The organism is Pseudomonas shirazensis (genome assembly GCF_050496565.1).
Classification (GTDB): domain Bacteria; phylum Pseudomonadota; class Gammaproteobacteria; order Pseudomonadales; family Pseudomonadaceae; genus Aquipseudomonas; species Aquipseudomonas shirazensis_A.
In genome coordinates, this window is sequence record NZ_JBNWAE010000006.1 from 1 (window position 1) to 57671 (window position 57671).

Here is a 57671-nt window from a genome sequence, read left to right on the forward strand (position 1 = left end):
GGCGGAAGCCCTGCCCCAAGTCATCCACGTTCAGGCTCAACGGGTAGTTGGTGCGTTCCTGGCCCTCCAGTACGTCGATGCCTTGCCACGCCTGCCGCTGTTCAGCGCTGGCTTCTGCGCCATGGCGGTAGTTGAGCATGGCGCTGAACAACGGCAACGGCGCAGCTACAGCGCTGCAGCGCTGGGCCAACGCCAGGGAGGCGTGTTCGTGCGCCAGCAGGGCACTGAGGCGCTGATGCACGGCCTGCGCCCCTTCGCGCAGGCTGATACCACCCAGGTCGACCCGCAGCGGCAAGGTGTTGATGAACATGCCCAGCGCCCGCTCGGCACCCTCACCGCCTTGCAGGCGCCCCAGCAACACAGTGCCGAACACCACGCGGTCGTTGCCGCTGGCAGCGGCCAACAGGCGCGCCCAAGCCAGGTGGAACAGGCTGGCGACACTGATGCCGATTTGCCGTGCCTGGCGCCGCAGCCCTGCGGCCAGTTCGGCCGACAGCGCCAGCTTGGCTTCTTGCATGCCAAGGCCATCGCCTTGCACATCGCCAAGGCCGAACGGCAGCGTCGGCTCGTCGACATCTGCCAACTGCGCGCGGAAGAACGCCTCATGCTCGGCCTGACTGATACCCAGGCGCGCCTGGGCTACGTAGTTGCGATACGGCACAGGGATCTGCACCGGCGGCGTGCCCTGCAGGAAGCCCAGCAACTCCTCACCGACCACCTCCAGGGCGGTGTGGTCGAGGACGATGTGGTGGAACTGCAAAGTGGCTTCGATGCATCCGCTGCCCAGTACCTGGCGATGCAGCAGACGAATCAGAGGCGCCTGGCCCAGGTCCAGGCCAACGGTAGCTGCATCGTCGTCGCGCAGTACCTGCAGCGGCGCGCGACGCCAGACCACTTGCACAGCCTGCGGCAGGCCGTCCCAGAGCACGGCGGTACGCAGCACATCATGGCGGGCGATGACCTGGTCCAGGGCGCTGGCGAAGGCTTGCAGGCGCTCGCCGTTGTCAAAACGCAGGCGGGAATACAGCACATAGGGATCGTGCTCGGCGTTCAGGTGATGGTAAAGGATACCTTCCTGCAGAGGCGCCAGCGGATAGATGTCCTGCACGTTGGCCGCACCACCCGGCACGCGCGCGACGATGCGATCGATCGCGGCTTGGTCGAGGTCGATCAGGCTCAACAGGTCTGGGGTGATGTGGGTGCAATCGGCAGGGATGCGGTTTTCCGGTACCCGCACTTGCATGTTACGCCCCAAGGTCTCGGCCAAGGCCGCGACGGTCGGCTGGCCGAACAGGGTCCGTACATCGACTTGCAGCCCTTCCAGGCGCAGCCGTGCGGTCAGGCTTACCGCCAGCAGCGAGTGGCCGCCCAGCTCGAAGAAGTTGTCGTGCCGGCCTACTTGCTCCACGCCCAGCAGTTGCGCCCACAGTTGCGCCAGCAGGGTTTCGGTCGGCCCCTGCGGCGCCTGGTAAGGGCGCTCATGCAATGCGGCATCCGGCGCGGGCAGCGCTTTACGGTCCAGCTTGCCATTGGGCGTCAACGGCAGCTGGTCGAGGTGGATGTACTGTGCCGGCAGCATGTGCTCCGGCAGGTCTTGCAGCAGTGCCTGACGCAGGCTGTCCGCCTCGGCCAGCTTACCAGTGAGGTAGGCGACCAGGCGCGGGCCACTGGTCGGGGCGTCGTAAGCCAGCACCACGGCATCGCGCACACCGGGCACACGCAGCAGGCAGGCTTCGATCTCGCCTAGCTCGATGCGCAGGCCGCGGATCTTGACTTGGTAGTCGTTGCGGCCGAGGAAGACCAGCTTGCCATCTTCGCGCTGGCGCACCAGGTCACCGCTGCGGTAGAGGCGATCGCCGTCGACGAAGGGGCTGGCGATGAAGCGTTCGGCCTGTTGTTCGGGCAAACCCAGGTAACCCCGGGCGACACCCGCGCCGCCGATATGCAGGTGGCCGACCACGCCCCACGGTACCGGTTGGTCGTAGTGGTCAAGTACATACAGCCGGGTATTGTCGATGGCCGTGCCGATCGGCAATGCACCGTGCGGCAGGTCTGCGCCCGGTTCCAGCGTCCAGGCGCTGCAATCGACGGTGGTTTCGGTGGGGCCATAAACGTTATGCAGGCGTACACCAGGCAAGCGCTCGCGCACTTGGCCGGCCAGTGTCTGGCTCAACTCGCCGCCACCGCAGACGATATCCCTGAGGCTGACGCAGCGAGCGCTGGCAGGTGCTTCAAGGAACTGCTGCAGCAATGCCGGCACAAATTGCACCACGCTGACCTGCTGCGCCTGGATCAATTGCGCGAGGTAGTGCGGGTCACTGTGGCCGTCCGGACGGGCCAATACCAGGCGTAGGCCGCTGCACAACGGCCAGAACAGCTCCCACACCGAGGCATCGAAGCTGACCGGGGTCTTGTGCAGCACGGCGCCTTTGCCAGGCACCTGGCAAAGGCGCTGGCTCCAACGCACCAGGTTGACCACGTTGCGGTGTTCGACCATCACCCCCTTGGGCTGGCCTGTGGAGCCGGAGGTGTAGATCACATACGCGAGGTGCCTCGCTGTCAGTGCGGCTACGCGAGGGTTGCTGATCGGCTGGGCATCCCAGCAAGGCTGATCGAGGTCGATCAACTGCAGCGGGATGGCGTGTACGACATCTCGGGTAGCGCCGTGCACCAGGACGGCCAGCGGCGCGCTGTCGCTCAGCATGTGGCGAATGCGTTCTGCAGGGTAACCCGGGTCAACTGGCACATAGGCGCCGCCTGCCTTGAGGATGGCCAGCAAGCCAACCACCATCGACAGCCCGCGCTCGACGCAGATCGCGACACGGTCATCCGGTTTGACGCCCAAGCCGATCAAATGATGGGCAAGCTGGTTGGCCTGCTCGTCGAGCTGGCGATAGCTGAGCTCGCCATCCTCGGCGACCAGGGCAATGGCAGTGGGTGTGTACCGAACCTGGGCCTCGAACAGCCCGTGCAGCGTTTGCGCCAGGTCTTGAGGCGTTTGCGGGGCATTGGCCAGCTGTTGCTGGCGCTCATCAGGCGTCATTACCGGCACCTGCTGCAATAACGCGTCAGGCGCGTGCTCAAGCGCATCCAGCAAACCGTGCAGCACCTGCAGCAGCTGATCGCAGACCCGCTGCGCGCCCACCTGGGCACTGACCTGGGCGGTCAGCCGCAGGCCATCGCCCAGGTCGTCCACGTTGACGCTAAGCGGGTAGTTGCCATGGCCGCCGCTGGGCAGTGCCTGGATGCCTTCCAGGGCTTCGCGTTGCGCTTGCTGCTCGGGCTGGCTGGCGCCATGCCGGTAATTGAGCATGGCACTGAACAACGGGGTCGGCGCAGCCACGCCGCTGCAACGCTGGGCCAAGGCCAGCGAGGCGTGCTCGTGCACCAGCAAGGCACTCAGCCGCTGGTGCGTCAGGCGCACCCCCGCGCGCACGCCTAGCCCGTGCAGGTCCAGGCGCAGTGGCAAGGTGTTGATGAACATGCCCAGACCGCGATCAGCCCCGGCGCCCCCTTGCAGGCGACCCAGCAGCACGGTGCCGAACACCACACGGTCTTGGCCACTGGTGGCGGCCACCAGCCGTGCCCAGGCCAAGTGCAGCATGCTGGCAGCGCTTACGCCAAGTTGCCGGGCCTGGCTGCGCAGGCGTCGGTACTGCTCGGGCGCCAGTTGCACCGTAGCCAATTCGAAGGTACTGGCCTGGCCCTGCAGGTCGGCCAGGCCATAGGGCAGAGTCGGCTCGTCGATGTCGGCCAGCTCGGCGCGGAAGAACGCTTCGTGCTCGGCCTCGCTGATGGCCAGGCGCGCCTGGGCCACGTAGTTGCGGTACGGCACGGCCGGTTGGCTGGGCTGCTCGCCGCGCAGGTGATCGCGGATCTCTTCCAGCACCACCTTCATGGCCGTGTGGTCCAGGGCGATGTGGTGGAACTGCAGGGTGGCTTCGAGGCCTTCGCTGCCTGCCTGTGGGGTTTGCAGCAGGCGCATCAATGGCGCATGGCTAAGGTCGAGCGGGCCAGCGGCTTCGCTGCTATTGACCAGCACCGAGCCCGGCACGCTGCGCCATACCACCTGCACAGGCTGCGCCAGGCCGTCCCAGAGCACGGCAGTGCGCAGAATATCGTGGCGTGCGATGACCTTGTCCAAGGCCACGGCAAAGGCCTGCAGACGGGCCTGGCTGTCGAATGCGACGCGCCACTGCAGCAGGTAGGGGTCTTCGTCTGCAGCACTCAGGTGATGGTAGAGAATGCCTTCCTGCAGCGGTGCCAATGGGTAGATGTCCTGCACGTTGGCAGCGCCACCTGGCACGGTGGCGACGATGCGCTCAATCGCGCTGGCGTCCAATGTCAGCAAAGGCAGCATAGCTGGGGTGATTTGGGTGCAGCCAGCTGGAATGCGGTTCTCGGGCACGCTGACCTGGCGACCCGTGCCTAGCGCGGCAGCCAGTGCAGCCACGCTGGGCTGGCCGAACAGCACCCGCACGTCAGTGTGCAGGCCCTGTTGGCGCAAACGTTCGATCAGTGCCACGGCCAGCAGCGAGTGGCCGCCCAGCTGGAAGAAGTTGTCGTGCCGCCCTACCCGTGGCACGCCCAGCACGTCGGCCCAGACGCTGGCCATGGCCGCTTCTGTTTCGCTGGCAGGGGCTTCATAGCCCTGGCAGATCAGTTGCGCCGCGTCCGGTTCAGGCAGGGCCCGATGGTCCAGCTTGCCATGGCTGGTCAACGGCCATTGGCTCAGGCGAATGAACGCCTGCGGCACCATGTGCCCCGGCAGGCTAGCCTGCAGCGCTTGACGCACTAGCTCTACCGCTACTGGCGCCTGTTCGGTGAACCAGGCCAGCAGACGCTCGCCGCGGACCAGTACCACGGCATCGGCAATCCCGGCCTGAGCCGTCAGCGCGGCCTCGATTTCACCCAACTCCACGCGCACGCCGCGGATCTTCACCTGGTCGTCATTACGGCCGAGGTAGTCCAGCGTGCCGTCAGTGTTCCAGCGCACTAGGTCGCCGCTGCGGTACATGCGCGCGCCGGGCTTGCGGCTGAACGGGTCGGCGACAAAGCGCTCTTCGCTCAGCTCAGGGCGATTGAAGTAGCCCCGCGCTAGCTGTGCGCCACCGATGTACAGCTCACCCACCACGCCCACCGGCACCGCTTGGCGATGGCCGTCGAGCACATAGACGCGGGTATTGGCAATCGGCTTGCCGATGTGCAACGCCGCGCCCGGCAAGACCTGGCCAGACGTGGCGACAACCGTGGTCTCGGTCGGCCCATAGTTGTTGACCAGGGCGAATCCTGGATCGCGGTCGAACTGGCGCAGGCGGTCGCCACCGATCAGCAAGGTGCGCAACGTCGGGTGTTGCCGTTCGCGGCGCAACGCCTGTTCGGCCACTGGCGTGGGCAAGAAACTGACGGCCAGCGGCTGCTCGAGCCACCAGTCGAGCAGTTCATCGACATGTTCATTGCCGATATGCGCGGGTGGCAGGTGCAGCGTCGCCCCCGCACACAGCGCCGGCCACACTTCCCAGGCCATGGCGTCGAAGCCAAAGCCGGCAACGCTCGAGGTACGCACACCGGCCTCCAGCGCGAACGCGTGGCAGTGCCAATGCACCAGGTTGGCCAGGGTGTGATGCTCGATCATCACGCCCTTGGGCTGGCCGGTGGAGCCGGAGGTGTAGACAAGGTAGGCCAGCTGCTGCGGATCCAGCCCAGGTACACGTGGGTTGCTGCCCTGGGAGTCATCGGCTGCGGCCTGGTCCAGGTCTAGCCGGGGTATGCCAACAGGCAGGCCAGCAATGCCCGCTTCGCTCAGCACCAGGGCGGGCGCGCTGTCGGCCAGCAGGTAGGCAATGCGTTCGGCCGGATAGCCCGGGTCTACCGGCACATACGCGGCGCCGGCCTTGAGCACGGCCAGCAAGCTGATCACCCGCTCGACGCTGCGGCCCAGGCACAATGCCACACGGTCACCGCAGCGCACGCCGCGTGCGATCAACTGGTGCGCCAGGCGGTTGGCCCGCAGGTTCAACTCCCCATAGCTGAGTGCCTGGCCATCCTGGGTCACCGCCGTGGCATCCGGGGTCTGGGCTGCTCTGGCCTCCACCAGCGCATGCACCGTCTGTTCTTGCGGGTAGTGCCGTGTGGTGGCGTTGAAACTGCCCAGCAGCTGTTCGCGGGCTTCGTCGCTCAGGATCGACAAGCTGTCGACCCGCGCCTCCTGCCCTCGCTGCAAGGCCTGCAACAGTTGGGTGACGGCATTGACCATCCAGGCGGCGACCCGCGCCGCACCGATCCCTTCAATGGCCAGCACACTGAAGGTGAACCCCTCACCCAGGTCATTGACGCTGAGGGTCAACGGGTAGTTGCTGCGTTCTTCGCCACCGAGCAGGCGCACGCCCTCCCAGATGGCCTCGCCAGTGGCCTCGTCGGCGCTATGCCGATAGTTGAGCAAGGCACTGAACAACGGCGCGGACGCGGCCACGCCACTGCAGCGCTGGGCCAAGGCCAGCGGCGCGTGCTCATGGCCCAGCAAAGCCGAAAGGTTGCGATGGGTGGTGCGCACGGCGGCACGCACGGTCAGCGTGGTGTCCACCCGCAGTGGCAGGGTGTTGATGAACATCCCCAACGCCCGGTCGGCGCCCTCGCCGCCTTGCAGGCGCCCCATCAGCACCGTGCCAAACACCACATCATCGCGGTTGGCCAGCACGCCAAGTACGCGCGCCCACGCCAGGTGCATGAGGCTGGCGGCACTGACGCCCATTTGCCGGGCCTGGGTGCGCAAACCGTGGGCAACGTCGCCGTCCAGTGCCTGAAACGCCGTTTCGATGCCGCGGCCATCACCCTGCACATCTTCATAGCCCAGCGGCAAGGTCGGTTCTTCGACATCCGCCAGCATCTCGCGGAAGAACGCCTCATGGCCCGCCTGGTCACCCAGACGAGCCTGGGCCACGTAATTGCGATAAGGCACCGCTGCCGGCAGCGTGTGCCCTTGGCCGCACAGCAAAGCGCGCATTTCGCGAGCGACCACGTCCATGGCCGTGTGATCGAGGGTCAGGTGATGGAACAGCAGAATCGCCACCACCTGGTGGTTGGCGGGGTCCAGGCTGTAATACAGGCGGGTCAATGGCGCCTGGGTCAGGTCCAGCCGGTGGTGCCGCGCATCGAACCGGGCATGCAACTGCTCGACCCGCGCCCGGCCATCGTCATCGGCCAGGTCGTCGACTTCGCTGACCACCAGCTCGGCCTTGCGCCAAACCACTTGCACCGGCTGCGCCAGCCCTTGCCAAAGCACGGCGGTGCGCAGGATGTCGTGGCGATCGATGACCTGTTGCAAGGCACCAGCCCAGGCCAGCAAGCGCTCGACACTGTCGAAGGCCAGGCGGGTCTGCAGCAGGTAGGGGTCGCCCTGCTCAGCGCTCAGGTGGTGGTAGAGAATACCTTCCTGCAGCGGCGCCAGCGGGTAGATTTCCTGCACATTGGCGGCGCAACCCGGCACCGTTGCGACGATGTCGTCGATGGCTGCCTGGTCCAGCTCGATCAGGCTGAGCATAGCAGGGGTGATGCGTTCGGCCTGCGCGGGCACACGGTTGGCCGGCACCTTCACCTCGTGGCCGATACCCGCCGCGCCGGCCAGGGCGGCCAGGGTCGGTTGGGCGAACAGCACGCGCACATCAATCAGCAGGCCAGCCTTGCGCAAGCGCTCCACCAACGTTACCGCCAGCAGCGAGTGGCCACCCAGCTCGAAGAAGTTGTCGTGGCGCCCTACTCGCTGCACGCCCAACACGTCGGCCCAGATCGCCGCCATCGTCGCTTCGGTTTCGCCACTGGGCGCCTCAAAGGCCTGGCCGAACAACTGCGAGGCGTCCGGGTCAGGCAGCGCACGGCGGTCGAGTTTGCCATGGCTGGTCAGCGGCAGCTCATCGAGGCGCACGAACGCAAGCGGCACCATGTGCGCCGGCAAGCCGGCCTGCAGGGACTGGCGCAAGGCGTCGAGGGCGACGGGTGCGGTCTCGGTGAACCAGGCCAGCAAACGCTCGCCGCGCACCAGCACCACCGCGGCGTCGATACCCGGCTGCGCCGCGAGGGTGGCCTCGATTTCGCCAAGCTCGACCCGCACACCGCGGATCTTCACCTGGTCGTCATTGCGGCCGAGGTAGTCGAGGGTGCCGTCGGCGTTCCAGCGCACCCGATCACCGCTGCGGTACATGCGTGCATTGGGCTGCTCGCTGAACGGGTCAACGAGAAAAGCCTGTTCGGTCAGCGCTGGCCGATTGAAGTAACCCTGCGCCACTTGCGCGCCGCCGATGAACAGCTCACCCGCGACGCCGACCGGTACTGGCTGCAGACCTTCGTCCAGGACGTAGACGCGGGTGTTGGCGATTGGCCGGCCGATGTGCAGTGCGCCGTTGGCCAAGACCTGGCCAGAGGTGGCGACCACGGTGGTTTCGGTCGGCCCGTAGTTGTTGATCAGGGCAAAGCCCGGCGCTCGCTCGAACTGACGCAGGCGGTCCCCGCCTACCAGCAAGGTGCGCAGGGTCGGATGCTGATGTTCGCGGCGCAGGGCCTGCTCGGCTACCGGGGTGGGCAGGAAGCTGACCTTCAGTGGCTGCAGCAGCCACCAGTCGAGCAGCTCATCGACATGCTCGTTGGCGATGTGCGCGGGTGGCAGGTGCAGCGTGGCACCAGCGCACAGGGCAGGCCAGACCTCCCAGGCCATGGCATCGAAACCGAAGCCGGCCACGCTTGAGGTATGAGCATCGGCGTCCAGCTCAAACGCCTGGCAGTGCCAATGCACCAGGTTGACCAGCGTGTGGTGCTTGATCATCACGCCCTTGGGCTGGCCGGTGGAACCGGAGGTGTAAACCACATAGGCCAGTTGCTGCGCGTGCAGCCCAGGTCGCTGTGGGTTGCTGTCGTGCGCAGCGCAGGTGTTGAGCTGATCCAGGTCCAGGCGCGGCACCTCAGCCGGCAGTCCGGTCACCGTAGTCACGCTCACCACCAGTGCCGGGAGGCTGTCAGCCAGCAAGTAGGCAATACGCTCGGCTGGGTACGCCGGGTCCACCGGCACATAGGCCGCGCCCGCTTTAAGCACTGCCAGCAACGCAACCACGCGCTCGCTGTTGCGCGGCAGGCACAGCGCCACGCGGTCGCCCACCTGAACGCCGCGTTCGATCAGCTGGTGAGCGAGTTGGTTGGCACGGCGGTTCAGCTCGTCGTAACGCAGCGCCTGGCCATCCTGCAACAGCGCAACCGCAGCCGGTGCAGTGGCAGCGCGGGCCTCGACCATAGCGTGTACGGTCTGCCCCTGCGGGTAGCGCTGAACGGTGCGATTGAACGCTTGCAGCACCTGATCACGCTCGGCCGGCGGTAATACCTGCAACCCTTGCAGCGCTGCTGTGGGGGCGTGCTCCAGGGCATCGACCAGGCTTGCCAAGACCTGTTCGAACTGGACACACAGGCGTGCTGCGCTCCACTCCGGCAGGCTCTGTACCGTAAGGCGCAGCGCGTCGCCTAGGTCGTCGACGCTCACGGTCAGCGGATAATCGGTGCGCTCCTCGGCACCGACGATATCGATGCCAGCGGCCACCGGGATGACTTCGGCGGCATCACCGGCGTCACTGTGCCGGTAGTTGAGCAGGCTATTGAACAGCGGCGTCGGCGCGGCCACGCCGCTGCAGCGCTGGGTCAAGGCCAGCGAAGCCTGTTCGTGGCCGAGCAAGGCGCTGAGCCTGCGGTGGGTGGCCAGCAGGGCTTCACGCACGCTGGTTGAGCCCAGGTCAATGCGCAACGGCAGGCTGTTGATGAACATGCCCAGCGCCTGCTCGCTGCCGTCGCCGGTGGTCATGCGGCCTAGCAGCACGCTGCCGAACACCACCTGCTGGCGGCCCGACAACTGCCCGATCAGCCGGCCGAAGCCCAAGTGCAAGACGCTTGCCGGGCTCACCCCGAGTTGCCGTGCCTGGCTGCGCAGGCGCAGGCACAGCGCAGGCGGCAGGGTCAGGCGGGCTTGTTCCAGTTGCGCATCGCCTTTGTCCTGCAGGCCGAAGGCAAGCGTGGGCTCATCGATGTCGCTGAGCATTTCGCGGAAGAAGCGCTCATGGGCGTCCTCATCCAGTGCCTGGCGAGCGACGGCCAGCACATTGCGAAACGGCATGGGCGCAGCCAGACCGTCGGACTGGCCGGCGATGTGCGCCTGGATTTCCCGGCGCACGATATCCAGGGCGGTATGGTCCATCACCACGTGGTGGAACATCAGCAGCGCCACCCACGTCTCGCCCTCGCCTTGCGCGTGCATCAGCTGCATCAGCGGTGCCTGACGCAGGTCGACGCGATACTGGCGCGGGTCGAAGCGCGCGCACAGCTCGGCCAGGGCCGTGCTGCCAGCCACCGGCACGGCTTCGCGGACCAGCGTCGCCTCTTGCCAGACCACCTGCACCGGTTGGTCGAGGTATTCCCAGTGCAACGCGGTGCGCAGGATGTCATGGCGCTGGATCACCCACTGCAGCGCCTCGGCGAAGGCTTCCAGGTGAGTTTTGCTGGCGAAGCGCAGCTGCACCTGCGCCAGGTACGGGTCACCCTCGGTGGCGGACAGGTGCTGGTACAGCATGCCCTGCTGCAGCGGGGCGAGTGGGTAGATGTCCTGAACGTTGGCCGCTCCGCCTGGCACACTGGCGACGATGCGGTCGATGGCGTCCTGGTCCAGGGTGACCAGCGGCAGCATATCGGGTGTAATCCGGAAGGCTGGGCTCAGCCAGTCGTCATCGCGTTCGGCGAGCATCTCCAGCAGCGCCGGCTTGTGCCGTGACAACGCCTCCCACAAGCTGTCGTCCAGGGTATCGTCATCGCCGAGAACGATCAGGTCCTGGTCTTCACGCTGGAGTCGGATCGCATGGGTGGAAAGAGCAGCCATCAGTTCGCTGAAGTGCATCGGTAAGCATCCTGCTTTGCCTGGAATGGGAATCGTGTACACGCTAAAGGAACGTGACCGGTCGGTCTGACATGGGAAGCGGGGACAATTGGCGCACGCTTGTGGTGCAGGATCGGCCTTGCCGGGCCGCTCCCGCACTTGCAGCGAACGCAAATAGCAGCACGCGGTTAGATGCGCCTGCGCTTGCCCAGGCTGGGGATGGTGGTCTGCGGTATGACCACCTCGGTTTGCTCTAGCCGGGTGCTGGCGGCCAGCGCGGCCAGGGTCGGTTGGCTGAACAAGGTGCGGGCATCGACATGCAACCCGGCCTGGCGCATGCGTGCCACCAGGCTGACCGCCAGCAATGAATGACCGCCCAGTTCGAAGAAGTTGTCGTCGCGCCCAACCTGCTCGATCTTCAGCACATCCGTCCAGATCTCGGCCAGCGCCGTTTCCAGCTCGCCGCGCGGGGCTTGGTACTGACGGCTGATCACCGACTCGGCCCCGGGCGCTGGCAAGGCCTTGCGGTCGACCTTGCCGTTGTTGCTCAACGGCAGCTCGGCCAGGGCGACGAACGCCTGCGGCACCATGTAGTCGGGCATGCGGGCCACCAGGTGGCTGCGCAGCACTTCAAGCGCAGGCGCGCTGCTGCCCTCGCGACAGGTGAAGTAGGCCACCAGGCGCTCTTCGCGCATCAGCACCACGGCTTGCCCGATGGCCGGATGCGCCGTTAGCGACGCTTCGATTTCCCCCAGCTCGACCCGCAGCCCACGCAGCTTGACCTGGAAGTCGTTGCGGCCGACAAAGTCCAGCTCACCGTCCAGGCGGTAGCGCACCAAGTCGCCGGTGCGGTACAGGCGGTCGCCTTCGACGAACGGGCTGGCGATGAAGCGCTCAGCCTGCAACGCCGGTAGCCCAAGGTAACCACGGGCGACGCCGACGCCGCCAATGTGCAACTGGCCCACCGCACCGAGTGGCACCGGGCGGTCATGCGCATCGAGTACATACAGGCGGGTATTGGCGATCGGCCGGCCAATCGGCGGTGCGATCAGCGGCAGCGGTTCATGGGGCTGCAGGGTCCAGGCGGTGCTGTCTACAGTTGCTTCGGTCGGGCCATAGACGTTGTGCAGGCGCACCGCGGGTAGGCGTTCACGCAGGCGTCGCACCAAGGCCAATGTCAGTTCACCGCCGCCGCAGAAGATGTCGGTCAGGCTGGTGCAACGTTCAACACCCGGCTCTTCAAGAAACTGATGCAGCAGCGCCGGGACGAATTTGATTGTGGTCACCTGCCTGGCCTGCACCAACTGCACTAGGTACGCAGGGTCACGGTGCCCGTCAGGGCGTGCCAGGACCAGGCGCAAACCGGCGGTCAGCGGCCAGAACAGCTCCCAGACCGAACCGTCGAAGGTGAACGGCGCCCGTTGCAGCAAGGCATCGCCCGGGCGTGGTGGGCAGATGCGCGCCCCCCAGTGCATCAGGTTGCACAGGCCGCGGTGTTCGACCATCACCCCCTTCGGAGTGCCAGTGGAGCCCGAGGTGTACATCACGTAAGCCAACTGGTTCGGCCCCAGACCCGGCACGAGCGGGTTGGCTGCCGAGCAGGTCTGCCAATCGCCACGGTCAAGGTCGAGCACAGGAACCGGCATTTGCGCGAACAGGCCCAGGGTGGCGCCGTGCACCAGTAGCACTGACGGCGTGCTGTCTGCCAGCATGAAGCGCAGCCGTTCGGCCGGGTAAGCGGGGTCGAGTGGTACGTAGGCGCCGCCTGCCTTGAGCACGCCCAGCAGCGCGACCATCAGTGCAACGCCACGTTCGACACACACCGCCACCCGCGCGTCTGGCCTTACTCCCTGTGCGATCAAATAGTGGGCCAGGCGGTTGGCCTGGGCGTTGAGTGTCTGGTAATCGAGGCTGCCGTCCTCGGCCTGCAGCGCGATGGCACGGGGTGTGCGCCGCACCTGGGCTTGGAACAGCGCAGGCAAGGTATGCCTGACCGGACTTTGCGAGTCTTCGGTGGCGTTGAAGCCATGCAGCATGCGGTCCAGTTCGCCGTCAGGCACCGCGCATAGTGCCTCCAGGCGGGTGCTGCGGCGCTCGGCCAGGGCATTGCCCAGTTGGCGCAAGGTGGTCATCAGGTAGCTCAGCACCCGCTGCGCGCCAATCGCACGCGGTGCGCGCAGGGCAAGCTGGAGCCCGTCGGCATGGTCATCCACCGTGAGCGCCAGGCCATGGCTTTGTACTTCACTGGCTTCGGCCAGCTCCACGCCCGGCAATACCGGGCCGAGCGTCACTGCCCCTTGGCGGTAGTTGATCAGGCTGTCGAACAGCGGCGTGCCAGCGGGCAAGCCACTGCACTGCTGGGCGAGGATCAACGGCGCATCTTCATGGCCGAGCAAGGCAGCCAGCCGCGCATGGGTTTCGCCCAGCGCCTGGTCGACCGAGCGGTTGGCAAGGCCTACCCGCAAGGGCACGCTGTTGATGAACATGCCCAGCGCACGATCAGCCCCGGGGCCAGCCATGCTGCGGCCCAGCAACACGGTGCCCAGGGTGACCTCATCACGCCCGCCGAGGGCGCCAAGCACCTGGGCCCAGGCCAGGTGTAGCAGGCTGGCGATGCTCACGCCATGTTGCCGGGCCTGGCTACGCAACAGGCCCGCCAACGGCGCGTCGATGGCCTGGCTGTGGCTGTGCAGGTCCCTCTCATCGACCGGCTCGCCCCCCAGCCCCATAATCGGCGCAGGCGGTTCGATGCCTGCCAGTTGCTCGCGGAAGAAGGCTTCGTGCTGGGCCTGGCGCTCGCGGGCAGCGCTCAGCGCCACGTAATTACGGTACGGCACAGGGGCCGGCAACTGCTCGCCGCGCCCCGCCATGAAGGCTTCCAGTTCGCCCAACAGCACCTGCAGCGAAACGGCATCGTTGACCAGGTGATGGAAGCGCAGCAAGCCCAACCAACGTCCCTGCTGGGCATCCTCGGCGCAGGCCAGCGCCATCATCGGTGCCTGACGCAGGTCTAGGGGCCGTTGCTGCGGGTCGAAATGGGCGCGCATTTGGTCGGCAATGCTGCCTTCGGGTGCCGCCCCCGCCCAGTTATCCACCGCCAGCAGCGCCTGGCGCCAGATTACCTGCCGGGGCTGCTCAAGCCCCTCCCATGCCAGGCTGGTGCGCAGGATGTCGTGACGGTCGATCACCTGCTGCAACGCTTCGGTGAAGGCCTGCAACTGGCCGTGGCTGGCGAAGGTAAACAACGCCTGCTGCTGGTACGGGTCGCGTGCATCCATGACGTGGTGGTAAAGCAGGCCCTGTTGCAGCGGCGCCAGCGGATAGATTTCCTGTACGTTGCCGGCGCCGCCCGGCACCGTGGCAACGATGCGGTCGATGTCGGGTTGCGACAGTTCGCCGAGGCTGAGCATGCCTGGCGTGATGTGCTGGCACCCTGACGGAACGCGGTTGGCCGGTACGCTCGCGGCTTCACCAACCACTGTGCTGGCCGCGACGCTGGCCAGCGTCGACTGGCCGAACAGTACCTGCACATCAGCTTGCAGGCCTTGCTGGCGCATGCGCTCGATCAGTTGCACGGCCAACAGCGAGTGGCCGCCCAGCTCGAAGAAGTGATCGTGGCGCCCTACCCGCTCCACCTGCAGCAGTTCGGCCCACAGCAACGCCAGACGCTGCTCGAGGTCTCCCAGCGGCGCCTCGTGTTCGCGGCGTACCTTGGCGGCTTCGTCCGCTGTCGGCAAGGCACGGCGGTCGAGTTTGCCATTGGCGGTCAATGGCCAACTGGCCAGGTTGACGTAGGCCACCGGCAACAAAGCGACTGGCAGGCGCTCGCGCAGGTGGTCATGCAGCGCCTTGGGCAGCACTGCCGCCTCGCCAATGAACCAGGCCTGCAACTGACCTTCGCGCAGCATCACCACACACTCGCGCACCGCCGTGTGGCTGGTCAGGGCAGCTTCGATTTCGCCCAATTCAACCCGCACACCACGGATCTTCACCTGGTCGTCATTGCGCCCGAGGTACTCCAGCGTACCATTGGCCAGCCAGCGCACCAGGTCGCCCGTGCGGTACATGCGTGCCCCGGGTAGCGAGCTGAAGGGGTCGTCGAGAAAGCGCTCGGCGGTCATCTGCGGCCGGTTGAGGTAGCCTCGAGCCACGCCCTTGCCGCCCACATACAATTCGCCTGGGGCGCCGATAGGCAGCAGACGGCACTGCTCATCGAGCACATACAGCTGGGTGTTGGTCACCGGGCCGCCGATATGCAGCGGGCCGCCAGCGATCACTTCGCCCGACGTCGCCACCACCGTGGCTTCGGTGGGTCCATAGTTGTTGATCACACGGCAGCACCGCTCGCGGGCCAGGCGCCGCAGACGGTCGCCGCCAATCAGCAGGGTCTGTAAGGTCGGGTGCAGCTCGCCTTGGGCGAAGGCATATTCGGCCACCGGGGTGGGCAGGAAGCTGACATCCAGCGGCTGGGCGCGCCACCAGCTTAGCAAGGCGTCGATGTCTTCAGCACCGTCACGCACCGGCGCCAGATGCAGGGTCGCGCCACTGCACAGCGCCGGCCATACCTCCCAGGCCATGGCGTCGAAACCGAAGCCGGCCAGGCTCGACTGGTGGCGCCCGGGGCCCAGGTTGAAGGCATTGCAGTGCCAGTCGACCAGGTTGGCCAGCATGTGGTGCTCGACCATCACGCCCTTTGGCTGGCCCGTGGAGCCGGAGGTGTAGATGATATAAGCCAAGTCGCTGGGTTGCGGCTGCACAGGCGCTGGCTGGGCGGCGGGTGCCGTGTTCCAGTCCCAGCGGTCCAGCACGATCTGCGGCAGGCCATGGGGCGGAAGGCGGTCCAGCAGCCGCGACTGGGTCAGCACCACAACCGGCGAGCTGTCTTCCAGCAGATAGGCCAGCCGCTCCTGCGGGTGGGCCGGGTCGATCGGCACGTAGGCGGCCCCGGCCTTGAGCACGGCCAGCAGGCCGACCAACGTGTCCAGGCCGCGCTGGGCGACCACCGCTACCCGCTGATCAGGCTTGGCGCCAAGGGCTGCGAGGTGCAGTGCCAGCGCGTCGGCACGGCGATCGAGCTCGCCATAGCTCAGGCGCTGGCCGTCGTGCAGCGCCGCCACAGCGTGTGGCGTGGCGCTGGCCTGGGCCTGGATACGACTATGGATCAACGCCTCACCTTGTGAGGGCGCTGCTTGCGCCGTTGCATTCCACTGGCGCAGGCGGGCGTGTTCGCGGGCGGTCAACAGGTCGAACGCCGCGATGCTTTGCTCGGGCTGTTCCAAGCCTTGCTCCAGCACATGCAGCAGGCGCTCGGCCAACGCCGAAACGTCCTCTTCGCTGAACCAGGCGCGGTTATGCACCAGGTGCAGGCACGCGCTGTCACGTTGGCTGTTGCAGCGCAGGTGGATACTCAAAGGCGTGGGCTCGTGGCCATTGCAGATCATCACCGTGTGGCCGGGCACGTCATCGAAACGCAGGTCGTTGCCATCCTCCTCGAACGACACCATCAGCTCGAACAGTTGCGGCCGCTCTTCACGCAATGCGCCGAGGTTGCGGTTGAGTTCGCTAAGGGCGAACCGCTGATGGCGAAAGTCCTGCTTGAGCGCATCGCGGATCCCCTGCACCAGCGCGGCAAACGAGCGTTCACGGCCGAAATCCATGCGCAGCGCGCTGACTTGGGTAAACAGCCCAAGCGTTGACTTGAACTGGGCGTTGCCACGGTTGCGCACCGGCAGTCCGACCACCCATTCGTCACGTTGCCAGGTCCGTGCGCTGCACACGTGCAGCGCTGCCAACAGCACATGGAATGGCGAGGCCTGCAAGGCAGTGCCCAGGGCGCGCATACGCGCCAGCAAGTGGCTGTCGAAGGGCTGTTCAAATGCCGCACTGGGCGGCGACAAATGCTGCGCATTGCGTTCGCGGGGCGCCAGCAAGGCGTCGGGTAACTGCTGGTACTTCGCCAGCCAGTAATCGCGGTCGCGGTCATGGCGGGGCGAACCCTGGTACTGCGCATCGTCCTCGATGAACACGCGGTAGGACGGTGCGCTGTCTGGCAATGCCAGCCCCTGCCCAAGCAAGCGGTAATGCTCGGCAATCTGTTTGAACCACTGGTCCACGCCCCAGCCATCGAGCACCAGGTGATGAGCCTGCACGGCTAACAGATAGCGCTGCTCGCCCAGACGGATCAATGTCGCCCCCCACAGCGGGCTGGCGTCCAGGCAGTACGGTGTCTGCATCTGTGTTTGCAACAGGCCTTGGGCAGCGAAGAAAGGGTCATCCACAGCGCGGACATCATGCTGCACCAACTGCACATCGAGGGATTCGGCGAAGTACTGGCGGGCTATGCCACCTTGGCCCGCTTGCATCACCAGCACTGTGCGCAGGCCATCATGCTGGGCGGCCAAATGCACCAGTGCCCGGCTCAGGCGCTCGGCGTCCACCTCGCCGGCCAGTTCGACGTAGGCGCCGATGTTGTACAGCGGCGAGTTGCCGTGGCTGATCTGATCCAGCCAGATGTCGCGCTGGGCAACGGTCAGGGCAAAGGTTTGGGCGGCAGGCATGATTCGGCAGGTCCTTCTGGTTGATCATCCGCGGATTCAAGCACTCCACTTTCAGGCTGTATGGCCCCTGAAACCCGGACACGCCTCAGCGCTGTCAGATAGCTGCTGAAAAACATGTAGGACATTTGCCACAGCGGCTGCCCGGCTTGGCCTACGCCAAGAGTCATCGCCCGGGATCATGCGCTGATCGCCACGATTATGACGTCAATTTGCTGGCCTACCCGCTCGTGTGCAGCGTCTGGCCTGTAGGTCAGCTGCCCCGCTGGCCCGCGATCGATGGCACTTTCTGTCCCTGTTTTCCATTACAGACGCCGCCCCGAGGCCGCGCTTGAATACCGCCACAACCCGCTCCCAACCCGGAGGACTCGCCTGGGCCACCACCCGCCGTAACGCTTTCGATCAAGGACGATGACCCCATGAAGCTTACCGACAGCCTCGTACACCACCCCGACCCTCAACTATATCTGCAACTGGGTGAACTGATCGCCAGTACCGGTGCCGCTGGCTTTGCCGAGCACATGTTGCACCTGGTCGATGCCCAAGTGCCGATCCACAGGCTCGACCTCAGCGAATGGACCCTCGACCCGCGCGGGTCCAGCATCAGCCGCATCAGGGTACTCGGCAGTGCCGGCCCAGCCCCCGAACTGCCCGGCATCGACCCTCTGCGCCACCCACTGCTGCAGAGCATCATGCAGATGAAGGACCCGCTGTTGATCGAATTCAAGGCACCCCCGGTTACTGACCACCCGCGCCACACTGCCCACCAGTGCAACCTGGTGTCTTGCAGCGGTGCCCGGCGCTGGGTCATCTGCTTTCATCGCCTGCCCAGCCAGCGTGGCTTTTCATTGGGCGAGTTGTCGCAGTTGAAAAGCCTATCCGACACCTTGCTGCCCCTGATGGAGCACCACGGCCAGTTGCTCCACCAAGGGGCCGCGGGGCATACCGGGTCGCCGCTGTGCGATCTGCAGGCAGGCACCTTACGGCAGTCCTTTGGCAATCGGCTGGTCCAGGCAGACGTGCGGCTCTCGACGCGTGAGCAGGAAGTCTGCCTGGGCCTGCTGACCGGCGGAACGGTGTCAGAAATGGCGCAACGGCTGAACGTGAAGAACAGCTCGATCGAAACATACCTCAAGCGCGCCACCGCCAAGCTGGGGGTCAGTGGCCGCCATGGTTTGACCAAATGGATGGCCGGCGCCTGACCCCAGCGAGACCTTCTGATGCCCCGATCCAGCTTTTTCCTGTGCGCAGTGTTGTTGTGTGGCTGTTCCTTAGCCCCTGACTACCAGCGCCCAGACCTACCCGTCGCCCTCCACTACCCGCAAGGGCCGGCCTACGTTGGCAATGTGCAGAAGCACCCGACCGTCGAGGACTGGCGCCAGGTGTTCCACGACCCAGTGCTGCGCCAGCTGATCGACAGCGCCCTGGCCAATAACCGCGACCTGCGCAGCGCGGCGCTCAATGTCGAAGCGTACCGCGCCCAATACCGCATTCAGCGCGCCGAGCTGTTGCCAAAGGTCTCGGCCAATGGCCAGGGGCAACGCCAATACCTGCCGTGGCGCATGACCGGTGCCGACCAAGGCATGATCAGTTCTACCTCGGCGGCGACACTGGGGGTGAGTGCTTATGAACTGGACCTGTTCGGTCGCTTGCGCAGCCTCAGTGACCAGGCGCTGTTGACCTACCTGGCCAGCGACCAGGCCCGCCGCAGCACCCAATTGAGCCTGGTAGCCAGTGTCGCCAGCGTGTACCTGACCTGGCGTGCCGATCAGGAACTGCTGCTACTGGCCAACGAAACCCTGGCTGCAGACGAGCGCAGCCTGCGCCTGACCGCCAACCAGCGACGCGCCGGCACTGTTTCGGCCCTGGACCAGATCCAGGCGCGGACCAGCGTCGACAGTACCCGGGCGGCCGTCGCCCGTTACAAACGTCAAGTCGCCCAAGACCTCAACCAACTGACTCTACTGGTGGGCGCCCCTGTGGCCGACGACCTCGGCGCCTTGCGGCTGGCCGACGAACAAATCGCCGGCTTGCAGGCCGGACTGCCGTCTGACCTGCTGCAACGTCGCCCGGACATTCTCCAAGCCGAGTACCAGCTGCGCGCCGCCAACGCCGATGTTGGCGCCGCCCGCGCCGCATTCTTCCCGAGCATCAGCCTTACCGCCAATGCCGGCAGCACCAGCCCGGCGCTCAGCGGGCTATTCGATGCAGGATCCGGGACCTGGTTGTTCCAGCCACAGATCCACCTGCCGATCTTCACCGCCGGCAGCCTGCGCGCCAGCCTGGACTACGCCAAGTTGCAGAAGGACATCCAAGTGGCGCAGTACCAAAAAGCAATCCAGGGCGCCTTCCAGGAAGTGGCAGACGGCTTGGCGGCGCGAGCGACTTACCAGCGCCAACTGCAGGCACAACGCGACTTGGTGACCTCAAGCCAGCGTTACTACAACCTTGCTGAACACCGCTACCGGGTCGGCGTGGACAGCAGCCTGACCTTTCTCGACGCGCAACGCTCGTTGTTCAGTGCCCAGCAGGGGCTGATCAATGACCGCCTGGCGCAGTTGGTGGCAGAGGTGAATCTGTATGCGGCATTGGGGGGTGGGTGGCGAGAGAGATCGGACTTGCGGGGGGCTTCTGCTGCAAGGGTGAAATAGGTGGGGCTTGAGGGGCGTACGTGGGTTTAGACTGGATACGCCGTGTTTTGTTTTCCATGGACGATGCGACTCAAGAAATCGGGAGCATATCCAGAGTGGATGCACAGCGATTGAGGATAACGCAGTAGCAATAGTGCGCATGCAAAAAGCCCAGCGCGAGGCTGGGCTATGGCGTTTCGGCCTGCACTGTCTACTGGCAGACGCACCAGACCCGAGTCTTCGTCGACACCGATATGTGCTCGTGATTGCATATTGCCAGAGCAACGGCGTGCCCCGCCAGCGCCTGAGTTGTACGGCAGCTCTGCAGCGAGTGGCTAATAGGAGGTAGAGGAATGGGGCCGGCCAAGCCGGTCTGCGACAATGGCTGAGATGAGATCCATCCAACCAATCCCCTCATCCCTGGCAAGGCATGGCTTGAAGGTTTGCGGAAACGACAAGAAAAGTGCGGAAACGGTGAGACGCGAGCAGAGGCGAATCTTTTTCCCAAAAAAACGCAAAAAGCCCTGAATAATCAGGGCTTTGAATATGGCGGAAGCGTAGAGATTCGAACTCTAGGATAGTTGCCCATCGACGGTTTTCAAGACCGTTGCCTTAAACCACTCGGCCACGCTTCCGGATACAGCGGGCGCCATAATACCGTAATGAAACACGCTGTCAAACTCTCTGTGTCGCGGCCTGCGGTGGCTCTGGTATGCTCTCAGCATCCATAGGTTTCTACCCACAGGAGTGTCGCCATGCGCGAACAGGATTATGCCCTACAACACGGCCAGCAGGCCGATCAACTGGAGGTCAGCAAGGTCCTGCGTAACACCTACAGCTTGCTGGCGCTTACCCTTGCATTCAGCGGTCTGATGGCGTTCGTTGCGCAGCAGATGCGTGTCGGCTACCCGAACATCTTCGTGGTGCTGATCGGCTTCTACGGCCTGTTCTTCCTCACCGCCAAACTGCGTGACTCGGTCTGGGGCCTGGTTTCGACCTTCGCACTGACCGGCTTCATGGGCTTCATTCTTGGCCCGATCCTCAACCGTTACCTCGGCATGGCCGGTGGTGCGGAAGTGGTCAGCTCGGCGTTTGCCATGACTGCGCTGGTGTTCGGTGGTCTGTCGGCCTACGTGCTGATCAGCCGTAAGGACATGAGCTTCCTCAGCGGCTTCATCACCGCTGGCTTCTTCGTCTTGCTGGGCGCGGTGGTTGCGAGCTTCTTCTTCCAGATCAGCGGCCTGCAGTTGGCGATCAGCGCTGGTTTCGTGCTGTTCTCGTCGGTCTGCATTCTGTTCCAGACCAGCGCCATCATCCATGGCGGCGAGCGCAACTACATCATGGCGACCATCAGCCTGTATGTATCGATCTACAACCTGTTCATCAGCCTGTTGCAGCTGTTCGGCATCATGGGTCGTGATGACTGATCGTTGATTGACCGGTAAAACGGAAAAGCCCGCTTCGGCGGGCTTTTTTGTGGGCGACGTTTGGCGGTGGCCGACATCGCCAGGCGTATTCAGCCAGACACAGATCTGAAGCGCTGCATTTAGGCTACCCGAATCGGCCAGCGGCCCTTAGAATGCGCTCCTTTTTCTTCCGGGGCAGCTACCCATGAGTTCGATCGAACAAGGGCCCGGCGCGGCAGCGCCTGACAATGAACTGGTCCTTGGCCTTGAGGACAAGCCGCGGCCGCTGATTGCCATGCTCGCTGCCCTGCAGCATTTGCTGGCGATCATCGTGCCGATCGTTACCCCGGGCCTGCTGATCTGCCAGGCGCTGGGCGTTTCAGCGCGGGATACCAACCTGATCGTGTCGATGTCGCTGGTCATCTCGGGGATTGCCACCTTTGTTCAGTGCCGCCGCTTCGGGCCGTTTGGTGCGGGGCTGCTGATCGTACAGGGCACCAGCTTTAACTTTGTTGGGCCGTTGATTGCCGGTGGTGCGCTGATGGTCAAGCAAGGCACGCCGGTCGAAGGTGTGATGGCGGCGATCTTTGGTGTGGTGATTGCCGGCTCCTTCGTGGAGATGGGCGTGTCGCGCATTCTGCCGTTCATCAAACGTCTGATCAGCCCACTGGTGACCGGCATCGTGGTGCTGATGATCGGCCTGACCTTGATCAAGGTCGGTTTGATCAGCATGGGCGGTGGCTTCACGGCGATGGCCAATGGCACCTTTGCCAACGGCGAAAACCTGCTGCTGTCGGGCGTGGTGCTGGCAATCATCGTGCTGCTCAACCGCATCCCGGTGGTGTGGATGCGCAGCTGCGCCATCGTCATCGCGCTGGCGGCGGGCTATGCCCTGGCCGGTTATATGGGCCGGCTGGACTTTACCGGCATGCACGAGGCGGCGCTGTTCCAGGTGCCGACGCCGCTGCACTTTGGCCTGAGCTTCTCGTGGGCGCTGTTCATTCCGATGCTGGTGATCTATCTGGTGACCTCGCTGGAAGCCATTGGTGACGTCACAGCGACCAGCAAGGTATCGCGTGAGCCGGTCGAAGGCCCGGTGTGGATGCAGCGGATCAAGGGCGGCGTGCTGGTCAACGGCGCCAACTCGCTGCTGGCTGGTGTGTTCAATACCTTCCCGAGTTCGATCTTCGCGCAGAACAATGGCGTGATTCAGCTGACCGGGATTGCCAGCCGCCACATTGGTATCTGGATCGCTGCCATGCTGGTATTGCTGGGGTTGTTCCCGACCGTTGCCGGCGTGATTCAGGCAGTGCCGGAGCCAGTGCTCGGTGGCGCAGCGATGGTGATGTTTGGCGCCGTTGCCGCATCAGGAATCAATATCCTCGCCAGCACCCGCCTGGACCGGCGTGCCCTGCTGATCATCGCGGTATCGCTGGCCTTGGGCCTGGGCGTGGCGCAGGTGCCGGAGTTCCTTGCGCACATGCCGTCGGCGCTGCGTAACGTGCTGGAATCGGGCGTGGCCACCGGTGGTATCTGCGCGCTGGTGCTGAACTGGTTCTTGCCCGAGAGCAAGGCGCAACAGTGAGCATTGCCCCGCCGGTAGCGGAGGCGGGGCCGTTTTGCTTTATCATGGCCGGATCACGTTGCAAGAGCCTCCCATGAAATTCGCCATCGCGGTTTTTTCCCCGGCCCATGCGCCCTCCTCGCGCCGCGCCCTGCGCTTCGCCGAGGCGGCGCTGGCCGGCGGGCACCAGATTGCCCGCCTGTTCTTCTATCAGGACGGGGTGCACAGCGCCTCGGCCAACGTCGTCACGCCGCAGGATGAACTGGACGTGGCCGCGCAATGGCGCGCTTTCATCGAAGGCAACCAGCTCGACGCGGTGGTGTGCATCGCCGCCGCCCTGCGCCGCGGCGTGCTGGATGCCACAGAAGCCAACCGCTACCAGCGCCCGGCGGTGAATTTGCCGGCGCCGTGGGAGCTGTCGGGGCTGGGCCAGTTGCACGAGGCGGCGCAGGTTGCCGACCGTCTGGTCTGTTTTGGAGGCGATTGAAGTGGCCAAATCCTTGTTGATCATCAGCCGCCAGGCGCCGTGGAGCGGCCCGTCCGCACGTGAAGCGTTGGACATCGCCCTGGCGGGCGGCGCGTTTGATCTGCCGCTGGGAATGCTGTTCATGGATGACGGCGTGTTCCAGCTCGCCGCTACCCAGCAGCCGGCCGCGCTGCAACTCAAAGACCTTGCCGCCAACCTACAGGCGCTGCCGATGTTTGGCGTCGAAGAGCTGTTCGTCTGCGCGCACAGCGTGGCAGAGCGCGGCTTGGATCCGGCAAGCCTGAGCCTGCCGGTCGAGGTGCTGGATTACGCAGCGCTGGCTGCATTGATTGGCCGTTTTGACCAGGTGGTAACGCTTTGATGACGACCCTGCATGTAATCAGCCACTCGCCATTTGGCGACAACCGCCTGGCCAGCTGCCTGCGCTTGCTCGGCACCGGAGACGCCATCCTGCTCTGCGGCGATGCGGTTTATGCGCTGCGCGCAGGCACCGCGCCGCAGCAACTGCTACAAACGGCACAGTTGCAGCACCGCCTGTTCGCCCTCGCTGAGGATGTCCAGGCGCGTGCCATCGACAGCACCTTGGCCGAAGCGGTGGACTACCCCGCCTTCGTCGAGCTGTCGTTGCGCTTTGACAAAGTGAACAGCTGGCTATGAGCGCGTTGACTGTTGGCGAGCACCATATCGCCCTGGACAAGGACGGCTTTCTGCTCGACCTGCAAGACTGGTCGCCCGCCGTCGCCGAGGCGTTGGCCGAGCGCGAAGGTATCGCGCTCAGCCCTGAGCACTGGGAAGTGCTCGAGGTGCTGCGTGGGTTCTACCAGGAATACCAGCTGTCACCGGCCACGCGCCCGCTGATCAAGTACACCGCGCTCAAACTGGGCGTGGAAAAAGGCAACAGCCCGCACCTCAACCGCCTGTTCAATGGCACTCCCGCCAAACTTGCCGCCAAGCTGGCGGGCCTGCCCAAGCCGACCAATTGCATATGACCGAGCCACTCCCCGAACCGCGCCCGCTGACCCTGCACACCCCTGCCGAGCACCCGTTCGCCGAATTCGTGCGCATCCTCGGCAAAGGCAAGCGCGGCGCCCGCGGCCTGAGCCGTGAAGAAGCCCGTGCGGCGATGACCTTGCTGCTTGAAGGCAAGGTCGAGGACACCCAACTGGGCGCCTTCCTCATGCTGCTGCGGCACAAGGAAGAAAGCGCCGAAGAACTTGCCGGCTTCACCGAAGCCCTGCGCGCGCACCTGCAAGCGCCGCAGATTGCGGTCGATCTGGACTGGCCGAGCTATGCCGGCAAGAAGCGTCACCTGCCGTGGTACCTGCTGGCGGCCAAGTGCCTGGCAGGCAATGGCGTGCGCATCATGCTCCACGGCGGCGGCGCGCACACCGCCGGGCGCATGTACACCGAACAGTTGCTCGAGCTGCTGCAGATCCCGCTCTGCCGCGACTGGGCAGCGCTGGCGCGCACCCTGGATGAGCAGAAGTTGGCGTTCTTCCCGCTGCAGGACTGGGCACCGCAGTTGCAGCGCATGATCGACCTGCGCAACACCCTTGGCCTGCGCTCGCCGATCCATTCGCTGGCACGGGTGCTCAACCCGCTGGCGGCGCGCTGCGGCCTGCAAAGTATCTTCCACCCGGGCTATCAGGCCGTGCACCGCGAGGCCAGCCGCCTGCTCGGCGATCACGTCATCGTGGTCAAGGGCGACGGCGGCGAGATCGAGATCAATCCGGACGTGGCCAGCCATCTGTACGGCACCAGCGGCGGCGAGAATTGGGACGAGGAATGGCCCGCCATGAGCGCCCAGCGCCATGTCAAACCGGCCACCCTGCAACCCGAGCACCTGCTGGCGGTCTGGCGCGGTGAGGCGCAGGACAGCTACGGCGAAATGGCCGTGGTCGCCACCATGGCGCTGGCCCTGCGTGGCCTGGGCAAAGATCGCGATCAGGCCTTTACCGACGCGCAGCGGTTCTGGGCGGATCGCAACAAGATCGGCTAATTCGATAGATACCACGCAGTCTTTGCGCTATTTATTCGAACGCTAGTCCCTAGACTGGGCTCCAAAGACAAATCACTTTTGTACAAGGAGCTCGGCATGGGCCTTTTGATTGACGGTCGCTGGCATGACCAGTGGTACCAGACCAGCAAGGACGGCGCGTTCCAGCGCGAGAACGCCCAACGGCGCAATCAGCTGCCCAAGGCCGAAGCCGGTCGCTACCACCTGTATGTGTCGCTGGCCTGCCCATGGGCGCACCGCACGCTGATCGTTCGCGCGCTCAAAGGCCTTGAGCCGTTGATCGATGTTTCGGTGGTGAGCTGGCTGATGGGCGAGCATGGCTGGACCTTCGATCAGCAGCAAGGCTCCAGCGGTGATCACCTCGATGGCCTGCAGTACATGCACCAGCGCTACACCCGCGACGACCCCAACTACACCGGTCGCGTCACCGTGCCGGTGCTGTGGGACAAGCAGGAACAGCGCATCGTCAACAACGAGTCGGCCGAAATCATCCGCATCTTCAACAGCGCCTTCAATGCGCTGACCGGCAATCACCTCGACCTCTACCCCGAAGCGCTGCGCCCTACCATCGATGCGCTCAACGAGCGGATCTACCCGGCCATCAACAACGGTGTCTACCGGGCGGGCTTCGCAACTTCGCAGCAAGCCTACGAAACCGCGTTCGATGAGGTGTTCAACGAACTGGATCATCTCGAGCAGCTACTGAGCGGCCAACGCTACCTGGCGAGCGAGTACCTGACCGAAGCCGACGTGCGCCTGTTTACCACGCTGGTGCGCTTCGATGCGGTGTATCACGGCCACTTCAAGTGCAACCTGCGCCGCCTCAGCGATTACCCGAACCTGTCCAACTGGCTGCGCGAGCTGTATCAGTGGCCGGGCGTGGCCGAGACGGTGAACATGGAGCACATCCAGAAGCACTATTACCTCAGCCACAAGACCATCAACCCCAACGGTATCGTGCCCAAAGGTCCGCTGCAGGACTTCAACGCGGCGCATGATCGTCAGCGCTTGCCGGGTAAAGGTATCTGGCAAGGCGCTTGAGCCGGGCCCGCCACCGCGGTCTGCGCGGTGGCATCTCAAGCGCACTCAGTCGCGCATGAAGCCGCCGTCCACGTCCATGATCTCGCCGGTGACGAACCCTGCCTCGGCCGATGCCAGAAAGCACACCGCTGCGGCAATATCCCGCGGCGTACCCGCCCGGCCCAAGGGCATCTGCGCCAGCACCTGAGCGCGGGCCTGCGGTGCCAGCACACTGGTCATTTCGGTGTCGGTCAGGGCCGGTGATACCGCGTTGACGGTGATGTCGAACGGCCCCGCCTCGCGCGCCAGGCCTTTGGTCAGGGCGATCACCGCCCCCTTGGCGGCGGCATAGCAACTGTTGCCGAGCAACCCTCCCCCACGCTTGCCGGCCACCGAAGCGATATTGATGATGCGCCCGCAGCGGCGCTCCATCATGCCCGGCAGCACCGCCTTGGCGCAGAAGAACACGCTGTTGAGGTCGATCGCCATGACCCGGTTCCACTCCGCCGTGGTCAGTTCCAGCAGCGGTACGGTGGAGACGATGCCGGCATTGTTGACCAGGATATCGACCGGCCCGAGCAGCCGCTCCACCTCATCGACCATCGCCAGCACCTGCTCCTCCTGCGCCACGTCCACCGCCACGCCGATGGCCTGAATGCCCTGCGCACGCAGCGCTTCGGCAGCTTGCTCGGCTGCAATCGGGTCAAGGTCGGCCAGGGCCACCTGGGCCCCGCAATGACCAAGCGCGACGGCAATCGCGTGGCCGATACCGCGGGCGGCACCGGTCACCAAAGCGGTGCGGCCAGCGAGGCTGAAGTTCATCGGGGCGTAGGCGGCAGCTGTACTCATTATTGTTATTTCCTTGATGAAGGGCGAACTCAGGCTCACCCCCTGCGCAGCAAGGGGTGTTCAAGCAAAGCGGATCAGGTGGGTTGCAGCTCAGGCTCGGCGGCAGGCGTCCAGCGCCAGCTGTTCCTTGAGCGGAGGGATGTCCAGCCGACGCAGCACCCGGTACAGCGAGGGTCGGCAGATGCCCAGCTCGCGCGCGGCCGCCGACATGTTCCAGCGGCAGGTCTGCAGCACTTCAAGCACATCGGCCCGCTCGTCACCGGCGCGGCTCGGGCGGATCGGCGTAACGTTCGGCACCACTACGCGCACAGGTGCGCTAGTGGCCGGCAGCTGGGCGATAAAGTCCACTGGCAAATCGGCGCGGGTGATCCGCGCGCCTTCCATCACCGCACAGGCATAGCGGATCACCGCGCGCATCTGGCGCAGGTTGCCCGGCCAGGCGTGGGTCAACAGCAGCGACCAGACTTCGGCGCTGATCACCTGGCGCGGGTCACAGCCCGGCAACTCATGGGCGACCATGTTGCACAGCAGTTCGCCGCGGTCGGTGCGCTCGCGCAGCGGCGGCAGCTCGACCACGCCGGTGGCGATGCGGTAGAACAGGTCTTCACGGAAACTGCCGTCGGCAACCCGCGCCGACAGGTCCTGGTGGGTCGCACAGACCAGGGCGAAGTTGACCGGTACGCTGCGTTCGGCGCCGAGCGGGGTCACCTCACGTTCGGCGATTACCCGCAGCAAGCGCGTCTGCTGCTCGTAGGGCATGTCGCCGATCTCGTCGAGAAACAGGGTGCCGCCATCCGCCTGCTGCACCTTGCCCTTCTTGCCGCCGGGCAACGCCCCGGAAAACGCCCCACGGCTGTAGCCGAACAGCTCGCTCTCGATCAGCGTCTCCGGGATCGAGGCACAGTTGAGCGCCACCATCTGCGCGGCGCGGCGTTGGCTGTGGGCATGCAGGGCGCGGGCGAGAATCTCTTTGCCAGTGCCGGTTTCACCGCGGATCAGTACCGCGATGCCGCGCTCCATCAAGCGCAGCGCCCGGCGAAACGCCTGGCGCACTTGCGGGTCACTGTCGTGGGCGATATCGGTTTCGGCAACTTCGGCGTGGCAAACAGCAGGGTCGGTCAGGGAATGCATCAGCGTCACCTTTTATTGTTCTATAGCTTGTGACTATGTCGGCGGGCGACGCTTGTGGCGTGGCCGGGGCCGATGGGGTGTGGCCTGATCACATTAGGTAGGCGGACTTATATTTTCCAATACATAATCAAGCATCCACTGATACCTTTGCGAGCATCATGATCGAACTTCGCCATCTTCAGTACTTCCGCACCCTGGCCGAGACCCTGCACTTCGGCCGCGCCGCCGAGCGCCTGCACATCTCCCAGCCGCCGCTGTCACGACAGATTGCCCTGCTGGAAGAGGAACTGGGGGTGAAGCTGTTCGACCGCTCACGCCGGCGGGTCGAGCTGACCGAGGCCGGGCAGCGCTTTTACCTGGATACCGGCACGGTGTTCGCCGCCTTCGAGCAGGCCAAGCGCAACGCCCTGGCGGCGGCACGCGGCGCTGCCGGCGAATTGTCGGTGGGGTTCATGATGTCGACCGCCTACAGCATCACCCCGGCGATCACCCGCCGGTATGCTGCGCTGTTTCCGCAGGTCAACCTGAAGCTGACCGAGACCCTGCCGCTGGACCTGGCCCAGGACATCAGCAGCGGCCACAAAGACGTTGCCATCATGTACCGGCCGCAGGACTGCAGCGGGCTGGAGACGGTCACCCTGTACCGCGAAGAGATGACCCTGGTGCTGCCTCCCGGTCACCGCCTGATGCAGCAGGCGCTGATCGAGCCGCAATCACTGGCGGGCGAGCCGTTCATCATCGTGCCGCGGCGGATCGCCCCGGCGCTGCATGACATGATCTGCAACTACTGCCTGCAACACGGTGTGACGCCGAACATCGGCATGGAGATCAACCTGCAGCAGACCATCGTCAACCTGGTCGGCGAAGGCCTGGGCGTGGCCATCGTGCCGCGCTCAATGCGCAACATGCGCCTGGCCACCACCAGCTTCAAGCCGCTGCGCAATGCGCCGGTAATCGAAGTTGTGGCGGTGTGGAAGGCAGACAATCACAACCCGTGCATTGCCACCTTCGTCGAGGCGGCGCTGCAGGCCGGCGAGCAGGCTACGCGTGAAGACCACGCGCAGCGGCTGCTGGAGGGATAACGCTCAGATTTCGAGGATGCCCGAAGCCATGAAGCCGCCATCCACCGGGATCACATGGCCACTGATGTAGGAGGCATCCTCGGACGCGAGAAACGCCACCGCCCCGGCCATCTCCGCCGGCGTGCCATAACGGCGCAGCGGCACGGCGCGGGCATACGATTCACGGGTAGCCGCCGAATGCAGCGCCTGGGTCAGCGGCGTATCCACCGGCCCCGGCGCGATGCCGTTGACGGTGATGCCGTGCTCGGCCAGCTCCACGGCCATCTGCCGGGTCAGGCCGATCACCGCCGCTTTCGACGTGCCATAGGCGGTACGGCCCATGCTGGCGCGCATACCGCTGATCGAGGCAACGTTGACGATGCGCCCCCAGCCCCGTTCGCGCATCAGTTGCGCGGCGTGCTGGCTGCAGAGCAAGGTGCCGGTCAGGTTGATGTTCATCAAGCGCTGCCAGCCTTCAAGCTCGGTATCGAGAAACGCCTGTGTGCGCGCCACGCCGGCATTGTTGACCAGCACATCGCAGCGGCCGAAGCGCTCGCGCAGCGCGGCGAACAATGCGCTGATCGACTGCGCATCACCGACATCGATGGCCATCGCCTGGGCCTCGATGCCCTGCACCCGCAGCCCGGCGACCATCTCCTCTGCCGCCGCCAGGTTGATATCGGCCACCACTACCGTGTGGCCATCGTGGCCGAGGCGCTCGGCAATGGCAGCGCCGATGCCCATGGCAGCCCCGGTCACCACCGCCACCCGACCATAGCCCGGCGCGTTGCGTGTTGTTGTTTTCGCAGCTTGGCTCATGACAGGACTCTCTTAAAGGAAACCAATGGAAATCCACGGGAAGCAGGCCACCACCGCCAGCGCTACCAGCAGCGCCCCGAGGTAACCCCAGACGCGGCGAATAACGTGGTCGGAGGAGGTTTTGCTGATGGCGCAGGCGGCATAGAACCCCACCCCCAACGGCGGCGCGAACAAGCCCACGCCCATCGCCAGGATCACCACCATGGCGTAGTGCACCGGGTGAATGCCGAGCATCTCTGCCAGCGGGAACATCAGCGGGCCGAACAGGACGATGGCCGGAATGCCTTCAAGCACGCTGCCCAGAATCAGGAACACCAGAATCGTCACCACCATGAAGCCGAAGGTGCCGCCCGGGATTTCCTCGATCAGCTCCACCAGCGAGGCGGAGAAGCCAGATTGAGTCAGCGCCCAGGCCATCGCCGAGGCCATGCCGATGATCAGCAGGATCGCCCCCGACAGCGACGCCGCTTCCAGCAGCATCGGATACAGCCGGGCAAAGTCGATATGGCGCATGAACAGGTGCATCACCAGGCCGACCAGCACCACGTAGGCGACGCCAATCGTCGACACCTCGGTCGCGGTCGCCGCGCCTTCGAGCACTGCCACGCGGATCAGCAACGGCAGGGCCAAGGCTGGCAAGGCGATGAGGAAGGTCTTGCCCACCCGCGACATCGGCGCGCGCTCGATCTTCGGCGCGTCGTCCTTGCGCGAGCGCCACCAGCACACCGCGGCGATGGCAATGGTCGCGACCACGGCGGGCATCAGGCCGCCAATGAACAGCGCAGTGATCGATACGCTGCACACCGCACCGATGGTGATCAGCACCAGGCTCGGCGGAATGGTCTCGGTCATGGCCCCGGTAGCGGCCAGCAGCGCGGCCAGTTCTTCGGGCTTGGAGCCGCGTTTTTTCATCTCAGGGAACAGCGCCGGCGCGACTGCAGCCATGTCGGCCACCTTCGAACCGGAAATCCCCGACACCAGAAACATCGCCCCCAGCAGCACATACTGCAGGCCGCCACGCACATGGCCGAGCAGCGAGGCCATGAAGTCGATCAGGGTGCGGGCCATGCCCGACAGCTGCAGCACCACGCCGAGCAGCACGAACAGCGGCACCGCCAGCAAGACCAGATGCGACATGCCCTCGTCCATCCGGCCGACCACGATCGACAGCGGCGCATGAGTCACCAGCGCCAGATAAGCCATGGTCGCGGTGCCGAAGGCGAAGGCAATCGGGATCCCGCCAAACACGCAGGCGCCGAGCAGCACCAGGAAGAACACCACCAGGTTGTAGTTACCCATGGCCGACAGCAGCGGCTGCGCCAGCCACAACACCGCAGCCACTGCCGCGACCGCCACCAGCCCGGCCATGAACTGGCGCACCGTTGAATATCGCGCCATCCGCGCCACCGCAGCCAACAACATCAAAACCGCGCCAACCGGCAAGGCCGCCGCCCGCACACCGTCGGGAATGCCCAGCGCCGGCGTGGTGATCGACATCTGTTCATGCGAGTGTTCCATCGCTGGCGAGATGATCATCGCCACGAACAGACACACGATCAGCGCCGACAACGTCTCGCTGAACCCGCGCCAGGCAACCGGCAGCTTGTTGACCAGGGCCGACATGCGCATGTGCTCGCCGCGGTCCAGCGCCAGCACCGCGCCGAACATCGACAGCCAGATAAACAGCGACGAGGCCAGCTCGTCGGTCCAGATCAGCGGGCTGTGCAGCACATAACGGGAGATCACCCCCGCCAGCAACACCAGCGTCTCGATCACCATCAGGGTGACGGCGAGTGCGCCAACGACGCGCATGATCCAGCTGTTCAGACAGATCAGCGCCCGGGCCGGCAGGCGCAGCGATTGGTTGGGGGCCATGACGGCTGGCGCGCTCATCAGGCCAGCTTCCCGGAGAACTGCTCAAGAATCGCCCACGCTTCGTCGCCGAACTTGCCATGCCAGTCGGCATAGTAGTTGGCGCTGCGCAGCTTCTCGCGGAACGGCTCGGCCGGCGAGTCGACCAGCTCCAGGCCTTTGCTCTTGAGGGTGTCGCGGGTGCTGCCTTCAAGGGTGGCAAGGTCGGCGCGCTGGGCCATCACGGCCTTCTCGATGTGTTTGCGCAGCACCTCTTGCAGTTCAGGCGGCAGGCGCCCGATCGAAGCGCTGTTGCCCAGCATCCAGAAACCGTCCCAGACGTGGTTGGTCAGCGAGCAGTATTTCTGCACCTCGTACAGCTTGGCCGACGACACCAGGGTCAGCGGGTTTTCCTGCCCTTCGACGATGCGCGTCTGCAACGCCGAATAGACTTCGGCAAAGTTGATGCTGGTCGGCGCCGCATCCAACGCGCGGAAGATTGACATGATGATCGGGCTTGGCGGCACGCGCAGCTTCATCCCGCGCAGGTCATCAGGGGTGGTCACCGGGCGCGTGCTGGTGGTGGTCACGCGGAAGCCGTTGTCCCACATCCGGTCATAGGCGAACAGGGTGCCGGTCTTGGCGATCTCGCTGCGCACATGGGCGCCGAGCGCGCCGTCCATGGCACTCCAGACCTGCTGGTAGTCCTTGAAGGCAAAGCCGACCGCGCTGATCTGCACTGACGGCACCATGGTGCCGAGGATCACCGGCGACAGCGAGAACAGGTCGACCGCCCCCGAGCGCACCTGCGCCAGGGTGTCGGTGTCGCTGCCCAACTGGCTGCTGGGGAACACCTGCACGCTCAAGGCGCCGTTGGTTTCCTCCTTGATCGCCTTGGCCATTTCCCGGGCACGGATATTCATCGGGTGGCTGATGGGCAGGTTGTTGGCAAACTTCAGTTTGAAGTCGGCGGCGCGGCTGTTGCCGCTGTACAGGCCCATCCCGGCAGCGGCGACAGCAGCCCCTGCCAGCGAGGCGGTCTTGATAAAGGAACGGCGGGTGAAATCGCTCATGAAGCTCTCCTGACCTATTTGTTCTTATTGATCGAGTTGCGGCGATGATAGGCATGTTGTTAGCAATACGGGTGCCACGCTCGAGTGACAGCGCTCAGCAAGCCCCTCTGCAGGCTCGCAAGCACCGGTCAACTGACTGATTTATCTCGAGAAAATATTTATCTGAGGGCTTGTTAGATTTTGTGACAGACCTGCTGGAGGTGCCGTGCAGGTGTAACAGGTGTCTCCTTGAACTGTCGCCCTGATAGTCAAGGCGACACCTGTAGACCGCCATTCGCTACCGATAACCACCCTGTTGCGGCAGCAAAGCCCCAGCCTAGAGCGCTCGTACCGCCCTTGGCACCGCCCTTGCTATTGACCTCGCAAACAACATCATGCGAGGACGCACCTCATGGATTCCCCGGTCATCAGCGGTTGGTACCACTCCCCTTTCGGCAAATTTCCCGATATCGACCCCGAGCAGATGATGGCCGATGCCGCCATCGGCGCCCTGCAGCACGCCGGGCTGGACGCCGAGCAGATCGACTCGGTGCACGTCGGCCACTTCAATGCTGGCCTCATCTACCAGGACTTCCCTTCCGCACTGCTGGCCAATCACCTGCCGGCGCTGCGCTTTACCCCGTCGGTGCGGGTTGAAAACGCCTGTTCGACCGGCTCCGCAGCGATCCACTCGGCGCTGCAGGCCGTGCTCAGCGGCCAGGCCCGCCATGCTTTGGTGGTGGGCTTCGAGAAGATGAACGGGCTGCCTACTGCCGAAGTCGGCAAGATTCTGCTCAAGTGCTGTTATGCCCGCGAAGAAGCGCAGATCGAAAACGGCTTCGCCGGTGTGTTCGGCAACATCGCCCAGGCCTACTTCGAGCGCCATGGTGATCAGTCCGACGCGCTGGCGATGATCGCTGCAAAAAACCACGCCAACGGCGCGCTCAACCCGTTTGCCCATATGCGCCGGGATGTCGGCTATGAGTTCTGCCGCAATCCGTCCGAGAAAAACCCGTTCGTGGCCGGCCCGCTCAAGCGCAGCGACTGCTCGCTGATCACTGATGGCGCTGCGGCGCTGGTGATCAGCCGTGCCGAACAACTGCCCGGGCAACAACCGGCGGTGCGCTTCCGCGCTGCGGTACAGGTCAACGATTACCTGCCCCTGTCACGCCGCGACCCGACCGTGTTCGAAGGAGCCGCACGGGCCTGGCAGCAGGCCTTGAGCGAAGCTGGCCTGAGCCTGGCCGACCTGTCGCTGGTCGAGACCCACGACTGCTTCACCATCGCCGAACTGCTCGAGTACGAAGCCATGGGCCTGGCCCCACGCGGCCAGGGCGCGCGGGTGATCGCCGAGGGTATCAGCCGCAAGGATGGCCGGCTGCCGGTCAACCCGTCGGGCGGGCTCAAGTCCAAAGGCCACCCGATCGGCGCTACCGGCGTGTCGATGCACGTCATGGCCGCCATGCAGCTGACCGGCCAGGCCGGCGACATGCAGTTGCCGCGGGCTGATCGTGCCGGGGTGTTCAACATGGGCGGCGCGGCAGTAACCAACTACGTCAGCATCCTGGAGGCTGTGCAATGACCGGGATCGACAATGTCATGAACCTTGGCGAGCTGCTCGCGCAGATTGCCCGACGCCTGCCCGATGCCCCAGGCTTCATCCGCGGCGCCGACAGCTACAGCTGGCAGCAACTGCTGACCCGCGTCGACAGCGTCGCCGCTGCCCTGCGCGAGCGCGGCCTGGGCAAGGGCGACAAGCTGCTGGTGCACTCGCGCAACAATCTGCAGCTGTTCGAGAGTGCCTGGGTGGCATTCCGCCTGGGCATGGTCTGGGTGCCGACCAACGTCCGTATCACCCCGCCCGAGGCCGCTTACCTGGGCAGCTCCAGCGGCGCGGTGGCGATGCTTTACGACGATGGCATGGCGGCCTATGTCGACGCAGTGCGCGAAGCTTCGCCAGCACTGCGTATGGTCATCGCCATCGGTGCACCGCGTGACGGCGAGCTGAGCTACGACGCCCTGCTCGACCAGGGCGCTCCGCTGCAACCAGCGTTTCGCCCAGCCGAGGTCAGCTACCACGACCCGCTGTGGTTCTTCTACACCTCCGGCACCACCGGCCATCCCAAGGCCGGCATCCTCACCCATGGCCAAATGGCCTTCGTGATCAACAATCATTTGGCCGACCTGATGCCGGGCCTGAGCCCACAATCGCGCTCGCTGGTACTGGCGCCGTTGTCCCACGGTGCCGGTATCCATGCCCTGATCAACGCCGCCCGCGGCGCGGCCTGCGTGCTGCCGGCCGGCGACCGGCTGGACTGCGACGAAGCCTGGCGGCTGGTCGAGGAGCACCGGGTCGACAACCTGTTCACCGTGCCGACCATCGTCAAGATGCTCACCGAAGACCCTGCCGTCGACCGTTATGACCACAGCAGCCTGCGCTACGTGATCTACGCGGGCGCGCCGATGTACCGCGCCGACCAATGCCACGCCCTGCGCACCCTGGGCAAGGTGCTGGTGCAGTACTACGGTCTGGGCGAAGTGACCGGTAATATCACCGTGCTGCCGGCGGACTGCCACGATGCCGAGGACAGCCCCCAGGCCAAGGTCGGCTCCTGCGGCTACCCGCGCACCGGGATGCAGGTGGCAATTCTCGACGAGCACGGCAGCGAACTGCCAACCGGCAGCGATGGCGAGATCTGCGTACGCGGCCCGGCGGTGTTCGCCGGTTACTACAACAACCCCAAGGCAAATGCCGAGTGCTTCCGCCATGGCTGGTTTCACACCGGTGACCTCGGCCACGTCGACCAGGAGGGCTATCTGTTCATCACCGGGCGCGCCTCGGACATGTACATCTCCGGCGGCTCCAACGTATATCCACGCGAGATCGAAGAGGCGCTGCTGACTCACCCGGCAGTCACCGAAGTGGCAGTACTCGGACTGCCCGACGAAAAGTGGGGCGAGTGCGGCTGCGCCGTGATCGTGGTCACTGCCGAGGTCAGCGACGAGCAACTGCTGGCCCATCTGGAGCCGCGCCTGGCCCGCTACAAATGGCCAAAACGCTTCGTGCGCTGGGCCGAGATGCCCAAGTCGGGTTACGGCAAGGTCGTCAAAAAACAGATCCGCGCCCTGCTCGATGCCAGCGAGGCGCCGCTATGAACCCGCATTTTGAAGAGCGCAACGGCGTGCGCGTATTCATCCACGGTGGCCAACCGCAACAGCCGCGCTTGCTCGACTGCGAAGTGCCGGACTGCGAAGAGCTGCGCGTAGTGCTGCCACTGGCCTGCAACGTTGCCCAAGGCCTGCTGCAGGCGCTGGAGGGCCGCCGCTATCGCAGTGCGGTCGGGCGCATCCTGTGTGGCGGCGCGGCGCACCTGAGCTATCACCGCATGGTCACCACCACTGACCAGCAACGGCCCTACGACTACGGCCAGGCGGTGGTGCTGGACGGCTACATCACCTTTGTCAGCGGCGCCATCACCGTCGGCCGCGATGCCCACGGCGCGCCGCTGCTGCACTGCCACGCCGGCTTCATCGACCGCGACGGTCAGCAGCATGGCGGCCATTTGGTGCTCGACCGGCTGGTGGTCGGCAGCGAGCCGCTGGTGCTGCGCCTGTGCCTGTTCGACCAGGTCGCCTATCAGGTCAAGCCTGATGCCGAAACCCACTTCAACCTGCTCCATCCGGTGTTCCAGGAGGCGTCATGAACACTGCAGCAATCCACAGCGAAGCGCAGGTACAGAGCGGTCGGCTTGGCCGCCTTGTGGTGGCCCGGCTCAAGCCCAACGAAGACATCATCGACAGCGCCGAGGCCCTCTGCGCCAGCCACGGCATCAGCCTGGCGGTGGTCCGTGGCGGCCTCGGCAGCCTGATTGACGGCGAGCTGCAGTACCTGGGCCGCAGCGGCATGCAGGACATTCATGTGCCAGGCCCGGGGGTGGAAATCCTCAGCCTCAGTGGCGAAATCGCCCCCGGCGCGAGCAGCCTGCAAGCGGTGCTGGCCGACGCCGACGGCAAGATCTTCGCCGGCCGCCTGCAGCGTGGCCGCAACCTCTCGTTCATCACCGTCGAGCTGACCTTGCAGGAATGGCTGCCTGACTGACTGCCCTCACTGAAGAGCATCACCCGGGCGTTGCCGCGCCCGGCTTTCTTGCGCCCGCGCGTTGGGCGCCCCACTGCATCAGGAAAACAACAATGACAAGAAAGCCCTTAATGCACCTTTCACTGCTGACCGTTACCAGCGCCCTGCTCGTCCCCGCCGCCCAGGCGGCCTTCATCGAAGATGGCAAGGCCACGCTCAACCTGCGCAACTACTACTTCAACAACGACATGCGCGACCGCCCCGGTGCCGCCGGGCAAAGCAAGACGGCCGAATGGGCGCAGGGCTTCATGCTCGACTACAAGTCAGGCTTCACCGACGGCAAGCTCGGCTTTGGCGTCGATGCCCTCGGCCTGCTCGGGGTGCGCCTGGACGGCGGCGCCGGCAATCATCGCGGCAGCTCGATGATCCCCGACGACAGCGACGGCAGCGCCGTCGACGAATGGAGCCGGCTGGGCCTGACCGGCAAGATGCGCTTGTCCAAAACCGAAGCGCGCTATGGCACCTTGCAGCCCAAGCTACCGATTCTGGTGGCCAACGATGGTCGCGTGCTGCCGCAGACCTTTGAAGGCGGCATGATCACCTCGCAGGAAATCGACGGCCTGACCCTCATCGGCGGGCGTCTCGAGCATGCCACCGGGCGCGCCTCGACCAACCGCTCGGGGCTGGCCGTGGCGGGCGGCACCGAGCAAAGCAACGAGTTCATCTTCGCCGGTGCCGACTACCAGCTGAGCAAGGCGCTCAAGCTGCAGTACTACGCCGCCCAGCTCGAAGACTATTACGTGCAGCACTTCGGCGGCCTGGTCCATGTGTGGGCGTTAGGCGACAACCAGTCGCTGACCACCGACCTGCGCTATTTCAAGACCGATGCCAGCGGGCGCAACGATTCGGCCAGCGGGCGTGGCGAGGGTTATCGCGTCAGTGGCCTGGCGGATACCCCGGGCAAGATCGACAACGATACCTGGAGCGCCATGTTCACCTATGCCATTGGCGGGCATAGCGTACTGCTCGGGCATCAGCGCGTGTCCGACAGCGGCAACTTCGTCCAGCTCAACCAGGGCAATACCGGCGAAGGCGCCGCAGGGTCGAGCATCTACCTGTTCACCGACCGCTTGGTGACCAGTTTCACCCGCGCCGGCGAGCGCACCACCTTTGGTCAGTACGGCTACAACTTCGCCGCACTTGGCGTGCCGGGGCTGGTGGCGTCGGTCACTTACTTGAAAGGCACGAATATCCGCATGGCCTCAGGTGGCGACGAGAAGGAGTGGGAGCGCGATATCGCCCTGGATTATGTGGTGCAGGGCGGCACCTTCAAGGGGCTGGGATTCAGTTGGCGCAATGGCATGTTGCGCAGTGGCGTGCCCAGCGAGTGGGATCAGGATCAGAACCGCTTGACCGTCAGCTATTCGGTGCCGCTGTTCTAGGCCGGCAACCCTGAAACGACGAGGGGCCATTGCCACAGGTTTCTACAACCTGACAGCAATGGCCCCGCGTTTCAAACAGAACAGCGCAGCTCAGTCCTGAGTGCCTTCGAACCAGGCCAGCTTCTCGCGCAACTGCACCACCTCACCCACGATAACGAGAGTCGGCGCATGCACTTCATGCTCAGCCACCATCGCTGGCAGATCTGCCAACGTGCCGGTGAACACACGCTGATTGCGCGTGGTGCCCTGCTGCACCAAGGCCGCTGGCGTAGTCGCCGCACGGCCATGGCGGATCAGTTCGGCGCAAATCGTCGGCAAGCCGACCAGGCCCATGTAGAACACCAGGGTCTGCCCAGGCGAAACCAGATCATGCCAGGGCAGGTTGCTGCTACCGTCCTTCAGGTGACCGGTGACGAAGCGCACTGACTGCGCGTAATCACGGTGAGTCAGCGGAATACCAGCGTAGGCCGAGCAACCGCTGGCCGCGGTAATGCCCGGCACCACCTGAAACGGAATGCCATGCTCGGCCAGCTCTTCGATCTCTTCGCCACCGCGGCCGAAAATGAACGGGTCGCCGCCCTTGAGTCGCAGCACACGCTTGCCCTGCAAGGCCAGCTCAACCAACAGCTGATTGATCTGCTCCTGCGGCACCGAGTGATCGGCGCGGCGCTTGCCGACGTAGATCCGCTCGGCATCGCGCCGGCACATGTCGATAATCGCTGGCGCCACCAAGCGGTCGTACAGCACCACATCGGCCTGCTGCATCAGGCGCAAGGCGCGGAAGGTCAGCAGGTCCGGATCACCCGGGCCAGCCCCCACCAGATACACCTCACCGCCCTGCTGCACCGGTGCACCGTCGACCATCGCCTGCAACAAGCGCTCGGCTTCAGCGCCTTGCCCGGCCAACTGACGCTCGGCAATCGGGCCCTGGAATACCGCCTCCCAGAAGCCGCGGCGCTGGTTGACGTCCGGGTACAGCGTTTTCACCTGATGGCGAAACCGCGCGGCAAGCCCGGCCAGCTCGCCATAGGCCGCCGGAATCCAGGCTTCCAGCTTGGCCCGGATCAGCCGCGCCAGCACCGGCGCATCGCCGCCACTGGACACTGCTACCACCAACGGCGAGCGATCGACGATGGCCGGGAAGATCACCGTACACAGCGCCGGCGCATCGACCACATTGACCGGCAGGCTGCGTGCCTGCGCTTCGGCTGACACCTGAGCATTGAGCTGCGGGTCGTCGGTGGCAGCGATCACCAGCCGGCACCCTTCCAGATCCGCGACCTGATAGCCACGTACCAGCACCTCGCCGCCGGTTGCCTCGGTCAAGCTGATCAGCTGGCTGTCGACCTGCGGCGCCACCACGCGCAGCGCGGCGCCGGCATCAGCCAGCAAACGCGCCTTGCGCAGGGCGATTTCGCCACCGCCGACGACCAGTACCCGGCCGCCCTGCAACTTGTGAAACAGCGGCAGGTAATCCATTTAACCGATGACCTCGACGCCGCCCATGTACGGCTTGAGCACTTCCGGCACACGGATCGAACCGTCGGCCTGCTGGTAGTTCTCAAGCACTGCAACCAGGGTCCGGCCTACCGCCAGGCCGGAGCCGTTGAGGGTGTGCACCAGCTCAGGCTTGCCGGTTTCCGGGTTGCGCCAGCGCGCCTGCATACGGCGCGCCTGGAAGTCGCCACAGTTGGAGCACGAGCTGATTTCGCGGAACTTGTCCTGGCTCGGCACCCACACTTCCAGGTCATAGGTCTTGACCGCACTGAAGCCCATGTCGCCGGTGCACAGGGCCAAGACCCGGTACGGCAGCTCCAGCAGCTGCAGCACGCGCTCGGCGTTGGCGGTCAGGCCTTCCAGCGCTTCCATCGACTTGCTCGGCTCGACGATCTGGACCATCTCGACCTTGTCAAACTGGTGCTGACGGATCATGCCGCGGGTATCGCGGCCCGACGCACCGGCTTCGCTGCGGAAGCACGGCGTGTGCGCAACGAACTTGATCGGCATCTGCTTGGCGTCGATGATCTCGCCGGCAACGATGTTGGTCAGCGACACTTCGGCGGTCGGGATCAGGTAGAAATCAGCTTCGCCTTCGCGGCTGATCTTGAACAGGTCTTCTTCGAACTTCGGCAGCTGGCCAGTGCCCTGCAAGGCAGGCGCTTGCACCAGGTACGGGGTGTAGGCCTCTTCGTAGCCGTGCTCGCTGGTGTGCAGGTTGATCATGAACTGCGCCAGGGCGCGGTGCAGGCGGGCGATCGGGCCACGCAGCAGGGCAAAGCGCGCGCCGGACAGCTTGGCCGCGGTCTCGAAGTCCAGGCCACCGCTGATTTCACCCAGGGCAACGTGGTCTTTGACCTCGAAGTCGAAGGCACGCGGGGTGCCCCAGCGGCGCACTTCGACGTTGCCGTCTTCGTCTGCGCCGACTGGCACGCTGGCGTCCGGCAGGTTGGGGATGGTCAGCAGAATGCCGTCCAGCTCAGCCTGGATCTCGTCCAGCTCGGTCTTGCCGACCGCCAGTTCGTTGGCCATGCGCTCGACATCAGCCATCAGCGGCGCGATGTCTTCGCCCTTGGCCTTGGCCTGGCCGATCGACTTGGAACGGGCATTACGCTCAGCCTGCAGCTGTTCGGTACGGGTCTGCACCGCCTTGCGGCGCTCTTCCAGTGATTCGATGCGCGCGACATCCAGGCTAAAGCCACGGGAGGCCAGGCGATCCGCCACTTCCTGAAGTTGGCCGCGTAACAGTTTGGCATCGAGCATATCGTTCTCTCGTTATAGGTGTGTTGGTTCAGAATTTGGTTAGCGACAGGCCGGCCCAGGTCGCAAGCAACCCGCCGCATACGCTGATAGCGGTATAGCCCAGGGCCAAGGGTATCTGGCCGTTTTCCAGCAGGCGCACGGTGTCCAGCGAAAATGACGAAAACGTGGTCAGCCCGCCGAGAAAACCGACGATCAGACCAGCGCGCAGCTCGACCGGGACCATCGGTTTGGACAAAAACAGCCCGTACAGCAGGCCGATCAGCAAGCAGCCGACCAGATTGACCGCCAGCGTACCGAGATAGAAGTGCCGTGGCCAGTGGGCGCTGACCCAGTTGCTGGTGGCAAATCGCAGCAGGGTGCCAGCGACGCCGCCGGCGCTGACGGCCGCAATCAGGGCAATCATGGTTTTCTCCGCTGGCGGGGGCTGTTGCGATCGAGCTCGGCGAGGTGGCGCAGCTTCTCGCCGATCTTCAGTTCCAGGCCGCGTGGCACGGGCTGATAGTAAGGTCGTGGTTCGAGTTGATCCGGGAAGTAGTCTTCGCCTGCGGCGTAGGCATCCGGTTCATCGTGGGCGTAGCGGTATTCTTCGCCGTAGCCCAGTTGCTTCATCAGTTTGGTCGGTGCATTGCGCAGGTGCAACGGCACTTCCAGCGAACCGTGCTCGGCTGCCTCGCGCATGGCCGCCTTGAAGCCCATGTACACCGCATTGCTCTTCGGCGCGCAGGCGATGTAGGTGATGGCCTGGGCCACTGCCAGCTCGCCTTCCGGGCTGCCAAGACGCTCCTGCACGTCCCACGCCGACAGGCACAGGCTCAGCGCCCGCGGGTCGGCGTTGCCGATGTCTTCACTGGCCATGCGCACCACACGGCGGGCGATGTACAACGGGTCGCAGCCGCCATCGAGCATGCGCGCGTACCAGTACAGCGCGCCATCCGGGTTGGAACCACGCACCGATTTGTGCAGCGCCGATATCTGGTCGTAGAACGCTTCGCCGCCCTTGTCGAAACGCCGGCGGCTGTCGCCGAGCAGGCTTTGCAGCAGATCAACGCCGATATCAGCGCCATCTTCGGCCAGGTCCGAGGCGTTTTCGAGGAAGTTGAGCATGCGCCGGCCATCACCGTCGGCAGCGGCCATGAGCATCTTGAAGGCTTCATCGCCCACCGTCAGCTGACGCTTGCCCAGGCCGCGCTCCTCGCTGAGGGCGCGATTGACCAATTTGCGCAGGGCATCCTCGTCCAGGCTTTTGAGCACATAGACGCGCGCCCGCGAGAGCAAGGCGTTGTTCAATTCGAATGACGGATTCTCGGTGGTCGCACCGATAAAAATCAGTGTGCCATCTTCAACGAACGGCAGAAACGCATCTTGCTGCGACTTGTTGAAGCGGTGCACTTCATCGACGAACAGGATGGTCCGCCGGCCGTATTGAGCAGCCTGCTGCTTGGCCACCTCGACCGCCTGGCGGATCTCCTTGACCCCGGCCAGTACCGCCGAGACCGTTTCGAAGTGGGCGTCACAGAACTGCGCCAGCAGCCGCGCCAGTGTGGTCTTGCCAACTCCCGGCGGGCCCCAGAAGATCATCGAGTGCAGCGCCCCCTGCTCCAGCGCCTCGCGCAGCGGCTTGCCGCGCGCCAGCAGGTGCTCCTGGCCTACGTACTCGTCCAGGTTGGACGGACGCAGCCGGGCAGCCAGTGGCTGAGAGACGGGTTCGCTACGAAACAGGTCCATGACGGCCTCTGATTACTCCTGGATGACGTCCGCGCCTTTCGGTACATCGAACTTGAATTTGTTAGCCGGCACCGGCTGGTTGGCCTTGACCGCAGTGAACAGGATATTGGTGCGCTGGCCTACGCTGTCGATCAGTTGCATGTCGTTGATCAGGCCCTTGCGGAACGAGATGCGCAGGGAATCGAACAGGGTGTCCTTGGTTTTCGGCTTGAGGGTGAAGTCCATCACCTCGCCTTGTTCCTTGGAGGTGATATCGAAGCTCTGACTGATCTTGGAGACATCACCGGACAGCAGCAGCGCTGGGGTCTGGTTCAAGCGCACATCGAGCTTTTTCACGGTGGCCTGCTCCAGGTCCGGGTCCCACAGGGTGACCTTCTGACCGTCGGACACCACTACCTGCTCCTGCGGCGCATCAGTGTGCCAGTAGAACAGGCCCGGGCGCTTGACGGTCATCTCGCCTGCGGTTTCCTGCAGGCTGGTGCCGCCGGCATCCAGGGTCAGTTGGGAGAACCTGGCTTCGATGGTCTGCGACTTCTCGAGCAGTTCGGTCAGGCGCTTCACATCGCTCTCGCCGGCATGCGCCGACAGGGTGCCCAGAGCCAGGGCGGAAACCAACAGCATGCGAATCGCGCGCATGGAAATCCTCGTTGAACAGTAGATGGGCCGGGCGCCGTGATTGGCGCCCGGCAGGGTGATGATCAATCGCGTGGGCCGCCCGGCGCAATCACTTCGCGCGAGCCGTTGGTGTTCATGGCGGTGACTACCCCAGCCATTTCCATCGACTCGATCATCCGCGCGGCGCGGTTGTAGCCGATTTTCAGCTTGCGCTGCACCGCCGAGATCGAGGCGCGGCGGCTTTCAAGTACGAACTGCACGGCTTCGTCGTACAGGGCATCGGTTTCGGCATCATCATCACCGCCACCGCTGCTGCCTTCAAAGCCGCTGCCGGCCTCTTCGACGCCATTGAGGATGTCGTCGTTGTAGTCCGGCGCGCCACGCAGCTTCCACGCTTCCACCACGCGGTGGACTTCTTCGTCGGAAACAAAGGCACCGTGTACGCGGATCGGCAGGCTGGTGCCCGGCGGCATGTAGAGCATGTCACCGTGACCCAGCAGCTGTTCGGCGCCGCCCTGATCGATGATGGTCCGTGAGTCGATCTTGCTCGATACCTGGAACGCCATACGGGTCGGGATGTTGGCCTTGATCAGGCCGGTAATGACGTCAACAGACGGCCGCTGGGTGGCGAGAATCAAGTGAATACCTGCCGCCCGCGCCTTCTGCGCAATACGGGCGATCAGTTCTTCGACCTTTTTGCCGACGATCATCATCATGTCGGCGAACTCGTCGACCACCACAACGATGGTCGGCAAGGTTTTCAGGGTTGGCGGCTCGTCATCCATGCTTTCGCGACGGTACAACGGGTCATGGATGACCTCACCAGCTTCCTGGGCGTCCTTGATCTTGCGGTTGAAGCCGGCCAGGTTCCGTACGCCCATGGCTGCCATCAGCTTGTAGCGGCGCTCCATTTCGGCAACGCTCCAGCGCAGGGCGTTGGCGGCGTCCTTCATGTCGGTGACTACCGGGCAGAGCAGGTGCGGAATGCCTTCGTAGATCGACAGTTCGAGCATTTTCGGGTCGATCATGATCAAGCGGGCGTCTTCCGGCCCGGACTTGAACAGGATCGACAGGATCATGGCGTTGACCCCCACCGATTTGCCCGAGCCGGTGGTACCGGCCACCAGCAGGTGGGGCATCTTCGCCAGGTCGGTGATTACCGGCTTACCGCCGATGTCGTGACCCAGGGCCAATGCAACCGGTGACTTGGCGTCATCGTACTGGGACGACGACAGCACCTCGGAGAAGCGCACCATCTGCCGGTTCTCGTTGGGGATTTCGATGCCCACGGTGGTTTTGCCAGGGATCACCTCGACCACCCGCACGCTGGTCACGGCCAACGAACGGGCCAGGTCTTTGGCCAGGTTGGCGATACGGCTGACCTTGACCCCGGCTGCCGGCTGGATCTCGTAACGAGTGATCACCGGGCCAGGATGGATCGAATCAACCGAGACCTCGACACCAAACTCCTTGAGCTTGATTTCCAGCAGATGGCCAACACCGGCCAGGGATTCTGGCGAGTATTCGATTTTCTTTTCTTCGGCCGGATCGAGGATCGAGATCGGCGGCAGAGTGCCTTCGACGGCGCTGTCGACGAACAGCGGCGTCTGTTTTTCCTTGAGGATGCGCTTGCTCGGCTCCGGCGCCTTGACCGGGGCGGGCATGATCACCGGTGCCGGCTGCTGCACGCGCTGGGCAACGTGCTTGGTTAGCGCGTCGTCACGCTCGATGATGCGTTCGCGCGCCTTGAGCTGCTCGCGCTTGTCGGCCACCACCGGCGCTACGACCGTATCGACCTGCTCGTCGACCTCACGCAGCTGCGCCACCAGGCGTTTGCGCTCGTTGCGCGCTTCCCACCAGCGATTGGCCGCGCCTTGCACCAGCTCGAACAGGTCGAGGGTGATCTTGCCGGTCATGTCCATGACCTTGAACCAGGACAGATCGGTGAACACGGTCAGGCCGAACAGGAACAGGGCAATGAACATCAGCGTGCTGCCCTGCACGTTCAACAGGCTGCGGGCCAGGTCGCCGAGGCTCTCGCCCAGCGCGCCGCCGGCCGAGAACGGCAGGCTTGCCGACGGGTGGAAGTGGATATGGGCCAGGGCTGCGCCCGACAACACCAGAAACACCAGGCCGATCAGCCGCCAGGAGAACAACCAGCCACTCCACTGCCACGGCTGGTGCCGCTCACGGAAGATCTGCCAGGTCTTGATCCCCAGCAGCAACGGGAAGATATAGGCGAAGTAGCCCAGCACCATGAACAGAATATCGGCGAAATACGCGCCAGCGCGGCCAGCCGCGTTCTGCACCTGATCGACATTGCTGGTGTGGGTGAAGCCTGGGTCGGCGGTGTCGTAGGTCAGCAGCGCCATCCACAGGTACAGGCACAGCGCGCCGACGGCGATCAGCGCACCTTCCTTGAGGCGATAATGCAACTGCTGGCGCCACATCGGTACCGGCAGAGGGGGCGGAGTTGCGGTGGATTTCTTCAAAACGCGTCTATTCCTGCGCTTGCTGCGCGTCCAGTAGTGATCGACCCGATGTCCGGTCAATGAACCCGTACTTTTAACATTACTGCCCACCAGCCGCCATGGCGGCGCGCCGGATGGGCGCGAACGGTGAGCAATCTTCAATGGGTGTAATTTGAGCACGCATTGCCTTGCGTGACAAAGGCTTATGCTGTGTTTTTGCACAGGTGTGACAACAAAGCGTCGGGTTGGTGCCGATTGCCTGAAAAATCTGCTGGCAATTGCCTTGGCAAGCGTCAGCGCTGCGGCTTGGCGTTGGATTGACCTGCTGACGAGGGCGGGCCATGCTGTCAGCCCTCCCCTCCCCCACTGCACATGACGCCCATGCTGACCTGGCTGACCCGCGACTCGCTGACCTTTCCGCCCCTGACAAAGGCTCTGCAGGAGCCCAACGGATTACTTGCCGCTGGCGGTGACTTGAGCCCCGCGCGCCTGGTGCAGGCCTATCGGCATGGCTGCTTTCCGTGGTTTCAGGATGGTCAGCCCATCCTCTGGTGGTCACCCGACCCACGCACGGTGTTGTTCCCCGACGAGCTGCACGTGTCACGCTCGCTGGCCAAGCTGATCCGCCAGCAGCGTTATCAAGTCAGCTTCGATACCGACTTCGAAACAGTGATTGCCGCCTGCGCCGCGCCACGCGACTACGCCGACGGCACCTGGATCACCGACCCCATGCGCGCCGCCTACTGCGAGCTGCACCGGCGCGGCTTCGCCCACTCGGTTGAAGTGCGCGAGAACGGCGAGCTGGTTGGCGGCTTGTACGGCCTGGCCATGGGCCGGCTGTTCTTTGGCGAGTCGATGTTCAGCCGCGCCGACAACGCCTCCAAGGTCGGTTTCGTGACCCTGGTCGAGCATCTGCGCGCCGCCGGTTTCGTTCTGATCGATTGCCAAATGCCCACCAACCACCTGCACAGCCTCGGCGCCCGCTCGATCAGCCGCGCCAGTTTTGCAGAGCACCTTGAACGCCACCTTGATCAGGCCGTCGACGTCAGCTGGGTTCGCTAGGCGAGTTTGCCCGGCTGGCTTACACTTAGGACTACGTCTTGCAGAGGGGTCGATCATGACAGAGTTGGCGCGGTTGAAGTTCTATGCCACTCAGCCCCACTCCTGCAGCTACCTGCCCGATGAGCAGGCGACCACGCTGTTCCTCGACCCTAGCCAGCCGATGGACGTCGATGTGTACGCCGACCTCTCCGAAATGGGCTTTCGCCGCAGTGGCGACCACCTGTATCGCCCGCATTGCCAAAACTGCAACGCCTGCGTGCCGGCGCGCATCCCCGTCGCCCGCTTCATCCCCAACCGCCAGCAGCGACGCATCCTCAAGCGCAACAGCGACCTGCAGGTGATTGCCGCCCGGCCGTCGTTCAAGGAAGAATATTTCGACCTGTACCGGCGCTACATCGAGCAGCGCCACAGCGACGGCGACATGTATCCGCCCAGTCGCGATCAGTTTTCCACCTTTCTGGTGCGCGATCTGCCATTCTGCTGGTTCTATGAGTTTCGCCTGCACGGGCGGCTGCTTGCGGTGGCGGTATGCGATATGCTGCCCAACGGGCTGTCGGCGGTGTACACCTTCTACGAGCCGGATGAAGAACGCCGCAGCCTGGGGCGCTTCGCCATTCTCTGGCAGATCAGCGATGCACTGCGCCAGAACCTTGAGGCGGTGTACCTTGGCTACTGGATCAAGAACTGCAAAAAGATGAGTTACAAGACCCAGTATCGCCCCATCGAACTGCTGATCAACCAACGTTGGGTCAGCCTCAATTGAAAGCATTGGCTTGAAATACTCTTTTCGGGCATAATCCACGCCACTTTTTTGCCCGGTGCAGTTGCGCGTCGGGCCTACACTGGATACCGAGGGCTTTACTGCATGTCGAAAGAAGACAGCTTCGAAATGGAAGGCACTGTCGTCGACACCCTGCCCAACACCATGTTCCGCGTGGAGTTGGAAAATGGGCACGTCGTAACCGCGCATATCTCCGGAAAAATGCGCAAGAATTACATCCGTATTCTCACTGGCGACAAGGTTCGCGTCGAACTGACGCCTTATGACCTGAGCAAGGGCCGCATCACTTACCGCGCCCGTTAAGCTCCAGCCATGAAAAAGCCCGGCCAATGTGCCGGGCTTTTTTGTAGGCAAAAAAAGGGCCGCCGAAGCGACCCCTTCTCCTCGATCAAGCCACTTCGGCAGTGGTCTCGAAGTCGAACACCAACTCGCCATCACGCAGCTCGATGTGCACCACACCGCCATGCTCGGCCAGCTCACCGAACAGGATCTCTTCAGCCAATGGCCGCTTGATCTTGTCCTGAATAAGCCGCGCCATCGGCCGGGCGCCCATCTGCACGTCATAGCCGCTGGCAGCCAGCCAGCCACGCGCCTCGTCACTGACCTCGAGCAGCACACGCTTGTCTTCCAGCTGAGCCTGCAGTTCGATAAGGAACTTGTCGACGATGCTTTTGATCGTCTCGTGGCTCAGGCGACCGAACTGGATGATGGTATCCAGGCGGTTGCGGAATTCCGGCGTGAAGCTCTTGCGAATGACTTCCATCGCATCCGACGCATGGTCCTGATGGGTAAAGCCGATGGAGGCCCGCGCCGCGGTTTCAGCGCCGGCGTTGGTGGTCATGATCAGGATCACGTTGCGGAAGTCCGCCTTGCGCCCGTTGTTGTCGGTCAGGGTACCGTGGTCCATCACCTGCAGCAGCAGGTTGAAGACTTCCGGGTGGGCCTTCTCGATCTCGTCGAGCAGCAGTACGCAGTGCGGCTGCTTGGTGATCGCCTCGGTGAGCAAACCGCCCTGATCGAAACCGACATAGCCTGGCGGCGCACCGATCAGGCGCGACACGGTGTGTCGCTCCATGTACTCGGACATGTCGAAGCGCACCAGCTCAACACCCAGCGCCTTGGCCAGCTGACGCGCGGCCTCGGTTTTGCCGACACCGGTAGGGCCGGCGAACAGGAACGAGCCTACGGGCTTGTCCGGGGCTTTGAGGCCGGCTCGCGACAGCTTGATCGCGGTCGACAGCGAATCGATCGCCGGATCCTGACCAAATACGGTCAGTTTCAGGTCGCGCTCCAGGTTACGCAGCAGCTCTTTGTCGGAGCTGGATACGTGCTTTGGCGGAATCCGCGCGATTTTCGCGACGATATCTTCGACCTGCGCCACTTCGATGCGCTTGACCCGATTGGCCTCCGGCTGCAAGCGCTGATAAGCGCCCGCCTCGTCGATCACGTCGATGGCCTTGTCCGGCATATGCCGGTCATTGATATAGCGCGCAGCCAGCTCGGCAGCGGCGCGCAGGGCCTCGTCGCTATACTCGATGTGGTGGTGCGACTCGAAGCGGCCTTTCAGCCCGCGCAGGATGCCCACGGTGTCTTCCACCGATGGCTCCGACACATCGACCTTTTGGAAGCGCCGCGCCAGGGCCCGGTCCTTCTCGAAGATGCCACGGAATTCCTGGAAGGTAGTCGAGCCAATGCAGCGGATATCACCTGATGAGAGCAGTGGCTTGAGCAGGTTGGACGCATCCATCACACCGCCCGAAGCAGCGCCGGCACCGATGATGGTGTGGATCTCATCGATGAACAGGATCGCCTGCGGACGTTTGCGCAACTCACCCAGCAGCGCCTTGAAGCGCTTCTCGAAGTCACCGCGGTACTTGGTCCCGGCCAGCAGTGCGCCGAGATCGAGCGAATAGACCACGCTCTGCGCCAGCAGGTCAGGCACCTGACCATCGACGATGCGTTTGGCCAGGCCTTCGGCGATGGCCGTCTTGCCGACCCCCGCTTCACCGACCAGCAACGGGTTGTTCTTGCGCCGGCGAGCGAGAATCTGCGCTACGCGCTCGACTTCCTGCTCGCGGCCCACCAACGGATCGATACGGCCCTGACGCGCCTGCTCGTTGAGGTTGCTGGCGTAGGTGTCCAGCGGATTGCTCGAGGACGACGTTTCGCCACCCTCTTCATCCTGCATGTCCTGGTCGCTGTCCGCGCTCGGCCCGTGGCCCGGCACCTTGGAGATGCCGTGGGCAATGAAGTTGACCACGTCGATACGGGCCACACTCTGCTGCTTGAGCAGAAACACGGCCTGGCTTTCCTGCTCGCTGAAGATAGCTACCAGCACATTGGCGCCGGTCACTTCACGCTTGCCCGAACTCTGCACATGGAACACCGCGCGTTGCAGCACGCGCTGGAAGCCCAGGGTTGGCTGGGTCTCGCGGTCTTCGTCGTGCACCGGGATCAGGGGTGTGGTGGAGTCGATGAACTCTTGCAGGTCGTGCTTGAGCTTGTCGAGATTGGCGCCACAGGCGCGTAGAACGGTTGCGGCCGCCTCATTGTCAAGGAGTGCCAACAGCAGATGTTCGACGGTCATGAATTCATGACGCTTCGAACGGGCCTCCTTGAAGGCCAGATTGAGGGTGACTTCGAGCTCGCGGTTTAACATAGCTTCACCTCATACCCAAGTGGTCGGCGATTAACCGTCCTTCTCGATTTCACAGAGTAGCGGATGCTGGCTCTCCCGGGCGTATTGGTTGACCTGCGTCGCCTTCGTTTCGGCGATGTCGCGGGTAAACAATCCGCATACTGCCCGCCCCTCGGTATGGACGGTCAGCATGATCTTGGTCGCCAGCTCGCGGTTCAAACTAAAGAACGTCTCGAGCACTTCGACGACGAAATCCATTGGCGTGTAGTCATCGTTGAATAAAACCACCTTGTACATGGGTGGCGCCTGCAGGATCGGCTTGGCTTCTTGAACAGCCAGACCGGAGCCATCGTCCTCGTTGGTCTGAGGACCATCCTGATTGAATGTTAGTCGAATCTGACTGTGTGCATGCATGGAAAGAATTTCATCACATCGACAAGTTAAGGTAGTGGGTTGACCGCATAGGGCTGGCGCCGGCGCAGGCGCCGCATGACCTTGACTATCGGCAAAACGGTGTTACAACCAATAGAACCCACCGTGGGCGATAAAGATCCGCGCAGTCAACCAGATTTTTCGCAAGGTTCGTATGCGGATACGTGGATGATACTCCAGTGATGGAGTCCTTTGCAGAGGGACATAGGGATGACAAGCGGTAAAGTCAAGTGGTTCAACAATGCCAAGGGCTATGGGTTCATCAATGAAGACGGCAAGAGCGACGACCTCTTCGCCCATTATTCGGCCATTGAGATGGACGGATACAAGACCCTGAAGGCGGGTCAATTGGTGAGATTCGAGATCATACAAGGCCCCAAGGGCCTGCATGCGGTCAAGATCCAGGCAGCCACTGCTGACTCTACTGCACCAGTAAATACAGTGCCTGAGCCTTCGACTGTGGGCGCCTGAGCCACTTCTCTGCTGCTGTGAATACGAACAGACCGATCGCCTGTTTAACAGGCGATCGGTTTTTCGTGTCTACATGTGTTTGATCATCTCATCGCCAAAGCCTGAGCTACCCACCAGCGTAGCGCCGTCCATCAGGCGCTCGAAATCATAGGTAACGGTTTTCGCCGCAATTGCGCCGTTGGTCCCTTTGATGATCAGGTCGGCAGCCTCGATCCAGCCCATGTGCCGCAGCATCATTTCGGCTGAGAGGATCACCGACCCCGGATTGACCTTGTCCTGCCCGGCATATTTGGGCGCAGTACCGTGCGTCGCCTCGAACATTGCCACGGTGTCCGACAGATTCGCCCCAGGCGCAATACCAATGCCACCGACCTCTGCCGCAAGCGCATCGGACAGGTAGTCGCCGTTGAGGTTGAGCGTGGCAATCACGTCGTACTCTGCCGGGCGCAGCAAGATCTGCTGCAGCATGGCATCGGCAATCGCATCCTTGACCACCACCTTCTTGCCGCTCTTGGGGTTGGTGAACTGCATCCACGGCCCGCCGTCGAGCAACTCGGCGGCGAATTCTTCCTTGGCCACCTCGTAGCCCCAGTCCTTGAACGCGCCCTCGGTGAATTTCATGATATTGCCCTTGTGCACCAGGGTCAGCGACTCGCGGTCATTGTCGACAACATACTGCAAGGCCTTGCGCACCAGGCGCTTGGTGCCCTCCCTGGAGACCGGCTTGACGCCAATGCCACAGTTCTGGTCGAAGCGGATCTTGGTGACGCCCATTTCTTCCTTGAGAAACTTGATCACCTTGATTGCTTCGGGCGAGCCGGCCTTCCACTCGATGCCTGCATAAATGTCTTCGGAGTTTTCCCGGAAGATCACCATGTCGACGTCTCCCGGCTTTTTCACCGGACTCGGCACGCCCTCGAACCACACCACCGGGCGCAGACATACATATAGGTCAAGCTGTTGGCGCAGGGCCACGTTCAACGAGCGGATGCCGCCGCCGACCGGCGTGGTCAGCGGGCCTTTGATCGACACCACGTATTCCTTGACTGCGTCGAGGGTCTCTTGCGGCAGCCAGGTGTCCTGGTCATATACCTGGGTAGCTTTTTCACCGGCATAGACCTCCATCCAGGCGATCTTGCGCTTGCCGGCGTAGGCCTTTTGCACCGCGGCATCGACCACCTTGATCATCACCGGGGAGACGTCGACCCCGATTCCATCGCCTTCGATATAAGGAATGATCGGGTTGTCGGGCACATTGAGCGAATGGTCGGCATTGACGGTGATCCTGACGCCGTCGGTCGGCACCTTGATTTTCTGGTATCCCATGCTTGCACTACTCCGGAGTCGGGTGTGGGTGGACATCATGCGATCCAATCAGCCTAAACCACATCTGCCGACCTGCAAGGCCCGCTCTGCACCTGCGGCAATGCACCACATTGCGGCTTAGTCTTTGGTCTTATAAATGCGCTGATACCACTTGGCCTTGCTGATTAGCCCAAAGGGTTTGGTATACTCCGGCCCTGACCGTAAGGTCATGGGGGCGAATCCCCGGAAATCGCGGCTTGCCCCCGGCCCTCGAAGGCCACAAAGTCTGGGCTGTTACCGCATCCCAGCCGCTTGACGCTCGACTGATGCATCCACCATCACCGCTCGCAGCCTCTCGACCTTTTGCCCATGGCGCGCCGTGGGCGATGCGCCTACCCAGCGCAGCCCGAGACTCGAGTACGCTCAGCAAAACAGAGAGTTAACCCGCATGCCCACCCGCTCTAAGATCATCTATACCTTCACCGACGAAGCCCCTGCCCTCGCCACCTATTCGCTGCTGCCGATCGTCGAAGCGTTCACCGCCTCGGCTGACATCGCCGTCGAAACTCGCGACATCTCCCTGGCTGGCCGTATCCTTGCGGCATTCCCGGAGCAACTCGGCGCAGACAAGCAGGTAAGCGATCATCTGGCGGAGCTGGGCCAACTGGCCACCACCCCTGAAGCCAACATCATCAAGCTGCCGAACATCTCGGCCTCGGTGCCTCAGCTCAAGGCTGCGATCAAGGAACTGCAAGCCAAGGGTTACGCCATCCCTGACTACGCTGACGAGCCTGTCAGCGCTGCCGAAAAAGAATCCCGCGCGCGCTACGACCGCATCAAGGGCAGCGCCGTGAACCCGGTACTGCGCGAAGGCAACTCCGACCGCCGCGCGCCGCTGTCGGTCAAGAACTACGCACGCAAGCACCCGCACAAGATGGGCGCCTGGGCTTCCGACTCGAAATCGCACGTGGCCCACATGAGCCAGGGCGACTTCTACGGCAGCGAAAAAGCCGCACTGATCGAAGCTGACGACAGCCTGCGCATCGAACTGCTGGACAAGAACGGCGCAACTACCGTTCTGAAGGAAAAAACCGCTGTCAAAGCCGCTGAAGTGGTTGACTGCGCGACCATGAGCCGCAAAGCCCTGAAAGCCTTCATCGCCGAGCAGATCGCCGATGCCAAGGCCAGCGGCGTACTGCTTTCGGTGCACTTGAAAGCAACCATGATGAAGGTTTCCGACCCGATCATGTTCGGCGTCATCGTCGAAGAGTTCTACGGCGAAGTGCTGACCAAGCACGCTGCAGCGCTGGCCGAAATCGGCTTCAATGCCAACAACGGCATCGGCGACCTGTACGCCCGCATCAAGGACCTGCCAGCTGACCAGCAAGCGCAGATCGAAGCCGACATCCAGGCCCTGTACGCCGTGCGTCCAGCCCTGGCGATGGTCAACTCCGACAAAGGCATCACCAACCTGCACGTGCCGAGCGACGTTATCGTCGACGCCTCGATGCCGGCCATGATCCGTGACTCGGGCAAGATGTGGAACACCGCCGGCGAGCTGCAAGACGCCAAGGCCGTGATCCCGGACCGCTGCTACGCCGGTATCTACCAGGCTGCCATCGAAGACTGCAAAGTCAACGGCGCCTTCGATCCGACCACCATGGGCAGCGTACCGAACGTTGGCCTGATGGCGCAGAAAGCCGAAGAGTACGGCTCCCACGACAAGACCTTCGAAATCAAGACCGATGGCGTCGTGCGCGTCGTTGATGGCAAAGGCAACGTGGTTCTGCAACAGAACGTCGAAGCTGGCGACATCTTCCGTATGTGCCAGACCAAAGACGCGCCGATCCAGGACTGGGTCAAGCTGGCCGTCAACCGTGCCCGCCTGAGCGGTACCCCAGCGGTGTTCTGGCTCGACCCGGAACGCGCTCACGACGGCGTGATGATCGAGAAAGTCCAGAAGTACCTGAAAGACCACGACACCACTGGCCTGGACATCCGCGTCCTGCCACCGGTCGAGGCGATCAAGTTCTCCCTGGCCCGTATCCGCGAAGGCAAGGACACCATCTCGGTGACCGGCAACGTTCTGCGCGACTACCTGACCGACCTGTTCCCGATCATGGAGCTGGGCACCAGCGCCAAGATGCTGTCGATCGTGCCGCTGATGAACGGCGGTGGTCTGTTCGAAACCGGCGCTGGCGGTTCGGCACCCAAGCACGTGCAGCAGCTGGTTGAAGAGAACTTCCTGCGTTGGGATTCGCTGGGTGAGTTCCTCGCACTGGCGGCCTCGCTCGAGCACCTGGGCGACACCTACGCCAACCCACGTGCCAAGGTTCTGGCCAACACCCTGGACCAGGCTACCGGCAAGTTCCTCGACAACAACAAGTCGCCTTCGCGCAAGGTTGGCGGTATCGACAACCGCGGTAGCCACTTCTACCTGACCCTGTACTGGGCTCAGGCTCTGGCTGCACAGAGCGACGACGCTGCGCTGCAAGCACGCTTTGCCCCGCTGGCCAAGACCCTGACCGAGAACGAAGCGACCATCGTCGCCGAACTCAACGCGGTACAGGGCAAGCCAGTCGACATCGGTGGCTACTACGCCCCGGATGCCGAGCTGACCGCCAAGGTGATGCGCCCAAGCCAGACCCTCAACAACGCGATTGCTGCGCTGTAAGGCTCGCTTGAAGTAACCCCACAAACCCCGGCCACGCACCGGGGTTTGTGCTTTTCAGGGTTTGTCATCAAGGCCCACTGGGGCTGCTGCGCAGCCCAATCGCGACACAAGGCCGCTCCTACAGAGAGGTCGTACGCGGTCCCCTGTAGGAGCGGCCTTGTGTCGCGAAAGGGTCGCAAAGCGACCCCAAATTCGAAAGGACACCACAAATGACCTGGCACCCCCACATCACCGTAGCCACCGTGGTCGAAGACCAGGGCCGCTTCCTCTTCGTCGAGGAATTCAAAGCCGGCCAGCACGTCTTCAACCAACCGGCCGGCCACCTCGAACCGAACGAAACCCTGCAACAGGCCGCCTTGCGCGAAACTCTCGAAGAAACCGCCTGGGATGTCGAGCTGACCGGCGTAATCGGCATCTACCTGTACACCGCCCCCAGCAACGGCGTCACCTACCAACGCATCTGCTTCGCCGCCCGCCCCGTCCAACATCACCCGCAACGCGCCCTCGACAGCGACATAACCCGCGCCCTGTGGATGACCCGCGCCGAGCTGCTGGCCGAGCCACAACGCTGGCGCAGCGAGCTGGTACCGCGCTGCATCGACGACTACCTGGCAGGCCCGCTGCACAGCCTCGCCCTGCTGCGCGACTGACGCGCGCGAGCGGGCCTGATAGAATCGACCTTTTTCCCTGATACACATCGGTAACCATGACCAGCCCAGCACTCAAAGACCCCGCCAAGACCCGCGTCATCGTCGGCATGTCCGGCGGCGTCGACTCTTCCGTCTCCGCCCTTCTGCTGATTGAGCAGGGCTACCAGGTGGAAGGTCTGTTCATGAAAAACTGGGAAGAGGACGACGGCACCGAATACTGCACCGCCCGCGAAGACCTGGCCGACGCCCAGGCCGTGTGCGACCGCATTGGCATCAAGCTGCACACGGCCAACTTTGCCGCCGAGTACTGGGACAACGTGTTCGAGCACTTCCTTGAAGAGTACAAGGCTGGGCGCACGCCAAACCCGGACATCCTCTGCAACCGCGAGATCAAGTTCAAGGCCTTCCTCGACTACGCGCTGTCGCTCGGTGCCGACCTGATCGCCACCGGCCACTATGTACGCCGCCGCGATACCGGCGAGCTGACCGAGCTGCTCAAGGGCCTGGACCCGAACAAGGACCAGAGCTACTTCCTGCATGCCGTCGGCGGCAAGGAAATCGCCCGCACCCTGTTCCCGGTCGGCGAGCTGGAAAAACCCGAAGTGCGCTCCATCGCCGAGAAACACGGCCTGGCCACTGCCAAGAAAAAGGACTCCACCGGCATCTGCTTCATTGGCGAGCGGCGCTTCAGCGACTTCCTCAAGCAGTACCTGCCAGCCCAGCCGGGCAACATCGAAACCACCGAAGGTGAAGTCATCGGCCGGCACCACGGCCTGATGTACCACACCATCGGCCAGCGCCAGGGGCTGGGCATCGGCGGCCTCAAGGACGCTGGTGACGACCCGTGGTACGTGCTGGTCAAAGACCTCGCCCGCAACGTGCTGGTGGTCGGCCAGGGCAACGAGCACCCATGGTTGTTCTCCCGCGCCCTGCTCGCCTCGGACATCTTCTGGGTCAACCCGATCGACCTCACCACCCCGCGCCGCCTCACGGCCAAGGTGCGCTATCGCCAGGGCGACCAGGGTTGCACCCTGGAACGCACCGAAAGCGGCTACCGCGCCGTGTTCGACGAGCCGCAACGTGCGGTCACCCCCGGCCAGTCGGTGGTGTTCTACGACGGCGAGGTGTGCCTAGGCGGCGGCGTGATCGAGACTGCCGAGCCGTGGAGCCCGCGCCCATGAGCAACCTGCACGAGCAGTTGATTGCCCTTGGCGGCGTGTTTCAGGCTG

The 57671-nt window shown here is 63.9% G+C and carries 41 protein-coding genes and 1 tRNA gene (1 of these 42 running past the window's edge); 24 read left to right on the forward strand and 18 right to left on the reverse strand.

What is annotated here, in order from left to right; genetic code table 11:
• Positions 1-10918 (reverse strand): amino acid adenylation domain-containing protein (locus tag ACQZ2L_RS10440; RefSeq protein WP_430325978.1); only part of this gene is annotated, 10918 nt, incomplete at its 3' end.
• A 167-nt stretch (positions 10919-11085) separates the two neighbouring features.
• Positions 11086-17454 carry an amino acid adenylation domain-containing protein gene (locus ACQZ2L_RS10445; protein WP_430325979.1) on the reverse strand — a complete coding sequence of 2123 codons (6369 nt, stop codon included), beginning with the start codon at positions 17452-17454 and terminating at the stop codon, positions 11086-11088.
• A gap of 416 nt (positions 17455-17870) precedes the next feature.
• Between ACQZ2L_RS10445 and ACQZ2L_RS10450 the strand changes: the two genes are divergently transcribed.
• Together ACQZ2L_RS10450 and ACQZ2L_RS10455 are read left to right on the forward strand one after the other, a co-directional pair.
• Entirely contained in the window at positions 17871-18653 is a 783-nt protein-coding gene (locus tag ACQZ2L_RS10450) for a helix-turn-helix transcriptional regulator (RefSeq protein WP_430325980.1), read from the forward strand.
• An 18-nt stretch (positions 18654-18671) separates the two neighbouring features.
• Positions 18672-20102 (forward strand): efflux transporter outer membrane subunit, encoded by a 1431-nt coding sequence (locus ACQZ2L_RS10455; RefSeq protein ID WP_430325981.1) that lies wholly within the window; start codon positions 18672-18674, stop codon positions 20100-20102.
• 526 nt (positions 20103-20628) lie between these two features.
• On the opposite strand, the gene ACQZ2L_RS10460 is transcribed toward ACQZ2L_RS10455, so the two are convergent.
• Positions 20629-20716 (reverse strand) — tRNA-Ser (locus ACQZ2L_RS10460).
• 120 nt (positions 20717-20836) lie between these two features.
• On the opposite strand from ACQZ2L_RS10460, the gene ACQZ2L_RS10465 reads away from it, so the two are divergent.
• The 8 genes from ACQZ2L_RS10465 to ACQZ2L_RS10500 all read left to right on the forward strand — a co-directional run bounded on the left by ACQZ2L_RS10465 (position 20837) and on the right by ACQZ2L_RS10500 (position 26596).
• A complete protein-coding gene (locus tag ACQZ2L_RS10465) occupies positions 20837-21508 on the forward strand; it encodes a Bax inhibitor-1/YccA family protein (RefSeq protein ID WP_186698912.1) in 672 nt (223 codons plus the stop codon).
• A gap of 184 nt (positions 21509-21692) precedes the next feature.
• Positions 21693-23072: a nucleobase:cation symporter-2 family protein gene (locus tag ACQZ2L_RS10470; protein ID WP_103437861.1), complete on the forward strand. Its 1380-nt coding sequence runs from the start codon at positions 21693-21695 to the stop codon at positions 23070-23072.
• 73 nt (positions 23073-23145) lie between these two features.
• Complete coding sequence (gene tusD, locus ACQZ2L_RS10475; protein ID WP_101320790.1) at positions 23146-23538, forward strand: sulfurtransferase complex subunit TusD; 393 nt, start codon at positions 23146-23148, stop codon at positions 23536-23538.
• A 1-nt stretch (position 23539) separates the two neighbouring features.
• Entirely contained in the window at positions 23540-23899 is a 360-nt protein-coding gene (gene tusC / locus ACQZ2L_RS10480; RefSeq protein WP_430325982.1) for a sulfurtransferase complex subunit TusC, read from the forward strand.
• On the forward strand, positions 23899-24195 hold the full coding sequence (tusB, locus tag ACQZ2L_RS10485) for a sulfurtransferase complex subunit TusB (RefSeq protein ID WP_430325983.1): 297 nt from the start codon (positions 23899-23901) through the stop codon (positions 24193-24195). The genes tusC and tusB overlap by 1 nt, the downstream gene beginning before the upstream one ends.
• Positions 24192-24527 (forward strand): TusE/DsrC/DsvC family sulfur relay protein, encoded by a 336-nt coding sequence (locus ACQZ2L_RS10490; protein ID WP_430325984.1) that lies wholly within the window; start codon positions 24192-24194, stop codon positions 24525-24527. The genes tusB and ACQZ2L_RS10490 overlap by 4 nt, the downstream gene beginning before the upstream one ends.
• Positions 24524-25537, forward strand: a complete 1014-nt coding sequence (locus tag ACQZ2L_RS10495; protein WP_430325985.1) for a glycosyl transferase family protein — start codon at positions 24524-24526, stop codon at positions 25535-25537. The genes ACQZ2L_RS10490 and ACQZ2L_RS10495 overlap by 4 nt, the downstream gene beginning before the upstream one ends.
• A 96-nt stretch (positions 25538-25633) precedes the next feature.
• Positions 25634-26596, forward strand: coding sequence for a glutathione S-transferase family protein (locus tag ACQZ2L_RS10500; RefSeq protein WP_430325986.1), 963 nt, complete (start codon positions 25634-25636; stop codon positions 26594-26596).
• Positions 26597-26641: 45 nt separating this feature from the next.
• Here the strand turns inward: ACQZ2L_RS10500 and ACQZ2L_RS10505 are convergent, their stop codons facing one another.
• Both ACQZ2L_RS10505 and ACQZ2L_RS10510 read right to left on the reverse strand, forming a co-directional pair.
• Positions 26642-27424 carry an SDR family NAD(P)-dependent oxidoreductase gene (locus ACQZ2L_RS10505; RefSeq protein WP_430325987.1) on the reverse strand — a complete coding sequence of 261 codons (783 nt, stop codon included), beginning with the start codon at positions 27422-27424 and terminating at the stop codon, positions 26642-26644.
• A 90-nt stretch (positions 27425-27514) separates the two neighbouring features.
• Positions 27515-28555 (reverse strand): sigma-54-dependent Fis family transcriptional regulator, encoded by a 1041-nt coding sequence (locus tag ACQZ2L_RS10510; protein WP_430325988.1) that lies wholly within the window; start codon positions 28553-28555, stop codon positions 27515-27517.
• 158 nt (positions 28556-28713) lie between these two features.
• Here ACQZ2L_RS10510 and ACQZ2L_RS10515 point away from each other — a divergent pair, with 158 nt between their 5' ends.
• A complete protein-coding gene (locus ACQZ2L_RS10515; protein WP_430325989.1) occupies positions 28714-29637 on the forward strand; it encodes a LysR family transcriptional regulator in 924 nt (307 codons plus the stop codon).
• Positions 29638-29640: 3 nt separating this feature from the next.
• On the opposite strand, the gene ACQZ2L_RS10520 is transcribed toward ACQZ2L_RS10515, so the two are convergent.
• Genes ACQZ2L_RS10520 through ACQZ2L_RS10530 form a run of 3 tightly spaced genes read right to left on the reverse strand, consistent with a single transcriptional unit; the run spans position 29641 to position 33359 of the window.
• Positions 29641-30435: an SDR family NAD(P)-dependent oxidoreductase gene (locus ACQZ2L_RS10520; RefSeq protein ID WP_103437868.1), complete on the reverse strand. Its 795-nt coding sequence runs from the start codon at positions 30433-30435 to the stop codon at positions 29641-29643.
• A 12-nt stretch (positions 30436-30447) separates the two neighbouring features.
• Complete coding sequence (locus tag ACQZ2L_RS10525) at positions 30448-32328, reverse strand: TRAP transporter large permease subunit (RefSeq protein WP_314871707.1); 1881 nt, start codon at positions 32326-32328, stop codon at positions 30448-30450.
• On the reverse strand, positions 32328-33359 hold the full coding sequence (locus tag ACQZ2L_RS10530) for a TRAP transporter substrate-binding protein (protein ID WP_430325990.1): 1032 nt from the start codon (positions 33357-33359) through the stop codon (positions 32328-32330). The genes ACQZ2L_RS10525 and ACQZ2L_RS10530 overlap by 1 nt, the downstream gene beginning before the upstream one ends.
• Positions 33360-33750: 391 nt before the next feature.
• Between ACQZ2L_RS10530 and ACQZ2L_RS10535 the strand changes: the two genes are divergently transcribed.
• The 5 genes from ACQZ2L_RS10535 (at position 33751) to ACQZ2L_RS10555 (ending at position 38858) form a co-directional block, all read left to right on the forward strand.
• Positions 33751-34920: an acetyl-CoA acetyltransferase gene (locus ACQZ2L_RS10535; RefSeq protein WP_430325991.1), complete on the forward strand. Its 1170-nt coding sequence runs from the start codon at positions 33751-33753 to the stop codon at positions 34918-34920.
• Entirely contained in the window at positions 34917-36494 is a 1578-nt protein-coding gene (locus ACQZ2L_RS10540; RefSeq protein ID WP_430325992.1) for an acyl-CoA synthetase, read from the forward strand. Before ACQZ2L_RS10535 ends, ACQZ2L_RS10540 begins: the two co-directional genes overlap by 4 nt.
• Positions 36491-37042 (forward strand): hypothetical protein, encoded by a 552-nt coding sequence (locus ACQZ2L_RS10545; protein WP_101320814.1) that lies wholly within the window; start codon positions 36491-36493, stop codon positions 37040-37042. Before ACQZ2L_RS10540 ends, ACQZ2L_RS10545 begins: the two co-directional genes overlap by 4 nt.
• On the forward strand, positions 37039-37437 hold the full coding sequence (locus ACQZ2L_RS10550) for a PPC domain-containing DNA-binding protein (protein ID WP_430325993.1): 399 nt from the start codon (positions 37039-37041) through the stop codon (positions 37435-37437). Before ACQZ2L_RS10545 ends, ACQZ2L_RS10550 begins: the two co-directional genes overlap by 4 nt.
• A 110-nt stretch (positions 37438-37547) precedes the next feature.
• Entirely contained in the window at positions 37548-38858 is a 1311-nt protein-coding gene (locus ACQZ2L_RS10555) for an OprD family porin (protein ID WP_430325994.1), read from the forward strand.
• A 90-nt stretch (positions 38859-38948) separates the two neighbouring features.
• On the opposite strand, the gene cysG is transcribed toward ACQZ2L_RS10555, so the two are convergent.
• From cysG to ACQZ2L_RS10590, 7 genes are all read right to left on the reverse strand, one after another.
• On the reverse strand, positions 38949-40337 hold the full coding sequence (cysG, locus tag ACQZ2L_RS10560) for a siroheme synthase CysG (RefSeq protein ID WP_430325995.1): 1389 nt from the start codon (positions 40335-40337) through the stop codon (positions 38949-38951).
• The gene (gene serS / locus ACQZ2L_RS10565) at positions 40338-41618 is read right to left on the reverse strand and encodes a serine--tRNA ligase (RefSeq protein ID WP_430325996.1); all 1281 of its coding nucleotides are present in this window, start codon (positions 41616-41618) and stop codon (positions 40338-40340) included. It abuts the gene before it with no gap.
• A gap of 28 nt (positions 41619-41646) precedes the next feature.
• On the reverse strand, positions 41647-42021 hold the full coding sequence (gene crcB / locus ACQZ2L_RS10570; protein ID WP_181087521.1) for a fluoride efflux transporter CrcB: 375 nt from the start codon (positions 42019-42021) through the stop codon (positions 41647-41649).
• A complete protein-coding gene (locus tag ACQZ2L_RS10575) occupies positions 42018-43343 on the reverse strand; it encodes a replication-associated recombination protein A (protein WP_101320827.1) in 1326 nt (441 codons plus the stop codon). The genes crcB and ACQZ2L_RS10575 overlap by 4 nt, the downstream gene beginning before the upstream one ends.
• Before the next feature lie 12 nt (positions 43344-43355).
• Positions 43356-43979: an outer membrane lipoprotein chaperone LolA gene (gene lolA, locus ACQZ2L_RS10580; protein WP_430325997.1), complete on the reverse strand. Its 624-nt coding sequence runs from the start codon at positions 43977-43979 to the stop codon at positions 43356-43358.
• A 62-nt stretch (positions 43980-44041) separates the two neighbouring features.
• On the reverse strand, positions 44042-46408 hold the full coding sequence (gene ftsK, locus ACQZ2L_RS10585; protein ID WP_178080833.1) for a DNA translocase FtsK: 2367 nt from the start codon (positions 46406-46408) through the stop codon (positions 44042-44044).
• A gap of 121 nt (positions 46409-46529) precedes the next feature.
• Positions 46530-46772: a hypothetical protein gene (locus tag ACQZ2L_RS10590; RefSeq protein ID WP_430325998.1), complete on the reverse strand. Its 243-nt coding sequence runs from the start codon at positions 46770-46772 to the stop codon at positions 46530-46532.
• Between the two features lie 38 nt (positions 46773-46810).
• Between ACQZ2L_RS10590 and aat the strand changes: the two genes are divergently transcribed.
• The 3 genes from aat (at position 46811) to infA (ending at position 48575) form a co-directional block, all read left to right on the forward strand.
• Positions 46811-47491 carry a leucyl/phenylalanyl-tRNA--protein transferase gene (aat, locus tag ACQZ2L_RS10595; RefSeq protein WP_430325999.1) on the forward strand — a complete coding sequence of 227 codons (681 nt, stop codon included), beginning with the start codon at positions 46811-46813 and terminating at the stop codon, positions 47489-47491.
• Positions 47492-47546: 55 nt separating this feature from the next.
• Positions 47547-48254 (forward strand): arginyltransferase, encoded by a 708-nt coding sequence (locus ACQZ2L_RS10600; RefSeq protein ID WP_430326000.1) that lies wholly within the window; start codon positions 47547-47549, stop codon positions 48252-48254.
• Positions 48255-48356: 102 nt separating this feature from the next.
• A complete protein-coding gene (gene infA / locus ACQZ2L_RS10605; RefSeq protein ID WP_002553999.1) occupies positions 48357-48575 on the forward strand; it encodes a translation initiation factor IF-1 in 219 nt (72 codons plus the stop codon).
• A gap of 85 nt (positions 48576-48660) precedes the next feature.
• On the opposite strand, the gene clpA is transcribed toward infA, so the two are convergent.
• The gene (clpA, locus tag ACQZ2L_RS10610) at positions 48661-50931 is read right to left on the reverse strand and encodes an ATP-dependent Clp protease ATP-binding subunit ClpA (protein WP_430326001.1); all 2271 of its coding nucleotides are present in this window, start codon (positions 50929-50931) and stop codon (positions 48661-48663) included.
• Positions 50932-50961: 30 nt separating this feature from the next.
• On the reverse strand, positions 50962-51324 hold the full coding sequence (clpS, locus tag ACQZ2L_RS10615; protein ID WP_101320839.1) for an ATP-dependent Clp protease adapter ClpS: 363 nt from the start codon (positions 51322-51324) through the stop codon (positions 50962-50964).
• Positions 51325-51552: 228 nt separating this feature from the next.
• Between clpS and cspD the strand changes: the two genes are divergently transcribed.
• Entirely contained in the window at positions 51553-51813 is a 261-nt protein-coding gene (gene cspD, locus ACQZ2L_RS10620; protein ID WP_430326002.1) for a cold shock domain-containing protein CspD, read from the forward strand.
• Between the two features lie 69 nt (positions 51814-51882).
• Here cspD and icd read toward each other — a convergent pair whose 3' ends face one another.
• Entirely contained in the window at positions 51883-53139 is a 1257-nt protein-coding gene (gene icd / locus ACQZ2L_RS10625) for an NADP-dependent isocitrate dehydrogenase (RefSeq protein ID WP_430326003.1), read from the reverse strand.
• A gap of 427 nt (positions 53140-53566) precedes the next feature.
• Here icd and ACQZ2L_RS10630 point away from each other — a divergent pair, with 427 nt between their 5' ends.
• From ACQZ2L_RS10630 to hflD, 4 genes are all read left to right on the forward strand, one after another.
• The gene (locus ACQZ2L_RS10630) at positions 53567-55792 is read left to right on the forward strand and encodes an NADP-dependent isocitrate dehydrogenase (RefSeq protein WP_430326004.1); all 2226 of its coding nucleotides are present in this window, start codon (positions 53567-53569) and stop codon (positions 55790-55792) included.
• 209 nt (positions 55793-56001) lie between these two features.
• Positions 56002-56442, forward strand: a complete 441-nt coding sequence (locus ACQZ2L_RS10635; protein WP_430326005.1) for an NUDIX hydrolase — start codon at positions 56002-56004, stop codon at positions 56440-56442.
• A gap of 56 nt (positions 56443-56498) precedes the next feature.
• Positions 56499-57623 (forward strand): tRNA 2-thiouridine(34) synthase MnmA, encoded by a 1125-nt coding sequence (mnmA, locus tag ACQZ2L_RS10640; protein ID WP_430326006.1) that lies wholly within the window; start codon positions 56499-56501, stop codon positions 57621-57623.
• Positions 57620-57671: the 5' portion of a high frequency lysogenization protein HflD gene (hflD, locus tag ACQZ2L_RS10645; protein ID WP_430326007.1), read on the forward strand. The gene runs 575 nt beyond the window's last position; only the first 52 of its 627 coding nucleotides appear in the window; its start codon is at positions 57620-57622; its stop codon lies beyond the right edge, outside the window. Before mnmA ends, hflD begins: the two co-directional genes overlap by 4 nt.

Bases quoted from the DNA above. Each gene is read 5' to 3' on its own strand.
- ACQZ2L_RS10520 (WP_103437868.1), bottom strand. From the start codon at position 30,435: ATGAGCCAAGCTGCGAAAACAACAACACGCAACGCGCCGGGCTATGGT.
- tusD (WP_101320790.1), top strand. From the start codon at position 23,146: ATGAAATTCGCCATCGCGGTTTTTTCCCCGGCCCATGCGCCCTCCTCG.
- lolA (WP_430325997.1), bottom strand. From the start codon at position 43,979: ATGCGCGCGATTCGCATGCTGTTGGTTTCCGCCCTGGCTCTGGGCACC.
- ACQZ2L_RS10600 (WP_430326000.1), top strand. From the start codon at position 47,547: ATGACAGAGTTGGCGCGGTTGAAGTTCTATGCCACTCAGCCCCACTCC.
- ACQZ2L_RS10555 (WP_430325994.1), top strand. From the start codon at position 37,548: ATGCACCTTTCACTGCTGACCGTTACCAGCGCCCTGCTCGTCCCCGCC.
- cysG (WP_430325995.1), bottom strand. From the start codon at position 40,337: ATGGATTACCTGCCGCTGTTTCACAAGTTGCAGGGCGGCCGGGTACTG.
- ACQZ2L_RS10470 (WP_103437861.1), top strand. From the start codon at position 21,693: ATGAGTTCGATCGAACAAGGGCCCGGCGCGGCAGCGCCTGACAATGAA.
- ACQZ2L_RS10455 (WP_430325981.1), top strand. From the start codon at position 18,672: ATGCCCCGATCCAGCTTTTTCCTGTGCGCAGTGTTGTTGTGTGGCTGT.
- ACQZ2L_RS10635 (WP_430326005.1), top strand. From the start codon at position 56,002: ATGACCTGGCACCCCCACATCACCGTAGCCACCGTGGTCGAAGACCAG.
- ACQZ2L_RS10495 (WP_430325985.1), top strand. From the start codon at position 24,524: ATGACCGAGCCACTCCCCGAACCGCGCCCGCTGACCCTGCACACCCCT.
- ACQZ2L_RS10450 (WP_430325980.1), top strand. From the start codon at position 17,871: ATGAAGCTTACCGACAGCCTCGTACACCACCCCGACCCTCAACTATAT.
- ACQZ2L_RS10525 (WP_314871707.1), bottom strand. From the start codon at position 32,328: ATGAGCGCGCCAGCCGTCATGGCCCCCAACCAATCGCTGCGCCTGCCG.
- ACQZ2L_RS10445 (WP_430325979.1), bottom strand. From the start codon at position 17,454: ATGCCTGCCGCCCAAACCTTTGCCCTGACCGTTGCCCAGCGCGACATC.
- clpA (WP_430326001.1), bottom strand. From the start codon at position 50,931: ATGTTAAACCGCGAGCTCGAAGTCACCCTCAATCTGGCCTTCAAGGAG.
- icd (WP_430326003.1), bottom strand. From the start codon at position 53,139: ATGGGATACCAGAAAATCAAGGTGCCGACCGACGGCGTCAGGATCACC.
- ACQZ2L_RS10505 (WP_430325987.1), bottom strand. From the start codon at position 27,424: ATGAGTACAGCTGCCGCCTACGCCCCGATGAACTTCAGCCTCGCTGGC.
- ACQZ2L_RS10500 (WP_430325986.1), top strand. From the start codon at position 25,634: ATGGGCCTTTTGATTGACGGTCGCTGGCATGACCAGTGGTACCAGACC.
- ftsK (WP_178080833.1), bottom strand. From the start codon at position 46,408: ATGTGGCGCCAGCAGTTGCATTATCGCCTCAAGGAAGGTGCGCTGATC.
- ACQZ2L_RS10490 (WP_430325984.1), top strand. From the start codon at position 24,192: ATGAGCGCGTTGACTGTTGGCGAGCACCATATCGCCCTGGACAAGGAC.
- serS (WP_430325996.1), bottom strand. From the start codon at position 41,618: ATGCTCGATGCCAAACTGTTACGCGGCCAACTTCAGGAAGTGGCGGAT.
- ACQZ2L_RS10465 (WP_186698912.1), top strand. From the start codon at position 20,837: ATGCGCGAACAGGATTATGCCCTACAACACGGCCAGCAGGCCGATCAA.
- ACQZ2L_RS10515 (WP_430325989.1), top strand. From the start codon at position 28,714: ATGATCGAACTTCGCCATCTTCAGTACTTCCGCACCCTGGCCGAGACC.
- ACQZ2L_RS10530 (WP_430325990.1), bottom strand. From the start codon at position 33,359: ATGAGCGATTTCACCCGCCGTTCCTTTATCAAGACCGCCTCGCTGGCA.
- ACQZ2L_RS10550 (WP_430325993.1), top strand. From the start codon at position 37,039: ATGAACACTGCAGCAATCCACAGCGAAGCGCAGGTACAGAGCGGTCGG.
- ACQZ2L_RS10510 (WP_430325988.1), bottom strand. From the start codon at position 28,555: ATGCATTCCCTGACCGACCCTGCTGTTTGCCACGCCGAAGTTGCCGAA.
- infA (WP_002553999.1), top strand. From the start codon at position 48,357: ATGTCGAAAGAAGACAGCTTCGAAATGGAAGGCACTGTCGTCGACACC.
- crcB (WP_181087521.1), bottom strand. From the start codon at position 42,021: ATGATTGCCCTGATTGCGGCCGTCAGCGCCGGCGGCGTCGCTGGCACC.
- ACQZ2L_RS10540 (WP_430325992.1), top strand. From the start codon at position 34,917: ATGACCGGGATCGACAATGTCATGAACCTTGGCGAGCTGCTCGCGCAG.
- ACQZ2L_RS10630 (WP_430326004.1), top strand. From the start codon at position 53,567: ATGCCCACCCGCTCTAAGATCATCTATACCTTCACCGACGAAGCCCCT.
- cspD (WP_430326002.1), top strand. From the start codon at position 51,553: ATGACAAGCGGTAAAGTCAAGTGGTTCAACAATGCCAAGGGCTATGGG.
- ACQZ2L_RS10575 (WP_101320827.1), bottom strand. From the start codon at position 43,343: ATGGACCTGTTTCGTAGCGAACCCGTCTCTCAGCCACTGGCTGCCCGG.
- tusB (WP_430325983.1), top strand. From the start codon at position 23,899: ATGACGACCCTGCATGTAATCAGCCACTCGCCATTTGGCGACAACCGC.
- ACQZ2L_RS10590 (WP_430325998.1), bottom strand. From the start codon at position 46,772: ATGGCCCGCCCTCGTCAGCAGGTCAATCCAACGCCAAGCCGCAGCGCT.
- mnmA (WP_430326006.1), top strand. From the start codon at position 56,499: ATGACCAGCCCAGCACTCAAAGACCCCGCCAAGACCCGCGTCATCGTC.
- ACQZ2L_RS10535 (WP_430325991.1), top strand. From the start codon at position 33,751: ATGGATTCCCCGGTCATCAGCGGTTGGTACCACTCCCCTTTCGGCAAA.
- clpS (WP_101320839.1), bottom strand. From the start codon at position 51,324: ATGCATGCACACAGTCAGATTCGACTAACATTCAATCAGGATGGTCCT.
- aat (WP_430325999.1), top strand. From the start codon at position 46,811: ATGCTGACCTGGCTGACCCGCGACTCGCTGACCTTTCCGCCCCTGACA.
- ACQZ2L_RS10545 (WP_101320814.1), top strand. From the start codon at position 36,491: ATGAACCCGCATTTTGAAGAGCGCAACGGCGTGCGCGTATTCATCCAC.